General features: G+C 64.8%; 36 protein-coding genes and 1 pseudogene. 5 read left to right on the forward strand and 32 right to left on the reverse strand.

The window, feature by feature from the left end; all coding sequences use genetic code 11:
* Positions 1–374: 374 nt before the first annotated feature.
* Together FS787_RS17565 and FS787_RS17570 are read right to left on the reverse strand one after the other, a co-directional pair.
* On the reverse strand, positions 375–605 hold the full coding sequence (locus tag FS787_RS17565) for a zinc-ribbon domain-containing protein (RefSeq protein WP_144674530.1): 231 nt from the start codon (positions 603–605) through the stop codon (positions 375–377).
* A gap of 157 nt (positions 606–762) precedes the next feature.
* Positions 763–1,758 carry a GlxA family transcriptional regulator gene (locus tag FS787_RS17570; protein WP_144674532.1) on the reverse strand — a complete coding sequence of 332 codons (996 nt, stop codon included), beginning with the start codon at positions 1,756–1,758 and terminating at the stop codon, positions 763–765.
* Positions 1,759–1,841: 83 nt separating this feature from the next.
* Between FS787_RS17570 and FS787_RS17575 the strand changes: the two genes are divergently transcribed.
* On the forward strand, positions 1,842–2,531 hold the full coding sequence (locus tag FS787_RS17575) for an isochorismatase family protein (protein WP_313959667.1): 690 nt from the start codon (positions 1,842–1,844) through the stop codon (positions 2,529–2,531).
* Positions 2,532–2,655: 124 nt separating this feature from the next.
* On the opposite strand, the gene FS787_RS17580 is transcribed toward FS787_RS17575, so the two are convergent.
* Positions 2,656–3,063, reverse strand: a complete 408-nt coding sequence (locus FS787_RS17580) for a four-helix bundle copper-binding protein (protein WP_144674534.1) — start codon at positions 3,061–3,063, stop codon at positions 2,656–2,658.
* A gap of 247 nt (positions 3,064–3,310) precedes the next feature.
* On the opposite strand from FS787_RS17580, the gene FS787_RS18300 reads away from it, so the two are divergent.
* Positions 3,311–3,637, forward strand: coding sequence for a DUF4383 domain-containing protein (locus FS787_RS18300; RefSeq protein WP_144674537.1), 327 nt, complete (start codon positions 3,311–3,313; stop codon positions 3,635–3,637).
* 93 nt (positions 3,638–3,730) lie between these two features.
* Here the strand turns inward: FS787_RS18300 and FS787_RS17590 are convergent, their stop codons facing one another.
* The 7 genes and pseudogenes from FS787_RS17590 to rfaE2 form a co-directional block, all read right to left on the reverse strand.
* Positions 3,731–5,227, reverse strand: coding sequence for an FAD-dependent oxidoreductase (locus FS787_RS17590; protein WP_144674539.1), 1,497 nt, complete (start codon positions 5,225–5,227; stop codon positions 3,731–3,733).
* Positions 5,224–5,802, reverse strand: a complete 579-nt coding sequence (locus FS787_RS17595; RefSeq protein WP_144674541.1) for a cysteine hydrolase family protein — start codon at positions 5,800–5,802, stop codon at positions 5,224–5,226. The genes FS787_RS17590 and FS787_RS17595 overlap by 4 nt, the downstream gene beginning before the upstream one ends.
* Before the next feature lie 688 nt (positions 5,803–6,490).
* The gene (locus FS787_RS17600; RefSeq protein WP_186329242.1) at positions 6,491–6,991 is read right to left on the reverse strand and encodes a GAF domain-containing protein; all 501 of its coding nucleotides are present in this window, start codon (positions 6,989–6,991) and stop codon (positions 6,491–6,493) included.
* 107 nt (positions 6,992–7,098) lie between these two features.
* On the reverse strand, positions 7,099–8,151 hold the full coding sequence (locus FS787_RS17605; protein WP_144674543.1) for an NAD-dependent epimerase/dehydratase family protein: 1,053 nt from the start codon (positions 8,149–8,151) through the stop codon (positions 7,099–7,101).
* 78 nt (positions 8,152–8,229) lie between these two features.
* On the reverse strand, positions 8,230–8,730 hold the full coding sequence (locus tag FS787_RS17610) for a DUF2243 domain-containing protein (RefSeq protein ID WP_144674545.1): 501 nt from the start codon (positions 8,728–8,730) through the stop codon (positions 8,230–8,232).
* 136 nt (positions 8,731–8,866) lie between these two features.
* A pseudogene (locus tag FS787_RS17615) lies at positions 8,867–9,076 on the reverse strand (ornithine decarboxylase); the annotation flags it as partial.
* Between the two features lie 89 nt (positions 9,077–9,165).
* Positions 9,166–10,770 carry a D-glycero-beta-D-manno-heptose 1-phosphate adenylyltransferase gene (gene rfaE2 / locus FS787_RS17620; protein ID WP_144674549.1) on the reverse strand — a complete coding sequence of 535 codons (1,605 nt, stop codon included), beginning with the start codon at positions 10,768–10,770 and terminating at the stop codon, positions 9,166–9,168.
* Between the two features lie 261 nt (positions 10,771–11,031).
* On the opposite strand from rfaE2, the gene FS787_RS17625 reads away from it, so the two are divergent.
* Entirely contained in the window at positions 11,032–12,189 is a 1,158-nt protein-coding gene (locus tag FS787_RS17625) for a glycosyltransferase family 9 protein (protein ID WP_144674551.1), read from the forward strand.
* Here the strand turns inward: FS787_RS17625 and FS787_RS17630 are convergent.
* The 7 genes from FS787_RS17630 to FS787_RS17660 form a co-directional block, all read right to left on the reverse strand.
* Positions 12,155–12,868 (reverse strand): SDR family oxidoreductase, encoded by a 714-nt coding sequence (locus tag FS787_RS17630; protein ID WP_144674553.1) that lies wholly within the window; start codon positions 12,866–12,868, stop codon positions 12,155–12,157. The two genes, FS787_RS17625 and FS787_RS17630, sit on opposite strands and share 35 nt — an antisense overlap.
* A gap of 78 nt (positions 12,869–12,946) precedes the next feature.
* The gene (locus FS787_RS17635) at positions 12,947–14,323 is read right to left on the reverse strand and encodes a PfkB family carbohydrate kinase (protein WP_144674555.1); all 1,377 of its coding nucleotides are present in this window, start codon (positions 14,321–14,323) and stop codon (positions 12,947–12,949) included.
* On the reverse strand, positions 14,320–15,030 hold the full coding sequence (locus FS787_RS17640) for an SIS domain-containing protein (RefSeq protein ID WP_260982632.1): 711 nt from the start codon (positions 15,028–15,030) through the stop codon (positions 14,320–14,322). Before FS787_RS17640 ends, FS787_RS17635 begins: the two co-directional genes overlap by 4 nt.
* Positions 15,027–16,304 (reverse strand): glycosyltransferase, encoded by a 1,278-nt coding sequence (locus FS787_RS17645; RefSeq protein ID WP_144674557.1) that lies wholly within the window; start codon positions 16,302–16,304, stop codon positions 15,027–15,029. The genes FS787_RS17640 and FS787_RS17645 overlap by 4 nt, the downstream gene beginning before the upstream one ends.
* A complete protein-coding gene (locus tag FS787_RS17650) occupies positions 16,301–17,317 on the reverse strand; it encodes a glycosyltransferase (RefSeq protein WP_144674559.1) in 1,017 nt (338 codons plus the stop codon). The genes FS787_RS17645 and FS787_RS17650 overlap by 4 nt, the downstream gene beginning before the upstream one ends.
* A complete protein-coding gene (locus tag FS787_RS17655) occupies positions 17,314–18,390 on the reverse strand; it encodes a glycosyltransferase family 9 protein (RefSeq protein WP_144674561.1) in 1,077 nt (358 codons plus the stop codon). Before FS787_RS17655 ends, FS787_RS17650 begins: the two co-directional genes overlap by 4 nt.
* A complete protein-coding gene (locus FS787_RS17660) occupies positions 18,387–18,941 on the reverse strand; it encodes an HAD-IIIA family hydrolase (protein ID WP_144674598.1) in 555 nt (184 codons plus the stop codon). The genes FS787_RS17655 and FS787_RS17660 overlap by 4 nt, the downstream gene beginning before the upstream one ends.
* A 96-nt stretch (positions 18,942–19,037) precedes the next feature.
* On the opposite strand from FS787_RS17660, the gene FS787_RS17665 reads away from it, so the two are divergent.
* Entirely contained in the window at positions 19,038–19,979 is a 942-nt protein-coding gene (locus FS787_RS17665) for a glycosyltransferase family 9 protein (RefSeq protein WP_144674563.1), read from the forward strand.
* On the opposite strand, the gene FS787_RS17670 is transcribed toward FS787_RS17665, so the two are convergent.
* The 15 genes from FS787_RS17670 to FS787_RS17740 form a co-directional block, all read right to left on the reverse strand.
* Positions 19,937–20,707: a sigma-70 family RNA polymerase sigma factor gene (locus tag FS787_RS17670; RefSeq protein WP_260982633.1), complete on the reverse strand. Its 771-nt coding sequence runs from the start codon at positions 20,705–20,707 to the stop codon at positions 19,937–19,939. The two genes, FS787_RS17665 and FS787_RS17670, sit on opposite strands and share 43 nt — an antisense overlap.
* A 1,013-nt stretch (positions 20,708–21,720) precedes the next feature.
* Complete coding sequence (locus FS787_RS17675) at positions 21,721–23,136, reverse strand: glycoside hydrolase family 32 protein (protein ID WP_144674565.1); 1,416 nt, start codon at positions 23,134–23,136, stop codon at positions 21,721–21,723.
* Between the two features lie 240 nt (positions 23,137–23,376).
* Entirely contained in the window at positions 23,377–24,933 is a 1,557-nt protein-coding gene (locus tag FS787_RS17680; RefSeq protein WP_144674567.1) for a glycoside hydrolase family 32 protein, read from the reverse strand.
* Positions 24,930–26,027: an ATP-binding cassette domain-containing protein gene (locus FS787_RS17685; RefSeq protein ID WP_144674569.1), complete on the reverse strand. Its 1,098-nt coding sequence runs from the start codon at positions 26,025–26,027 to the stop codon at positions 24,930–24,932. The genes FS787_RS17680 and FS787_RS17685 overlap by 4 nt, the downstream gene beginning before the upstream one ends.
* Positions 26,024–26,986: an ABC transporter ATP-binding protein gene (locus FS787_RS17690; protein WP_144674571.1), complete on the reverse strand. Its 963-nt coding sequence runs from the start codon at positions 26,984–26,986 to the stop codon at positions 26,024–26,026. Before FS787_RS17690 ends, FS787_RS17685 begins: the two co-directional genes overlap by 4 nt.
* Complete coding sequence (locus FS787_RS17695) at positions 26,983–27,921, reverse strand: ABC transporter permease (protein ID WP_144674573.1); 939 nt, start codon at positions 27,919–27,921, stop codon at positions 26,983–26,985. The genes FS787_RS17690 and FS787_RS17695 overlap by 4 nt, the downstream gene beginning before the upstream one ends.
* Positions 27,922–27,932: 11 nt before the next feature.
* Positions 27,933–28,910, reverse strand: a complete 978-nt coding sequence (locus FS787_RS17700; RefSeq protein ID WP_144674575.1) for an ABC transporter permease — start codon at positions 28,908–28,910, stop codon at positions 27,933–27,935.
* Positions 28,911–29,004: 94 nt separating this feature from the next.
* Positions 29,005–30,681: an ABC transporter substrate-binding protein gene (locus FS787_RS17705; protein WP_144674577.1), complete on the reverse strand. Its 1,677-nt coding sequence runs from the start codon at positions 30,679–30,681 to the stop codon at positions 29,005–29,007.
* A gap of 78 nt (positions 30,682–30,759) precedes the next feature.
* Positions 30,760–31,830 (reverse strand): LacI family DNA-binding transcriptional regulator, encoded by a 1,071-nt coding sequence (locus FS787_RS17710; protein WP_144674579.1) that lies wholly within the window; start codon positions 31,828–31,830, stop codon positions 30,760–30,762.
* Positions 31,831–32,063: 233 nt separating this feature from the next.
* Complete coding sequence (locus FS787_RS17715; RefSeq protein WP_144674581.1) at positions 32,064–33,020, reverse strand: carbohydrate kinase; 957 nt, start codon at positions 33,018–33,020, stop codon at positions 32,064–32,066.
* Positions 33,021–33,048: 28 nt separating this feature from the next.
* Positions 33,049–34,566: a glycoside hydrolase family 32 protein gene (locus FS787_RS17720; RefSeq protein WP_186329243.1), complete on the reverse strand. Its 1,518-nt coding sequence runs from the start codon at positions 34,564–34,566 to the stop codon at positions 33,049–33,051.
* 23 nt (positions 34,567–34,589) lie between these two features.
* A complete protein-coding gene (locus FS787_RS17725) occupies positions 34,590–35,501 on the reverse strand; it encodes a carbohydrate ABC transporter permease (RefSeq protein ID WP_144674583.1) in 912 nt (303 codons plus the stop codon).
* A gap of 8 nt (positions 35,502–35,509) precedes the next feature.
* Positions 35,510–36,439 (reverse strand): carbohydrate ABC transporter permease, encoded by a 930-nt coding sequence (locus FS787_RS17730; protein WP_144674585.1) that lies wholly within the window; start codon positions 36,437–36,439, stop codon positions 35,510–35,512.
* Positions 36,436–37,851 (reverse strand): extracellular solute-binding protein, encoded by a 1,416-nt coding sequence (locus tag FS787_RS17735; protein ID WP_186329244.1) that lies wholly within the window; start codon positions 37,849–37,851, stop codon positions 36,436–36,438. The genes FS787_RS17730 and FS787_RS17735 overlap by 4 nt, the downstream gene beginning before the upstream one ends.
* Before the next feature lie 251 nt (positions 37,852–38,102).
* Entirely contained in the window at positions 38,103–39,146 is a 1,044-nt protein-coding gene (locus FS787_RS17740) for a LacI family DNA-binding transcriptional regulator (RefSeq protein ID WP_144674590.1), read from the reverse strand.
* 510 nt (positions 39,147–39,656) lie between these two features.
* Here FS787_RS17740 and FS787_RS17745 point away from each other — a divergent pair.
* Positions 39,657–41,000, forward strand: coding sequence for an MFS transporter (locus FS787_RS17745; protein WP_144674592.1), 1,344 nt, complete (start codon positions 39,657–39,659; stop codon positions 40,998–41,000).
* Positions 41,001–41,680 lie beyond the last annotated feature (680 nt).

The following is a 41,680-nucleotide window of genomic DNA, read 5'->3' on the forward strand; positions in this document are numbered from 1 at the left end:
CCCCGCGACACCAAACAAAGCGACAAACTGCAGGCACGCGAGGAGGAGGACATCCAACGCGGCCGCGAACTCCGCGAGCAACACCGCGACGCCAATAAAGACCAGCCCGCACTGCATGACCCGGGCGCTCCACCCAGCGGTGCCAGCAAAATGGACCGCAACTGATATCGATGCCCGTCTCAAGGTAGGGGGAGTCGACGGAAGCTGCCCGGGTGGGGGGACGAACTTGTGGGAGAGGCGTACGGACGCGTCTGCAGCGTTTCGTCAGGCGGTTTGGCCGGCCAGCCTTGCCGGCGCCCGCGAGCGCGCCGGCGCGGGGAACCGCAGACTCAGCTGCCCTCTCTTGCGGCGCGCCGTGAGGGCGTCCCTTCGTTTCACCATGCCAAGGCTTTTTTCTGCCGCGATTTGATAACCGACGTCTGCCCGCAGTTCGAGCAGGCTGTCCGGTATGTCTTGGACGTGGTGAAGACCGGGATGAAAAACAGGGTGAATTTTGTGGCGTGTTCTTGGAGTCGGTGATGAACGAACTGGCCGCAATACTGGCAGGTTGCTGGCCGGCCGGGCAGCTCGTTCAGGACGGTTTTGAGGCCGAAGAGGAGAAACATAGGTGGCGCCTTTCGAAGAGCGAGCAGATCACGCGTCAGGGGAGAGTCTGGCAGCGGTGGCGCTGCCTACTCGCTCATGGCCCGGAGTGCCGATAACTTCATGACTGGAAGCAGCCGGGGGAGCGTTGCTGTCTTTGCTGGTTTGCATTTGTTGATGTCATGACTGTTCATGGCGGCGCTGCACGACCTTGCCAGGCAGCGGGCCAATGAGTTGGGCGTCGAAGTGGCGTCTATATTCCGTCGGTGTGGTGGAAAAGGCACCGGCGAAGTTCTGTCGGAGGGTTACAGCGCTGCCGAAGCCGCAGTCAGCTGCAACCTGGTCTATGGACAGGTCGGTGCTTTCCAGCAGCCGCCGGGCAGCGTCGAGCCGTCGGGTGCGGATCCAGGCCGACGGCGTTGTCCCTGTTGACGTCCGGAAAGCGCGCACGAAGGTTCGACGACTCATGTGCGCCTGGGTGGCGAGACGATCGACGCTGAGGGGCTCGCTCAGGCGGCCCAGAGCCCACTCGAGCAAGCGCGCCATCGGGTCGTCTGAGGAGCGCGGCGGAACGGGGCGTTCAATGTACTGCGCCTGTCCGCCGTCCCGGTGTGGGGCGATGACCAGACTGCGGGCTACCCGGTTCGCCGCCTCCGCCCCGAGCCGGGCCCTCACCAGATGCAGGCACGCATCCAGTCCGGATGCCGTGCCGGCCGATGTCAACACGTCACCATGATCGATGTAGAGCACCGCCTTATCGAGAAAAACATCAGGGTGCCGGACAGCGAGGGAGTCGAACGCCTGCCAATGTGTGACGGCAGAACGTCCGGTAAGTAGACCAGCATCTGCTACGGGGATAGCGCCAAGACAGAGACCCAGGATAGTCACGCCCCGCTGGTGCGCCTGCTGAAGGACCCTGCGTAGGGATTCGCCGGGAGCGCGGCCGTCGTCGAACCATGAGGGCACCACGACGATGTCTGCCTCTTCCGCGGCGTTGGGGCCCTGGACACCTCCCAGTTGATAGCCCTCAGCCGTTCGAACGTGGCCCGCCTGATCGGAGAAAAGAATCGTCTTCCAATCGGCGATTCCTTGGCGCGTTACCTCGTCGAAAACCATCTGTGGAACTGCGAGGTGAAACATCGTCATGTCGTCGAAGGCATACACAGCGATGCGCATCCAGCCCCTCCTTCATATTTTGGCCCGGATCAATCGTATATGGGCATTCGTGCCACTGGTGGTCACGGCGTGGGATGCGAAGGATGGAAGGGTTGCCGTTTGGCGGCCAGCAAACCACTATCCGGGAGAACATCATGAGCACCCCTCGTCGCGCCCTTATCCTCATCGACGTCCAGCAGCAGTACTTCACTGGACCTCTTGAGATTCAGTACCCGCCGCACCAGGACTCTTTGGCGATGATCGTGCGAGCCGTGGACGCTGCGGCCGCTGCAGGCATACCCGTTGCGGCCGTACAACACAGTGCAGGCGAAGGCGCACCAGTCTTCGCGCCGGGCACACCGGAATTTGCACTTCACCCCGACATCGAACGCCGCAGAACCGATGCATGGAAGGGTGTCGTTAAGCAGTACGGCTCCGTCTATGCTGACACTGACCTCGCCGGTTGGCTGCGCCAGCATGACATCGACACCGTCACCCTCGTCGGCTACATGACCAACAACTGCATCCTGGCCTCGGCCGTTGAAGCGGAGTTCCTCGGCTTCACTACCGAAGTTCTCTCAGATGCCACGGGGGCCATCAACCTCGCCAACGACGCAGGATTCGCCGACGCAAAAACAGTGCACACCACCCTGCTCGCGCTGTTGAACTCAAACTGGGCCGCCGTCAGCACCACCGATGCCTGGGCCGATGCTCTTGAAGCCCAGGAGGCTCTGAAAAAGAGCGATCTCGGCAGCTCGGCAATAGCCGGGGCCGCACGCCTGACGCGGGTATAACCGGCTGCCTCGGCTCCTCCATTGGGGGAGCCGAGAACCCGGCATAGCCGGCCGTCAACGCCGGCAGTCGCGCCGGCGAAGACCACAGTCGGTCCGGCAAGGCGCGGGCCCCCCAGCGGAGCTCTCAGCCCAGGGAAGACAGGAGCTCCTCGCAGGCCTTTGCACAGCGGCGGCACGCTTCAGCGCAGCCCCGACAATGCTCGTGCATTCCGGCATGCTGCTCACACTCATCACCGCAGGCTTTGCATGCGATCCGGCATGTCTCAACGAGGGCCCGGGTGAGGTTTGCATCGTAGCCGGTGCGGCGGGAAAGGACGTTTCCGGTAGTGGCGCAAATGTCTGCGCAGTCCAAGTTGGTGCGGATGCACTTGGTTAACTCGGCCACCATGTCCTCGCTCAGGCAGGCATCGGCACAGGCGGTACAGGTCTGCGCGCATTCGAAACACGCAGCGATGCAGTCCGCCAGCTTCTGACGGTCAACGCCGCCGAGGTCTTTCGGATACGTTTCCAGCATTGAGGTGATATGACTCATTGGTCCGCTCCTGATCCATGCACGAGACGAGGATCCGACGGGCCGCCGGACCCTATATCGACAGTAGCCTTACTACTCTGGGTTTGACCACCCTGAAAAGGCGACCGGGAAGTTCGCCCGGAAAGGTGGAAAACGCCCGGAAGTTGCCGTGGAACACAACCTGGGGCTCACGTGCGATCCAACCATGTAAGTCTGGACCACGCCATTGGAACGATGCGTCAGCCAGGGGTCGATACAACTGCTTTGCATGGCATTGCCCGTTGCCGTTCAAAAAGGCCTCACGCGTCGAAGTGCGTCCGGACGCCTGCACCACCTTGTCCACCTGCTCTTCGGGGTGGCAGGCCTCTTGATGGCCCGCACGCCGCCCCGTCCAGGAACTTCCTCCTCTACGGTGGCATCGTCTACCTCGTGCTGTGGGCTCTTTGGTCACTTCGTTGGTGATGACAGCCCGGCGAACTTTGTCCCGGTCAACAACGCGGACAACTGGCTCCATCTGGTTCTGGGCCTGGGCATGATCGTGCAGGCACTGCTGCTTTCCCGAAGCACGGACAGGAGCCAGTCCCCGACCCGTTAGTGGCCACTGGATCGGGCAACAACGCCCGAGTCTTGCCGACGCTGCCTGCTCATGGCAACGGACCGGGGTGCGGTTACACGGGTGCCTGACGGTTCAGTCCAAGACCGGCAGCTTGGCGGTGGTGGGGCCCTGCAGGACGTCGCCGGAGGGTGTGAAGCGGGATCCGTGCAGCGGGCAGTCCCACGTGTGTTCGGCGTCGTTCCAGCTCAAAATTCCGCGCAGGTGGGTGCACACCGCCGACACCCGGCAGGTGACGCCGTCGACAGTGGAGACCGCGACGGGATTGCGGCCGTGCCTGACGATAATTCCTGCACCTTCGGCGGGGACCGTGTTTGTTGCGTTGTCAGGAGCGGCCGTTTCGGCTTTCGCCCATCCTTCGGCCATGGTTTTAACGGTGTCGGCGTTGAGTCCCACTGCGGAGGCGGCCCCGGCGGGTGACGTGACCCTATGGTGGATGGTATCGGCCCAGGGCAGTTGGCCGCCCAAGATGTCGGCGGTGATGGCCAGTGATGCTGCGATGCCGTTACTCATGCCCCATTTGTTGTAGCCCGTGGCGAAGAGAATCTTGCCTCCGCCGCGCGGCAGTTTGCCGAAGAAGGGCATGAGATTGGTGGCCTGGTAGTCCTCTCCCGACCAGGTATGGGTCGCTTCCGCCCCGGGGAAGTGCCGAAGCGTCCAGTCCAGCAGTTCATCCAGCCGGGCCTTGGGGGAGCGTTCCCTGCCGACGTGGTGTCCGTTGCCGCCCGCGATGAGGATTTCCCCGGTGTCGCTTGGGTACGTGCGGAGCGAGCGGCCGGGCGTCTCAGCGGACAGATACATGCCGGACGGGACGGTAGTCGAGGCCGGCACCCGGAACGCCGCGGCGTAGGACTGGGAGGCTCTCAGCTTGGCGAAGTACAGCCCGCGGTCCAGGATGGGGGCGCCCGTGGCCAGCACGACATGCCCGGCGTGAACGTCGCCGGAGTCGGTCCTGAGGGAGAGGGTCTTACCGTTGGTAACATTTCGGACCCGCACCCCTTCAACAAGAATCCCGCCATGGGCGCGAAAGTCCGCCGCGAGGCTCTCGAGGACGTCCATCGGGTTGAACTGGGCTTGGTCCGGGAGGCGGATGGCGCCGCGGGTGGCGAAAGGGAGCCCGGGATCTTTCACTTCTTCGACGGCCAGGCCCGCTGCACTGCTGACCGCAAGTTCCGACCGGATGCGGTCCGCCCCTTTATCGGATACCGCAAAGGTGTAAGCATCCCGGCGCTGGAAAGGGACCGCGTTGTCCTGGAGATGCCGGAGCAGCCAGGCCTGGCCTTCCCGGTTGGCTTCGACGTAGGCGTTAACGACCTTCTGCGGGTACTGCCGGCGCAGGCCTGACAGCACCGTGCCCTGAAGAAGGCTCAGCTTCGCGGTCGTGTTGCCGGTGGTCCCTGCCCCCACCGAATGGGCCTCCAGGACTGCCACCGTCATGCCGGACCTCGCGAGAAGGGTGGCGGTTGCCAGGCCGGTGATCCCGGCCCCGACGACGACGGCATCGTAGGTGGATCCCGGCGAGAAATCATCGACCGGAATCGCCCGGTCTCCGTCCAGCCAGAGTGACGTCATGACAACACTTCCTGTCCCTTGGGCGGAGTCATCAGGCGGTTTATGATCTCCGCGATCGGGAGAATCTGCTGCCGGTATTCGCGGCAGAGAATTTCCTGGACTGCGGCAGCAGCCTTTGGGTTCTCCGACGCCGTCGCCTCGGCGGCGTAGATGACGCGGAGGTTGTGGCCGAACGCATCCGCCGCTGTCTGTGCGATGCAGTTGTGCGTGGAGACCCCGGCGAGCACTATCGTGTCGACGTTCCAGTTCCGCAGCCGGAGCAGCAGATCCGTTCCCAGGAACGCACTGTCCCGGGTCTTCACCATCTGAGGCAGGCCTTTGACCGCGAGCCCGGGGACAAATTGAGCCTGGGCCGTGGCCCGGAAAATGAACCCCTGATCGTCCTCCAGCATGTTCAGGGTCCAGGTCGATTTGTCCTCTTCGTGCTCGGTTTTCACCAGCAGGACTTTCGTGGCCCTTTCCTGCGCTGCAGCGATCAGTTCATTGCAAGCAATGGTTACGCCCTCCCGGCAGTTGCTGAGGACCGGATCCTCGAAGAAGGCATTCTGCATGTCAATGATCAGTACCGCGATCATGGGCGTTCCCCCCTTCGTGGCCCTCCACGCCAGCAACGGGATCAGTACTACTGTCGGCTGGCGAGTGCGCCATTCGCATTCCTTCACGCAGTCTGATGCGGGCGCCGGGGACCCCTATAAGCGTTGCCTGACCGCCTCCTTCGGCTTCCAGATTCAGGTGCACGAGCCGATGCCGGCGCTCTTGAGCCAGAACGGTGAAGTGGGAACCGGCGAGTGTCAGGACTTGCCCCTCCCGGACTTCACGGAGGCTGTGCTTGAGAAACCAATCGTGGCCCGCGGTTTTCTTGCTCATGAGTCCGACCCCCTTTTTCGTGCTGCTGCCGGTGAGTATCCGCATTCACCGCGCAGGGCTACCCAGAGGTGCCCGCGCCGTTTCCACCTGCCGGCCCCTCTGGACCGGGGAACAACGTGTGCCCGGAGGGTCGTTTGGCGTGTGGCACTCATCAGTATGCTTACTATATGCCTGTCTGCATACCTGTGCCAGAGGCCTCCGCAACTCCCCATGACAGGGGGATGTGAATGGCAGATACGTGATGGCGAAGGCCGGCCTGGTCCCGTCCCTAGGCCAGGACAAGAAGGCCGGTTTGCTGGACCGGTTCTGACGCACCGGGTGACGATCCGGTTTAACGGCGTGGGCAACAGGAGCCCGGAACTGGAATAGTCACCGAGGCGGAGGTTCTTAGGAGCATCACAGGTGCTGAAAAGCCCCTTTGGTCGCCGGGGCTTTCACTCCTCGAAGTGAGCAACTGCCTCGTGTGGGCCCGCAAGGCGTTCCACGATTGATTGCGCCACGTCGTGAAGCTTCTGGTTCCGCTCGTTGGAAGACGCCCAGGGCGCCGCGGACGTCGGCGGCAGCGAGCGCACTGCGATACTCGGGCCAGCGGGGGTCTGACTGGACATCGCCGAGCAGGACTGGAACACCACTGTCCAACGCATCGACACAGGGGCCGTCCCCCAGCGCCTGTTCGATTCTGTCCAGGACCACGGCCCTGTCGCTGCTGCCGCCGATTGTGGCCGTGCGTTTGCGCATGCGCAAGGTCACGGCACATTCAATGGGTGCCTTTGTAGCCTTGGACATCATCTCGGCTGCGAAGACTGTCAAGCCTCCGAGGACAGATTTGATGTCCTCTGTGTCGGCGATCAGGTCGACCAACTGTTCAAAGTCATCTACCAACTCGTCGGACACCATGTCTCAATGTAGAAGGGGGCCGTCACGACCACAACCATGTCAGGCAAAGCTGGAACATTTCGGGACACCCCGGCTGACCCCCGCACCTTGCCTTGCTCTATTTCTTGTTATCCGGACGTCGGCCGGCTCCTGGGCGCGAGCGGAGGCGAGGCCGGGCGCCCACCGCCCGCACCCATCCCCTCCAACACTTCAATCAACGACTCAAGGGAAGACCGTCGAGGCGTCCACCCAAGGAGCTCCCGCGCCCGCACAGTATCCATGATGGGGGCGCCGGCGGCCATGTCGATCCATCCTCCGTCCGTGGCCTGCAACCGCAAGCGCCAGCTGATTTCGACGACGGCGCGCAGCACCGGAAGCGGTAACGGCAGCAGCCGCCGGGTGTTGAACACCCAACCCAGTGCATTCGGATCGAGAACAGGCTCGGCCGCGATGTTGAACGCGCCTTCAGCCCGCCTCGCCAGCACGCGCCAATAGGCGTCCGCGACGTCGTCGGCGTGTACGGCCTGGAAGATCAGCTCCTTCGGAACGGCCAGCAGGGGCAACCGCGGTTTGCGGGGGACGAGCCGTGCCAGGGCACGGCCCAGGAAGTAGCGGCCCACCTCGCTGCCGGCCTCGGCGCTGAAAGTTAATGCAGGCCGCAGCCGTGCCAGGGCGACCTCGGGATTCTCCCTGGCGAAGGCGTCCAACAGCCTTTCCTGCGTGGCCTTGTCCTCGCTGTAATGGGATCCCTCGATCCCGCCTGCAGGCCAGCTCTCGTTGGTCCGCCGGTTCTTGGGCGCGGGGGAGTATGCGCCCACGGACGAAGCGCACACAACATGTCCGACTCCCGCCGCCCGGACGGCTGCGAGAACGTGCGCCGTTCCGGTCACGTTCGCCTGCCGGAGGAGCTCCCGATCATGGTTGGGCTGGATCAGCCAGGCTAGATGCACCACGGCGTCAGCGCCCGCGAAGGCCTCTGCCAATGCCGCCTGGGCAGACGGTGCGCCAACGTCTGCATGGTGCCACTCCACGCCGCGGTACGGGAACACATCCCGATCGGGCTCGCGGCGGGCAACGCCGACAATGTCGAGTTCGGCCCGCCCGTCCGTGCGGGCCTCGTGGAGCCGCTTCAAGAGAGCGGAGCCCACATGGCCGGTCGCTCCGGTAATCACAATGCGCAATGGTTTCTCCTCAGTGAAATTCGATGACTGGGATGCGCGTGAGAGCCCCTCTCCAAGACGGACTTCTGGGCGCGAATATCAGGGGCTCGGATCCTTGCCGGCACCCCTCCGGTGAAGGGCCATGCCTCCTCCGATGAGGAGCAACCCGAAGACGAGGAACGCGGCGTCCCACATCCACGGACCCCCAAGATCGTCCCGCACGTGGTGAATCTGCAGGAGATGATGATTGACCAGCCCCTCCACAACGTTGAACAGCCCCCACCCCGCCAGCACCAGGCCGAAGTGAAAAGTCCAGCTGGGAGCCCGCCGTCCTTTCCGCCATGAGGCAATAGCCGCAGTCGATCCCGCCAAGACGAGCAGCCACGTACCCACGTGAAAGAAGCCGTCCGCCAGGGTGTTAACTTCCAGCCCTTCAACGGTCCCGACGGGAAAAGCCTCCACGTGGCTGACCATGTGGTGCCATTGCAGGATCTGGTGAAGGACGATCCCATCAACGAAGCCACCCAGTCCCAATCCGAGCAGAAGCCCGGCGGTCCTCGACGGCGCTTGGGAGGACGCTGGTACTGCGTGAACGTTCATCGATCAGAGCCTTCCTGACATTAGGGTGGGACGTGGCCGTGATTTAAGTGTTGGCAGAGCTGCCGGGTCCGGTCTCCGCCGGCTTTCTGGACCTCGCCGGCGAAGCTCCTCCATCCGCGCTGGATTCGCCGCCTTCTCAGGGTTGTTCCTGGACGACCCTGATGGTCTTGAACGAGGAGTCGGCGGGGTCGGGCAGGACCATGCCGGCTTCCTTGCCGGAGACGAGGTACTCGAGAACCGCGGCATTGATGCGTTCCCCGGGAAGAATGGCAGGCACGCCGGGCGGGTACGGAGTGATCTGTTCGGCGGCGGTGCGCCCGGCGGCCTCCTCGACGGGCACCACTTCGACGGCGCTGGAACTCGTGCAAGGGTTCTGCGCGGTCCGCCGGGTTCAAACCTGTGAATCCAGGGAAACTAGTGAATGGCATATTGGCTTTATCCGCTCCGGGAGGGCGGAGTCGCTGCCCGGCTTGGGGAATGGGCCGCGATGTTTTCTTCGTTCTGAGCATTTTTGCTGGTGCGGATCCGCTCCACGACAGCTGTGGTGGACTGTTCAGGAACATAGTCGAGGATGGCAACGCGTCCTCCGTAGCCTTCAACAACGGATGTTTCTGCCAGCATCTCAGGGCTGTAATCGCCCCCTTTGGCGTAGATCTCAGGACGGATCTTCTGGATCAGTGGAATCGGCGTAGCCGTTCCAAACACAGTCACGTAGTCGACGCAGCTGAGCGCGGCAACGACGGCGGCCCGGTCCCTGATGGTGTTGATGGGGCGTCCCGGACCTTTGAGCCGATGAACGGAATCGTCGCTGTTGAGCGCCACTACTAAGACGTCGCCGAGTTGTTTGGCCTGGTTAAGGTATCGGGTATGGCCGCGGTGCAGAACGTCGAAGCAGCCGTTAGTGAGAACGATCTGTCGCCCCTCCGCTCGGTGCCGGGTGATATGCGTGAGGAGCTCGTCGGCGTCGACGGTGCTGTCTGTGAAGCTGCCCAGATGGTGGCTGAGGTCCGCTGTGCTGCACACGGACGTCCCGGGTCGGTGAACGGCGATATCTGCCGCGGCCTGGGCGAGGTCCATACAGGTCGTCAGCGGTAGCGACGCGGTTCGGGCCAGCGTTAATGCGGCGACGAACGTATCACCGGCCCCCGAAGCCTGCTTTTCCTGAACGGGCCGCGCCCAAGTACGGTGAAAATCCCCGGACCTGGGCAGCAACACGGTGCCCTCCCTGTCCAGGGTGACAACGACGGCATCCGCTCCGGCTGCCTGGAGCAGGGCGTCGCGGTGGGCGACCATGACCGCCGCCCTGTCGGATCGCGGGTCGAGTTTCAGGCCGAGCATATCGGCCGCTTCCCGGGCGTTGGGAGTCGCGAGATCGGGTTGCAGCTCCGCCCAGGCGCTCGGCTGGTGGGCATCCACAACCGCTAAGATTTCCGGGCGAGCCCGAAGTCCGTCCAGGAGCTTTTCCCGCGCCGCGCCCCTGAGGGCTCCTGCGCCGTAGTCGCAGACCACGACTGCTTCGCGATCCCGCAGCACCTGCGGGATGACCACTGCCAGTGCGGACAGAGCCTCTTCTGGCAACTCCCGCTGAACATCGTCAAGCCGTAAGAGCACCTGACCGCTGCTGGTGATTCGTGTTTTGGTGGTGGTCCTCGCGCCGGGCAGCTGAACGACGCCGGTGGTGTCCACTCCTGCTTCGCGCAATTGGCGCAACAGCTCATCGGCGGCTTCGTCGCGCCCGGCGAGTCCGGCAAGGCCTACTTTGGCACCGAGCGCGGCGAGATTCATGGCCGTGTTGGCCGCCCCGCCCGGAGCGAACCTCCGCTCCTGGATTTCCACAACGGGGGCCGGAGCTTCCCGGCAAAGCCTTTCGATGGAACCGGACCACCAACCGTCGAGCATGACATCGCCGATGACCGCAATCGACGGTTGGACCGAAGCCAGCCACCGGGGCAACCATTCGGTCAGCCCCCGCTGCTCAGCAGTATTGTGTTCTCCGACGGCGTCTGCACCGGGATGCTGTGGTCCGTTCGTCGCTGACATATGCTTCCTTCCCAGTGGAGGGCCACGCAGTGAGTGGGGGCGGAGACCGCTGCGCCTTGCCGGCAGATGAGGCTCCTACATACTCCAGTACCCCGTCAGAGGCGCATTCACACCCCTTTCCCCAGGGCAATCGCGTCTCCGGGTACTCCCGCCCCAACTGGGCTCCTCCGCGCTCGACGACTGCGGGGCCGCTAGCCAAACCACAGAACCGGGACTTAGTGTGGGCCCACCACTGGAACAGCGGACGGACAGGACTGCGTTGTGGAAGACCTCGCGCCGGAATTCGGAGGGGCCGGTATCACCGGCTGGGGAGTCGGTCCTGTTCTTGAGAAGTTTTCGGATGTCGCCCGCATCGCAGTACTGCGGGGCGGGGGACTGGGCGACCTTCTGTTTGCCCTGCCCGCAGTCTCCGCCCTTGCGGCAGCCTACCCCGGGGCAACCGTTACGCTCCTCGGAACGCCCGGCCACGCCGAGCTTCTCGGTAACACCCCTAGCCCGGTACACGACGTGCGGATCCTGCCAAAAGCGGAGGGGGTCAGGCCGGGACCCGAGGACCCGGCAGCGACCGCGGCCTTCTTCCTGTCCGCGCAGCGGGAGAAATTTGACCTGGCGGTCCAACTGCACGGTGGGGGACGATTTTCGAATCCTTTCCTGCTGCGGCTGGGGGCACGTCACACGGTGGGCTCGCGGACAGCGGATGCCGCGCCGTTGGAGCGCAGCCTCCCGTACACCTATTACCAGCACGAGCCGCTTCGCGGCCTGGAAGTGGCGGGGCTGGCCGGAGCTTTGCCGGTCGGGCTCGAAGCCCGCCTTGAGGTGTCGGACCAGAGCGCGGTCCAGGTCCTCGACCTGCTTCAACGCCGCGATGACAGTCCGGCGACCCCCGTTGTAGCCATCCATCCGGGGGCCACTGATCCCCGACGCCGCTGGCCGGCTGAACGTTTCGGTGAGGTCGCGGCGGCGTGCGCCGCCGATGGTTGCCGCGTGTTGGTCATCGGTAGCGCGGACGAGCGGAAACTGGCGGGCGAGGTGGTGGAGGCCGCCGGGTCGGACGGGGTGGTTTCCGTGGCCGGCAGGGTCGGACTTGGAATCCTGCCGGCGCTGCTGGGCGCATGCAACGTGCTCCTGGGCAATGACAGCGGACCCCGGCACCTGGCCCAGGCCCTTGGAGTTCCGACAGTCGGCCTGTACTGGGTGGGAAACCTCATCAACGCCGGTCCACTTGGCCGCAGCGTGCACCGTGTCCATCTTTCCTGGGCAACCCGGTGCCCCGAATGCGCCGCTGACATCACGCAGGTGGGGTGGACGGCTGCCCGCTGCGCGCACGATTCGTCCCTCTTGGCGGGGATCAGCACGACGGATGTCTACCGGGACGTGCGGCTGTTCACGGCCAGGAGTCCTCTTGCGCGTGGCAGATGAGCAGCTCGCGGACCTCGCAGCCGGGAGGCTGTGAGAGCGCGAAGATCACGGCCTGCGCCACCCTGGCAGGATCGTTCAGGCGTGAGTCGTCCCGGGGTTTGTACTGCTCGGGCCGGTCATCGAAGAACCGTGTCTTCATGCCGCCCGGGATCAGCGTTGTCACTCCGATCTCCGCGACGGTCTCCGCGGCAAGGGCCTGGCTGAACCCGATGACGCCGAACTTGGACGCACAGTACGCTGAGGCCTCGGGCAACGCCCGTTTGCCCAGTGTCGAGGCCACAGTGACCACGCGCCCGCCGGAGGACTTGAGGTAAGGCAAGGCCGCCCGCACAACGGAGACTGTTCCGAGGAGATTGACAAAAATGACCTGCTCCCAGTCCTCGGCGGGGACGTCCTCGAGCTTTCCGCACCGGTCGATTCCGGCCGCTGTAACCACGCCGTCCAGACCGCCCAGGGCCTCCGCTGCCTGCGTGACGGCGGCCGTCACCGCTGCCCGGTCCGCGACGTCGACTTCGATCGCCTTCGCCGCGGACACGCTTCGGACATCGCGATCGAGCACGAACGGCATGCCGCCGGCTTCGAGGACGGCTTCGACGACGGCGGCGCCGAGTCCGGATCCGCCTCCGCTCACCAAGACCCTGCCGGCACCGGAGAGGACGGGTGACGTGACTCTTTTCATGATGTTCCTTTCTTTGTGCCGGCCACTGTCCGGCCGGATGACGTGGCAGGCCGGTTCGGGTCGGTCCGCCAAAGCTGTTCAGCCCACCCGGGCCAGTGCCGCCGCGAGGCGGGTCGTGGAGCGCGCCGGGTGGTAGGGCACCACCAGGCAGCGGCCGCCCCAGCTCTCCATCAGCGCGGTTTCGGGCAGTTGGGTGAGGTCGTAGTCGCCGCCCTTTACCCAGAGGTCCGGGCGCAGCAGGTCAAGGGCCATTTCCGGGGTGTCCTCGTCGAAGACCAGGACCGCGTCCACGCACTCGAGGGACAGCAGCAGTTCCGTCCTGTCCTGTTGGCCGATGATGGGACGGGAGGCCCCCTTGATGCGGCGGGCGGAGGCGTCTGAGTTCAGGCAGACGATGAGGCAGTCTCCCAGGCGCCTTGCAGCTGCAAGAGTGCGGGCGTGCCCGGCGTGCAGGAGATCGAAGCACCCTCCGGTCGCCACCACGGTGCCGCCGGCTGCCCTTACGCTGCGGACCACCGCCAGGGCGTCAGCTCCTTTCCGCGGAAGCGGCGGTGGTGGAGGCGCGGATGGAAGGGCGGCGACGCCGCCGGCGGCCAGGAACACGGCAGCTTCCCGGACGGCGCGGCGGCAGGACTCCTCGACGTCGCCTCCGGCCATGAGATGGGCGGCGAGGCTCCCAGCGAGCCTGTCGCCGGCACCGCAGGCATCCGTGACGGCGGTGGGAGGGGCGGGGAACTGGACAGGTGTCGGGGATGAAGCGCGCACCAGAGTCGCACCGTGACCGCCCTGCGTGACCAGGACTGCGTTGCTCTTCCAACGGCTCAGCAGCGTTGCCGCGATTTCAGGCACACCGTGCGGCGGGCCCGGCGACCCGGCCGTGACGGCTGCCGCGGCGGCGCGGGCCTCAGAAAGGTTGGGCGTCACAACCGCGACGCCGGGGACGGGACCGGCCCCGGCCGGGTGCGGGTCCCAGATGACGGGAATGCTCCGGGCGAGGCGCGCGATCATGGCGCGAAGGGCAGGGTGCGACGTCAGGCCCCGGCCGTAATCCGCCACAATCAGTGCTCCGGCACCCTCCACCGCTTCCAGCATGTCCGGCGTTACGTCGGGCGCTGGACGGACCTGGCATCCTTCATCAAATCTGGCCACCGGGTGTCCGTCTGACCGGAGCCGGGTCTTGACCGGGGTGGGTGCCCCCGAGCGCCCTGCCACCACGGTGATGCCCGTCAGCTCCTCGAGGAGGCGGCGGCCAGGGTCGTCGCTGCCAAGTGCGGTCACGAGGCAGACCTGGTGTCCGTCACCCGCCAGCATCCGGGCCACCAGGCCGGCGCCCCCGGCTCTTCCCCGGACATGTGAGACGTCGACGACCGGGACGGGGGCGTCCGGGCAGAGCCGGGTGGCTGTGCCATCCAGGTCAACGTCGAGCAACACATCACCGACAACGACGATTTTCATGGCCGGGCCCCCTGCCGCGCTCCCCGGAGGCCATGGCGATCGACCTCGGCGTCGAAAGCACGGCAGATGGCATGCACGGCAATCAGATGGCACTCCTGGGCGTTGGCGGCGGGCCCCTCGACGGCGATCGTTTCGTCGCAGCTGAGGGACAGCGGGTTCGGACCCCGTCCGGTCAGGGCCCAGGTGGTGACGCCCATCCGGGCCGCAGTTTTGGCGGCCCGCAGAAGATTGGGGCTCTTGCCGCTGGTGGACAGCAACAACAGGATGTCCCGGGGGCGGCCGTGCGCCCGGACCTGCCGCGCATAGAGTTCCTCAAACCCATAATCGTTGGCGATGGCTGTCACTGCTGAAGTGTCGGCGTGCAGGGAAATGGCGGAAAACGGAGCCCTTTCACCGTCGAAACGCCCCACGAGCTCGGCCGTAAGGTGTTGAGCCTCTGCCGCGGAACCTCCGTTCCCGGCGGCGAGCAGGCGGTTACCGGCCAGCAGGCGGCGGGCGAGTTCCTCGCCCCAGGCAGCCAGTTGTGGGGACTGGGCGCGCAGAGATTCCAGGGCTGGCACGAAATTGCGGAGGTGGGCCTCGACGGCGCCTGCGGGGTCCCGAGGGGACCACCCGGCGACGCCTTCGCCGGTGCCTGTCTCCTTCCCGGACCGCCGCGCGAAAGGTGCCGGGAGCGGCACGTCGGCAAGGGGCAATTCGGTGCTCACAGCGCTGCTCCTTCCACGGGGTAGAGCTGGTCGCGGGTCTCATGCCGCCTCCCGGCGGCGGTTCCGGTGAGTGTCTGCAGATATGCCTTCTCGGTCTCGGCGGCGACCCTGTCCCAGCTGTAGCGGGACCGGGCACGCTGCTGGCCGGCGCGGCCCAAAGATTGGCGCAGCCCCTGGTCGGCCAGCAGCCGGGCAAGGGCCGCGGCCGTTGCTTCCGGGTCCCGGGGCGGAATGTGCAGCCCGGTTCTCTCATCCACCACGGTGTCCCGCAGGCCGCCCACCGCTGCGGCTACCACCGGGATGCCGCACGCCATGGCTTCGAGGGGGACGATGCCGAAGGGCTCGTACCAGGGGGTGCAGACGACGGCATCAGCGCTGCGGAAGATGCCCGGCATAGCCTCGCGGGGCACCTGTCCCCGGAAGGTCACCTGCTGCCGGACGCCCAGCTCTGAGGCGATGGCCAGCAGGCGGCGGGCTTCGGAGTCTCTTTCCGTTTCTATGGCGTCCCCGCCTCCGCCGACGACGAGGAGTTCGACGTCGGGAAAGCCTGCCGCCCGGAGCAGCGGCAGAGCCCGGATGACCACGTCGACGCCCTTCCGGGGCACGAGGCGCCCGACAGAGAGGATCCGGTGGGTCCGGTCACGCCGGTCGGCCTGTCCGGCACCCGGGAAGAGGTCCAAGTCCACTCCGCACGGGGCGATCGAGATCCTCCCGGGCGGGATCCCCATCGCCTTTAGCTCGAAGACTTCGTCGGAGCAGGTGGCAATGATCCGGTCGGCGTCGCGCCCGACGGCGGGCTCCAGCCACCGTCTCTCGAACGGGCTGGTGTCCGCGCTGCCTTGATGGCGGCGCTTCACCGTCCCCAGCGCGTGGAAGGTCTGAACCACAGGGATGTGTACCCCGGCGGGCCCTTGGCGGGTCGCGTCGAGGGCTGCCAAGCCCGACATCCAGAAGTGCCCGTGGACCAGGTCCGGCCGCCGGCGCTCCCAGTCGCGTGAAATTCCACTGGCCAACTCTTCCATGAAGGGAAGGAGGTCGTCTTTGGGGACGTGGCGCGCCGGCCCGGCCTGGATGTGGACAACTTCAACCCGCGGAAAGATCCGGACCCGGCGGGGAAGGTCGTCCGCGTCCCGCCTCGTGTACACCGTGATGTGGTGCCCGCGTCTCGCCAACGCGGCCGACAGCGCTGCCACATGGACGTTCTGGCCGCCGGCGTCCACTCCGCCGAGGGCCGCCAGCGGGCTGGCGTGCTCGGAAACCATCGAAATTTTCACTGGCTCTTCCTTTCTTGGGTTGGCATGAGAAGCCGCCCGGTCCTGAACCGAGGGCCGGTCAAGTCCTCCAGCAGGGCATCCCAGGCCGCCAGGAACGCGGGCAGTCCGTAGCGGGCCAGAGCGGCTTCGCGGGCGACACCGCCGCGGCGGCGCGCCTCCTGGGGGTTGTCGATGAGTATCCGCGCGGCACGCACCAGTTCGTCCACACTGGTTGAGATCGCGCCGGCTTCCGGGGGGACCGCACGCACCGCCTCCGTGGTAGCCAAGACCACCACCGGCATGCCAAGGTGCATTGCCTCGAGCAGTGCCAGGCCCAGGGAGGTCCAACGGAAGGGATGGAGGTAGACCCGGCAGCGTGACATTTCGCGGTGCAGCTCATCCATTGGCAGGTCCCCACGGACCGTCAGCCTCGGGGCCGGGATCCCCACGGCATCTGACAGTCCGTCGCCGCCCATGCCAAAGATCCGTACGGGCGCTGCCGCGGCAAAGCGGCCCAGGAGGTCCGATCCTGCGACCCGTCCCCGCCGCACCGGCTCGTTGACGACGGCGGCCAGCTCCGGGACCTCGCCGGTGTAGGCGCGCCCGGGATCGGGGACACCGTGTTCGATCACCAGCGTCGGGGTGGTGCCGTTATCCCAGAACAACTCGTTGAAATGTGTCACGTGGACAACCGGAATGGACTGCTGGCCGGCCAGCGGGTGGACCGAGTTCGGCACGTCGCTCCGGGGAGTGTTGTGTTCCACATACGCGGCAGGCAGGTCCTTGCCGGGCGTCCGGCCCAGGGCTCGGGTCACCTCCGCCAGTTCCTCCGGCCGTTGCAGGATGACGGCATCCACGCTGTCTGCATCGAGGGCATCGAGCCGCACCTCGCGAACGGTGGAGGGCCAGGGACGGCCTGCCCGGCCCAAACCCCAGGGCCCACCCCCGGGGAGCACCGGCAGGAGGTACTCGTGGCTGCCCCGGACGAACGCATCAGTCCATGAGCCGTGCACATGCCAGAGAAGGATCCTCATGGGTGCCGGACCTTTCGGCGGGTCGACAGAGAGGGCACCCCGCTGATGAGTCGTTCCACCGCGTCCAGGAGTTGTTCCGGAGCCACGGAAGACAGGCACGGGTGCCCGGCGACAGGGCATTCCGTTGCGCGGCTGAGCCGGCAAGGTGCCGACTGGTCGCCCAGGAGTTCCAGCGGGACGCCGTAGGGTGCCCAGCGGACCGCGGGTACAACCGGGGAGAAGAGGCACGCCACCGGTGTCCCCAGCGCGGCCGCCAGGTGCGCCGGGCCGGTGTTTCCCGTGACCAGGGCCTGGGCCCCGGCGAGCACGCCGGCCAGGGTCTTCAGGTCCGTTCGTCCTCCGAGGTCCAGTGCCGAGGGGCCGGCGACCGTGGCCGTCAACCGGGTCTCGCCCCGGCCGCCGGTGACCACAACGCGGTGTCCGGCTCCTTCTAACAGTTCCACGGCCGCCGCATGGTGCAGCGGCGGCCAGGCCCGTGCCGGCGCAGCGGCCCCGGGGTGGACTGCGACGTAAGGTTCCTCCCCAACCAAGGGGCGCACATCGGGATATCCCTGCACCCGAAGCCTGCCGTCATCTCCCGGGGGCAACCGGAAGCCGGCCGCCTCAGCAATGCCCAGGGCGCGCTCCGCTTCTGGCTGGTCCTCGGGAAAATCCTCGCCGGGACGCAGCCGCACGTCCAGCAGGCTCCCGGCGTAGTCCGTGGAGGCTCCGGTGATGCGGTCCACGCCGGCCAGCCGCAACACCAGGGCCAGCGGCAAGGGGGACTGATGAAAGGACGTCAGGATGACTGCCTCGTCAACCCGCGATTGCCTGACAAAGGCCGTAAGGACCTCCAAGTGGGCCTTTTGCACGTTGGGGGCCGGCTTTACGATCCACGGACAGCTCCAGCTGTAGACCTCCGCGGTCCCGGGCAGGAGGGAAGCGGCAGCCTCCCCCTCGGGCCCGCACAACAGGATGACGTCGTTGGGGGCACCGCCGTCTCGCCTCCGCCCGAACGCCACGGCGCGGACCGCCGGGCCCGCCAGGAGGACATCGCCCATTCCGTCCAGCCTCGCGACCAGGACCCGGCTCACCGGATGTTCCTTCCGGAGGGCGCCGCCAACAGGAGGTCTACCGCGGAAAGGAGGTCCGCAGCCACCTCCGGCGCAGCTTCAACTTCTGCCGGCAGGGTCAGGGGCGTTGGAACCATAACGCCCCGGGCTCCTGCCGCGTGGGCGGCCTCAACATCGCTGCCGATGTCACCGATATAGACCGCTTCGGCCGGCGAAATTCCCAGCCGCCTGCAGGCCCGGTGGATCAACTCTGGCGCCGGCTTTCGGCAGCCGCAGCCGTCCTCGGGGCTGTGCGGACAAATTTCCCATACATTGAACGGTCCCAGCAGCTGCTCAATCCGGGAGTTCACAGCCGTCACCTGCCCGAACGTCAGCAAGCCCCGGCCGACCCCGGACTGGTTGCTCACCACACCTGTGGCTATGCCGCAGGACCTGAGGCGTTCCAGCACCTCCCTGGCTTGCGGCATGGGCCGGACGCGGTCAGGATCCCCGTTGTAGGGCACGTCGCGGATAAGGGTCCCGTCCCGGTCGAAGAGGACTGCCCTCAGGGACAGCCCATCACAAGGTTCCATAACTGCCCCGTTCCCCGATGACGCCCCGGCTAAACACCCCCACGGGTTCGCCCCGGGACTAAACTCCGGAATCAGAGCCAAGGAAAGGGGGCCGCGATGGGCGGATTTCAGGATGACGGCAGACCGGTGCTGCTGGGCCTGCGGGCGCTCAAGCTCGGCGACCTCCTCGTGGCCGTGCCGGCCCTCCGCGCGCTGCGTCGCGCCTACCCGGAGCACCGACTGCTCTATGCCGCGCAGGGCTGGCTCGACGAGGCGCTCGCGTTGGTCGGCGGCTATGAACTGCTGCCGACCCACGGGTTGGACGAGCCCCTTTCCCTGCGACCCGGGACTGTGGACGTAGCCGTCAACCTTCACGGCCGCGGGCCCGAAAGCCAGGGCCGCGTCGAGGCCCTCCGGGCAAACCGGACCATCTCACACCGTTCCGGCCAGGCGTCGGGGCCGCCCTGGCTCGAGGGCATCCATGAGCGGGAGCGCTGGACGCGGCTGTTAAAGTGGCACGGAATCGACGCCGACCCGCTGGACTTGTCCCTCGCCCCGCCAGGCCTACCAACACACCTGCCGGGGGCTACCGTCATCCACGTCGGCGCTGCCTACGGCAGCCGGTTATGGCCTTCGGAGCGTTTCGCCGCCGTCGCCGCTGAGCTGCAGCAGACCGGACACAGCATCGTGTTCTCGGGCGGATCAGCAGATCGACCCCGCGCGCTGGGTGTTGCATTGCAATCGGGAACTGGTGAAGGTTCGGTCATCGCCGGGAGGCAATCGCTGGGGCAGTTTGCGGCGCTCATAGCGGCGGCGCGCCTGGTGATCACCGCCGACACGGGAGCGGCACACCTGGCGTCCGCCTTCGGCCGCCCCTCCGTGGTGATGTTCGGGCCCGCCACGCCGGAGGAATGGGGTCCGCCGCCGGGGCCGCACATCGCGCTCACTAAGCCGGAGCTGCGCCGGGGCGACACATTCGCCCGGGAACCGGACCCGGCGCTGCTGGGCGTCTCCGTTCAGGAAGTATTGGAAGCGGTCCGCGAGCTCGGCTTGCGGTGAACCTCCACCTCGGAGAACCGCTCCTGAAGACACACGAGCACGCGCGCGAGCCGGCGGGAAATCTGCATCTGCGACACCCCGAACCGCCTGCCCAGCTCCGACTGGCTTTCCTCACAGAAATACCGGCGATACAAGAGCTCCCGATCGGGAACTGACAACTTTCCTATGGCCTCACTGAGGCAGATGAGTTCTTCCAGCCGCCCAAACGCCGGATCCTGCGCCGCCACCCCCTCCGCCGGCGGCGGACCATCGCTGTACGGATCCGCGGCATCGAGTGAATCAGGCCGCATGCTGGAGGCCGCAGCCAAAGCCTCACCGACGGCCCGGACAGGCACGCCCAACTCTCGCGCCACTTCGGCGGGCGTCGGCTTCCGGCCCAGGGACTGCGTCAATTCCGGCTCCACCCGCAGAACGTGGGCACGCAGGTCCTGAACGCCCCGCGGGGGCCGGACAACCCAGCAACGGTCCCGCAGATACCGTTTCAGCTCCCCGGTGATGGTGGGCGCCGCGTAGCCCGGAAAACTGATCCCCCTGGATTCGTCGAACCCCCGCGCCGCCTTAACCAGGCCCAAATAGGCAACCTGGACAAGGTCCTCTCTTTCACGCCCCCTGCCCGCGAAACGCGCCGCCAGCGATTGCGCCAGATCCAGATATTCCAGAACCAGCTGGTTCTGGAATGCCTCACGGAGTTGCCCGTTCCGGGACGGGGAGATTTTGGATTCAACCATGTCAGCATGTCCTTTGACCATGGGTTCCGGTAAGCCTGTGGCAAGACTTAGAAGCAGGAAAACATAAGCCTGCTTATAATTCAATACTTCTTCGTTCCCGGACGTTGGTGGCAGTACGAAGGCGCAGGTCGGGGCGCCCCCCGTCGGGCCAGAATCCGCCAAGATTCGCCGCGCCCCGGCGATTCGAACAGAAGACCCCGGTGCGGATCCGCCACACGGGCGCGCTCAGGGCCAGGCCTGGAGCGGCGTCGAATGGCCTGGATATGGCCGCTCTTCGATTCGCCGATGCCCGTGGACGCGGGTACCAATCGTGAGATCGGAGCCCCGACCGGCGAAGGCTCCGCCTGCGGTGTCTCGGTGGGGCATACCCCAACCGCGCCTCAAAGCGGAGCCCGCCCTGCACCTGACCAGCAGCGGCCCGGCCCCGGTGCTGGGTGAACCGTTCGCCCGGGAAAATCTGGTTGACAGTGGGGATTGGTGCTCCTAGATTCTTAGTGTTTAACGTGCGTTTCTGGGCTGGTCATGCTTCACATTCATGATGTTGCTGTTTCATTTGAGCGGCTAGGCCGCCAGGATGCAGGAGGCCACGATGACGAAGACACCACTGGAAGATTTCCTTAACGAGTGCGTCGCCGCAGATCCGGACGGGGACGGTCTCAGCGTGGAGGAGCTGTATGGCTTGTACCTGAGCTGGTGCGGGCTTGCGGGGTTTGCACCCGTGGGTGGCAGGGGATTCAGAGCCGGTCTGCGCGCAGCCAATGTCCGCACGGATCACGGTGGAATCAGGTGCCCGGGGCTGAGGATGACCGGCCCGGCAGCGTGCGATTATCTCATCCACCGCGAACTCCCGCTCGCCGTGCTGGAAGCACCTGCCGGACGCCCTCAACTGATCTCACACCCGGGCACCGAACGCGTCGCACCGCTTCCCGGCCGGACCGGAGGGGGAGTCCGGGGCGCCGTGCCAGCCGCCTGACGCATGGCCGGGACGGTTGGGGCTTGGACTATCGCGTTGCTTAGATTTCGTGAATGGTCAGGTTCCGGAATGTGGCAACTCCTTCGTGGGCGTAAAGGCGGATTCCGCTGTCGCCTTTAAGAGGGAATACCCGGTGCGAGTGCACCACCCGTCCGTCTCCGACGAACATCTCCACGCTGGTGAGGTCCACGAGGATGCGGATGGTGAGCCGTCCTGTCGAGGGGTCGATGGGGGTCTTGGTTTCGCCGCCGGTTGGGTTGATGGTGGGACGCCTGTTGAGATAAGCGAAGGGGCCCCGCAGGAATGCGCCGGCGGCGACATGCCTGCCGCCGCCGCCCTCTGCACGGCATACTTCAAGGCCAACGTTGGCAGGTGCGGAAGCGGGGTCCCACACGAGCTCGCAGGTCAGATCGTAAGCGGATGACCGGACGTCGAGGTCGCGGGTGCCCTTTACAACTATGTCGCCCAGGAGGTGAGTGCGCTTTACGTGATTCTCCAGCGCTGACGTGGGGGCGGAGACAAGGTGGTACTCACCGTCCGCCTGTTTGAGGCGGACGTCGCGCACGATCATGTCATCGCCGTTGTAGGCGTCCGTTTCAAGGGTCGGTGTGTTGTGGGGGTAGTCCCAGAAGTTCGCCCACCCAATTGCCCGGCGGAGCGTCTCATCCTCCGCACCCGAGGCGTCGTGATGTGGATATGTGACCGCTCCGTAAAAGTCATAGCCATAGTCGAGCCATTCGGGCTCGGGCCTGTCAGGCGTGAATGATGTTCCGTCGAAGGTGCCGGTCCAATACGCGTAGGTTGCGGGCAGGCCACGGGCTTTGCCGTTGGCACTCGTGCCAAGGATCCAGTGGGAGGTGCCATCGTCAGCAGTCATGCGGAAGATGTCAGGGCATTCCAGAAGCCCGAGATCGGTGCGAACGAACTCGCCAACGCGCCGCCAGGACCGCAGGTCGGCGGAGGTGTAGAAGCCGAGCTTCAGCCCCTCGGCGTTCGCCATGAACCACCGTCCGCGGTCAGCGTCCCAGATCACTTTGGGATCGCGGAAGTCGTGCACTCCGGGGTTCGGCAACACCGGGGCCGGACCGGCGGCCCGGAACGAGCGTCCGCGGTCTGTCGAGTACCAGAGGTACTGGGCCTGGCGGCCTTCGGGCGCCTGCGTCACAAGGGCGATCACCGCACCCTCGCCATATCCGGCGGTATTCCGCTCGTCGACCACAAGCGACCCTGACCAGCAGTCGCCGTTGTCGTCGCTGAACTTCGGGATCGCGACGCCGTGGTCAGTGAACACGACGTGATCCGTGGTCGTCGCGCGGCGCCACGACGTGCCTCCTCCGCCCCGCAGATAGTCAGCGTTGTACAGGTAGTAGTAGTGGTACTCCCCGTCTATGTAGATGGGGCGCTGAGGGTCGTTTTTCCAGTTGTCCGGGACGCTGAAGTGATAAGTCGGACGCATCCGGCGTGGTCCTTTTGACGTTGATCTGCTTGACGCTGGATCTGGTGTCCTGGCCGGTGCGGCTGCGGCGGATCCGGGGAACGCCGCCGAAAGTGCGAGCGATCCGCTGAGCGCAGCCGCCCCGCTTCCGGTGAGGAGTGATCGACGAGAGACCGCGGGTGAATCTTGCATGAGTTCCTTCTTCTTCCTGGGCAGCTCCGATGCTGCTGTAGGAGTGGCTGTTGGTGTATTGCCCCCGGTTCAGGGAAAGAGGCACCGGGCACCGTCAAAGATTTCGGCCATGGTCCATGCGTCGAGGGAGAGTACCTGCACCGTGCCCTCGGCGGCAAGGCTGACGTGTTCCCCGCCCAGGGTGGGGTAGACGCGGGCGGTGAGCGCTATCCCGTTGGCAAAAATTTCGACGGCGGATCGGTCCACGATGACACGCAGGTGCACTCGTCCTTCGGGCATGGGGACAGGTCCTGACTTGTCTTCCACATCAACGGTTGGATCAAGGCTGCTTCGAGTGCGGTCCAAGCGGAGCGTGCCATTAGTGCCGCCGTCACTCGCCCTTCGCAGCTCGATGACCGTTTCCTCGGCGGGGCTGCCGGCGGTGCCCCCGCCAGTGGAGCCCAGTACACCGAGTCGCAGCAGTGCGCCCGGTGCCAGTTGGAGGTCCAGTTCGAGGTCGAGTTGCTTGCCGGACAGGCCGATTTCCAGGGGCACCAGGGCGCCGGTCAGCACTTGTCCGGCCAGGCTGGCGTGGTCACGGCGCAGCTTTTTGATTTCTGGTACGGGTGCGAAGCGGAGGGTCCCGTCGTCCGCCGCGGTGACGATTCGCGGCAGGCTCATGACCCCTGACCAGCCGGCCTGCACCATCGCGGCATCACTTCGGCCTTCCTGCATCCAGCCGAACATGACCCGCCGGCCGGACTCATCCTGGAACGATTGCGGTGCGTAGAAGAAGCGGCCGCCGTAGTCGAGCCGGTGCAGGGCCGCGGGCTCGAAGCTGTCCCCGGCGTACCGGCCGGTCCAGTACAGCGGGTGGCGGGTGTCGCCGTCGTTCCAGGCGGAGAAGACCAGCACATCCGGCGAGCCGTCGGAAGGTGCAGATCCCAGCGAACCCTGTCCCGCCCGGAAAAGGTCCACGCATTCCCACATGGTCCCCGTCCAATCGGTGTCCGCAGGATCGCCCTGCGAGGCATCGCCGATGAACAATGGCCCGATGTAGTCCCACGACCGTAGATCCGGCGATTCGTACAAGAACGCTGTACCGCCGCGCTGGCGAATGCCTGAACCCACCAGCTGCCGCCATTTGGTTCCTTCACGCCAGACGCAGTGATCGCGGTACGCCGTGGTGTCTACACCATATGGCGGTGCTGCGATCACGGGATTTGCGGGGTCTTTGGTCCAGTTCAGGAGGTCCGGGGATCCTACGGCGACGCAGGGCAGCTCTTTGCCCTCGAACCGCCCCGAATACACCAAGGTGGGCGTGCCGCGATCGTTCACCAAGACCCCCGACCAGCAGCCCTCGGCGTCCGGTCCTGCGGACGGTTCCAATGCGATGGGCTGGTCCGTCCATGTGACGAGGTCCGTGCTGGTGGCGTGACCCCATTGGATGCGGTGGTGGAACGCGCCCTCCGGGTTGTACTGGTAGAAGAGGTGGTAGGTGCCGTCCCATTGGCTGACGCCGTTGGGATCGTTGAGCCAACCGGCCGGTGACACGAAATGGAAGCGTGGCCGGAGGGGGTCGGCTTCGGCCCGGGCAACCAGTTCGTCCTGTGGAACGGTTGCGAGCGGGTGGGTCAGTTCAGTCATGCGGAAGCCTCTTCTTGAGCGTTCGACGCCGGGCGGCTGGGTTGGGTTGGTTCTCCCGCCAGGGCGTGGCCGGCGGCGGCAGCCCACGGCTGGTAGAGGTGGCAGCGCACCCAATGACGGTCTTCGGGGTCTCCCACCAGATGGCGCACGGGGGCTTCGGCCGAACAGGCCTGGTTCGGGTCGCCCTCGAATTCGCACTTCGTCGAAGCCATGACCGCCTGCCGCAGTTCGGCCCGGCGGACGGGATCGTACGAGCCTGCCCGTGCGGGGTCCGGGACAGCCGAAACCAGGAGTTGCGTGTACGGGTGGGCCGGGTTGGCCAGGAGGTCCAGGGACTCGCCCTCTTCAACGAGTTCGCCGGCGAACATGACTGCCGTCCGGTCCGCCAGGTAGCGGGCGGACGCGAGGTCGTGGGTGATGTAGAGCATGGAGATGCCCTGCTCGTCGCGGAGCTTGCGCATCAGGTTCAGCACCCCGATCCGGACGGAAACATCCAGCATGGAGGTGGGCTCGTCAGCAAGGATGACTTGTGGTTCCACGGCGAGGGCCCGGGCGATCGCAACGCGTTGGCGCTGACCGCCGGAGAGCTCGTGCGGATAAGAGTTCAGCATGTCAGCCTGCAGGCCAACAGTGGTCATGAGTCCTTCGAGCCGCCGTTGGGTCTCCTCCCCGGAACCGCCACCCTTGCCGTGGATCGCCAGTGAACGCTGCAGGAAATGCTCGATCCTGTGGGCCGGGTTCAACGAACCGAAAGGGTCCTGGAAGACCATTTGCAGTTGGGATCGAAACGCACGCGAGGCTTGGAACCGGTCGCGCTTGAGGACGTCGACGCCGTCAATCAATATCTCCCCCGAGCTTGGCCTCTCGAGCCGGGCAACACAGCGGGCTAACGTGCTCTTGCCGGAACCCGATTCCCCTACAAGGGCGACGATTTCACCGCGACCAATGGTTAGATCGACGCCGTGCAGGGCCCGGACTGACTCACGGGAGAAGAGCCCTCCTGTGGGGAACGATTTGGCCAGCCCCCGGATCTCAAGGGCGGGGATCTTGGTTGAAATGTCTGGACGTGATGAAGAGAGTACGGAGTGGCTCATCGTGCGGCTCCTTCCAGGAGTGCGGTATCAACCGCTGAAGCGTCAGGGCCCACCGGTGCCACAAAATGGCCGGGTGCCGCCTCGCTGAGGTCCGGGATGTCCCGGAACTTTACGCCGTCGGGCAGTCCCGTCAGCGGAACCCGTGGGCCGGTGAGTGGCGGGAACGCGCCCATCAGCGCCTGGGTGTAGGGGTGGCGCGGGGTGGCGTAGACGTCCTGCGCCTTCGCCGTCTCCACGATCCTGCCGCCGTACATGACGGCCATGCGGTGGGAAAGTTCCACCATCAGCGACATGTCGTGCGTGATGAAGAGGACGGAGAAGCCGAGCTCGCGCTGGAGTTCCTTGATCTGCGCCATGATTTCCTGCTGCACCACCACGTCCAGCGCGGTGGTGGGTTCGTCGAGGATCAACAGCGACGGCTTGAGTGCCACGGCCATCGCTATCACGGCACGTTGACGCATACCGCCCGACAGTTGGTGCGGGTAGGACTTGAGCCGTGCGGGATCGATCCTCACGAGTTCCAGCAGTTCGCCGGCGCGGCGCAGGGATTCCCTGCGCGGGTAGCCGGCGTGCGTGGTGAAGATGTCCACGATCTGTTCTCCGATGGTCAGCACCGGGTTGAGCGAGTTCATGGCTGACTGGAAGACCATGGCCACGTCCTGCCAGCGGAAGCGCCGCAGTTCCTCCGGGCTCATGGCCAGGACGTCCTTGCCGCCGAAGGAAATGCTGCCGCCTGCGATCTTCGCGGGATCCTTCAGGAGCCGCATGATCGAGTTGGCGATGGTGGACTTCCCACAGCCGGACTCTCCCGCGAGGCCGAAAACCTCGCCGGTGCCGATGCTGAAGGAAACGCGATCGACGGCGGTGGTGGAGCGGGTGTCGCCGATGTACTTGACGGTGAGGTCCTTGACGTCCAGGACGGGTTCGTGGGAGCCGAAGGACACTTGGGAGATGGTCATTTGGAGGCGCTCCTTTCGTTAACCTTGGGGGTTTTGATCTTCCGCAGCCGGGGGTTGGTGACCTCGTCCACGGCGTAGTTGATGAGGGCAAGGGCGAAGGCGACCAGCGCGATACAGACACCAGAGGGTACGAACACCCACCAGCTGCCGGTCAGCAGGGCACCCTCGTTGCCTGCCCAGAAGAGGTTGTTGCCCCAGGAGACCGTGCTGACATCGCCCAGGCCCAGGAATTCCAGGCCCGCCTGGGCGCCGATTCCGTAGATCACGCAGGCCAGCAAGGTGCCCATGACAATCGAGGCCATGTTGGGCAGGATTTCGCGGAACATGATCCGGCCGGCCCGTTCGCCGGACACCACGGCCGCGGCCACAAAGTCCTTGGAGCGGATGGATAGGGCCTGTGAGCGCAGGACTCGTGCTGAGCCTGCCCAGCCGGTGATCACGAGTACAAGAATCACGGTGCCCAGCCCCGGAGGCAGGAACGCGGCCAGAATGACCAGCAGCGGCAGGCCGGGAAGGAGCAGGAAGACGTTGGTTACCAGGGACAGCGCTTCATCGATGAACTTGCCGAAGTACGCGGAGGCCAGCCCCACCAGGATGCCAATGAAGGTGGATGCGAACCCCACGGTCAGCCCAACGAACAGGGAACTGCGGGAACCGTGAACGGTCAGTGCGAGCACGTCCTGTCCCTTGGCTGTAGTTCCCAGCCAGTGCTCGGCTGATGGTTCCAGGGAGGCCATGGCGGTGATCCGCGACGGGTCGCCGGGGAAAAGCGCCGGTGCCAGCAGGGCCAGTGCGATGAAGACGAACATCACGGCCATGCCTGTCAGGGCCTTTTTGTTGGTGAGGAGGCCGTGGACGAAGCTGCGGTTGGGTTTGCGGGCAGCTGGGGTTTTGTCGGCCGTTTTGCCGGGTTGCTGCAGTATTGCGGTTGTCATGATCGGTTCCTCTAGTTGCTGCGCACGCGCGGGTCGAGGCGGACGTAGAGGATGTCCACCAGGAAGTTGGCCAGCAGCACGGCGGCGGTGATGGTCAGGAACAGGCCCTGCATGAGCGGGTAGTCGAGGCCTTGGACGGCGTTGAGGAGTTGGTAGCCGACGCCGGGGTAGGCGAACACCACTTCGGTGAGCAGCGCACCGCCCACCACGAATCCCAGTCCCATGCCGAAGCTTGTGACCGACGGGAGCATGGCGTTGCGTGCTGCGTAGCGGAGCATAATGCGGCTGGGGCGTAGTCCCTTGGCTTCGGCCATGGTGATGTAGTCCTCGGAGTTCGTTGCGATCATGGTGTTCCGCATCCCCAGCATCCAGCCGCCAATGGATACCAGCACGATCGTCAACGCCGGCAGGACAAGGTGCGCCCCGACGTCGCCGATGAACTCCCAGGTGAAGGCGGGCTCCAAACCATCGGTGAAGGCGTGACGGATGGGGAACCAGTTCAGTACCACGCCGAAAAGGTACAGGGCGCCCATGGCGAGCCAGAAGTACGGGAACGAGCCGATGAATACGAGCAGCGGCGGAAGCGCGGAGTCGATCGCGCCGCCGCGCCGCCAGGCGGCCAGGATGCCCAGCAGGTTGCCCACGACGGCGGCAATCACCAGTGCGGTGCCACCGAGCAGGAGGGTCCAGCCGATCTGGGACGCAATGACCTCCGTGACCGGGGTGGGGAAACGGGAGATGGAGACGCCCATTTGCCCGGTGAAGATGTTGTGGAGATAGTCGGCGTATTGCTCCCAGAGAGGCCGGTCGTCAACGCCGAGCAGCTTGCGCAGGGCCTCGATCTGTTCAGGCTGCATTCTGTCCTGGGAGCGGGCGAACATGCGGGAGACGGGGTCCCCGGGCATGAAGCGCGGGAGCAGGAAATTCAGGGTGATGGATGCCCAGAAGGCGATCAGGTAGAAACCCAGGCGGCGCAGGATGAAGCGCACGGTTTCCCTCCATTTCGGGAATTGCGGAAAGTTTGGGGGCACGCCCGGCGGGGTTGGTTGCCCGCCGGGCGTGCAGTGTGGGTGACCCGCTACGCTACTTGCGCGGTTCCAGGGTGGTCAGCACCAGCACCGTCGTAGGTGCACGGACCGAGAGGGTGGCATAGGGGTTGCCCTCGGTGGGCCAGCCGGTGAAGCGGGTGTCGTCGAAGGCGCCCCATTCCGGGCCGGAGAACAGAGGCACCAGCGGTGCAACGTCGTCGTATTGTTCCTGCAGCTTGTTGGCGATGTCCTTCTGCTTGGACTCCTCGGCCTCTGCAGCGAAGTCCGCCAGCAGTGCGTCGGCTTTGGTGTCGCCGAAGCGGTGGTAGTTGTCGAACGTCTTGGTGCCCACGGGCTTGACGGTGGCCGTGCCCATGGAGGTGTTGAAGTACTTGTACGGGCTGGGATCGTTGGCGCTCCAGACGATGCCGGAGTCGAAGTCGCCCGTCTCGTAGCCGGCAACCACGGCAGCCCAGTCCGGGGACTCCACCTTTGCTGTCACGCCGACTTCTGCCAGGTTCTGCGCGATCACGTTGGCCACGGACAGCCAGTCAGAAGAAGTCGCACCCACCGAGATCTTGAATTGGAAAGGCTTGCCATCCTTCAGCGTGCGCTTGCCGTCAGCACCCTTCGGGTAGCCCGCCTTGTCCAGCAGTTCGTTGGCCTTCTGAACATCCAGCTTGGTCCAGGTGCAGTTCTCTTTGACCTCGTTGTTCTTCCAGGTCTCGTAGTTACCGGAGAGCCCGGTGCAGTCCGCAGGCTCGGCGTAGCCGCTCATGCCGATCTTGGTGACCTGTTCCCGGTCAACGGCCATGCTCAGGGCCTTGCGGACATCAACGTCGTTGAAGGGGGCCTTGGTGGTGTTGAGTTGCCAGTTGATCATGGCGCCCGTGGCCGGGAACCAGTAGTGGCGGTGTTCCTTGTCCTTGGAAACGAACGTCTTTTCGATGTTCGGGATGTACTGCGGAGCCCAGTCCACGTCGCCGTTCGCGGCGGCGAGGTTGGCGCCGTCGTTTCCTGCAAAAGCGAGCATCTTGATGCCGGCGATTTTTTGCTTTTCCGGCTGCCAGTAGTTGGGGTTCTTCTTCAGCACAAACGACTGGGCCTGGAAACTGTCAACCTCGGTGTAAGGGCCAGTGCCGACGGGCTTGGCATTAGCGTCCTTCTCCGGATCGGCGAGCGCGGACCAGATGTGCTTGGGCAAGATGGTGAGTTGTCCGACGTCGTGGAGGGCCGGTGACCAGGGCTTGTTGAAGTTGAAGGTAACTTTGTTGGTGCCTTCCGCGGCAACGGTGTCCAGATAGTCGTAACCACCCTTGATCTTTTTCTGGAGCTCGAAAGTGTAAGCGACGTCCTCGGCCACGAACGGCTGGCCGTCGGACCACTTAACGCCATCGCGCAGGGTGAAAGTGATGGACTTGCCGTCGTCGGCGGCCTTCCACTCAGTGGCAAGCCACGGCACGGTGTCACCCTTGGCCGGGTTGAAGATCAGCAGCGACTCGTAGATGGACTGCTGGACCATCGGGTTGACGGTGGGCGCGAACGGGTTGAAGTTCTGCACAAACGTGCCCATGTCCTCACGCGGAATGGTGAGAAAGGCGCTGGCGTTCGCTGCGGCGTCGGTGCCGGCAGGCTTGTTCACGGTGGCTGCACAGCCGGTCAGCAGCAGTGCGCCCACCGCCAGCCCGGCCGCCGATGTGCGGGCAGCCCTCAGGAATCGGGGTTGTGTCATGATGGTTATCTCTTTCCTATCTTCATCAGCAAGGTGAAGGGGTGGGGGAGGGGTTGCTCTTCGCTATTGATTTCGCGGTCAGACCGAAGAGCGTTCTAGCAGCGGACAGCCGACTAATTGCTGGTCGGCAATTATCGGCTGTCCTGCTGTCAGAGCTGCGAGCGTCTGGACTCCCAGGGCGCCCATTTTTTCAAACGGCAACGCAACCGTGGTCAGCTTGGGCCTCAGGTAGGCCGCAATCAGTTCCTGGTTGTCGAAGCCGATCACGGCGATGTCTCCGGGGATGGTCAGGCCCCGTTCTTTGATGGCGTCGTAAGCGCCCATCGCCATGCGGTCATTGAGGCAGAACAGCGCGGTTGGCCTGTCCTTTTCCGTGTAGCGGTCCAGGATTTCACAGGCGGCCTCGTACCCGCCGTCAGCCGTCGCATGTCCGGGCACCACGAGCTCCGGGTCCAGCTCGAGGCCGGCGTCGGCAAGTGCTTCGCGGGCACCTGCCAAACGTCCGACTGCTGCCGGAATATCCGGGTCCAGGTTGATCACTCCGATCCGGCGGTGGCCGGCTTGGAGCAAACGTTCGACGGCGACGCGGCCGCCCGCTCGCTCGTCGGGGACGATCGAGGGCAGCCTTCCGTCCGCATCGAAGCAGTTGATCAGGACGGTGGGTACCTCGTTGGCGCTTTCGGGAACGTGAACGCCCCGGTGGTACGTGGCTGCATAGAGAAGGCCTTCCACCCGTTGTTCCAGCAGCTTTTCAATGGCGGCATCTTCCATGCCCTGGTTGGGTCCTACGGCATCGGCCTGGTCGGAGGGCGCGATGAGCAGGAATCGACGGTCAAGCCAGGCCTGGTCCTGTGCACCTTTGATGATGTCGACGGCGAACGGTGCCGTCACGATCTCGGTGACAATCCCGTACCAATCACTGCGCTGGGATGCCAGTGCACGTGCCCCGGCATTCGGGCGGTAGCCCAAGACCTGAACAGCTTCATTGATCCGGGCGCGGGTCTCCTCGGAGATGCTGGCATTTTCGCGGTTGCTCAGCACGAACGAGACCGCGGTCCGGGAAACGCCGGCGTGCTTGGCAACATCATTCATGGTGACACCCCGCTGCCGCGCAGCCGCGGCATGGTTCGAGGTGGTGGTCTTCGCCATTGAATACTCCGGTGGTGGTCGGTGATGCTGCCAAGTAGGTAACGCGCGTTACTAGCGCATGTGATAGAGGTTACGCGCGTTACTGGATCTGTGTCAAGGGTTACGTTTGGGATGGCCCACGGCACGCCTTCCGTCACGGGATCGCGGTCAGCGAAGCGCGATGAGCAGCCCTGGCGGGGGAGAGGATCCCCTCGTGCACAGCGTTGGGCAAGGCTGTGCACCGAGGGTTGGTGCTACGAGTGCGAATGCAGCTGGGGCTGATGCTGAAGCTTTGAGCGGAGTTCGCCTTCGGTTGGGGGCCGCGCGCCGGCCCGGGACACGGTGATCGCGGCCGCAGCGGCCGCAGTGCACCCCAACTGGTCAAGGACCGAAGGCGCCAGGCCGCCGGTTCCGCGGGTGAGGAGTCCCAGGATCAGGGCCGACATGTAGGAATCGCCAGCGCCAATGGTGTCAACCACGGAGGTCTTCACCGCAGGAATGCTGAGGGAGGTGGTGGGGGTCGCGAGCAATGAGCCTGATGAGCCCCTGGTGATGACGGCCAGCTCCGCTCCCAGACCCAGTATGTGTGCGGCGGTTTCCTCCAAGGCCTTCTTCGGGTAAAGCCATTCGGCGTCCTCATCGCTGAGTTTGACGACGCTGGTGAGCTGCACCAGCTCCTCGAAAGTCTGCCGTGCTTCGGCATGGGTTCCGAGCAGGGCTGGCCTAATGTTGGGATCGTAGGTGACGATGCACTCGCTGCCGACTTCCTGGAGCATTGCTTTGACGCGGCCGGCGCCCGGTGACAGGAAACTCGCAATCGAACCGGTGTGAACCACCTTGGGCGGTGTACGTGCAAGATCCACCGGTTCCACATCCCAGGAGATGTCGAAGGCGTAGCCCGCCGAGCCATCGCGCGCGATGGTGGCGGTCGCCGTCGACGTTCTCTCCAGAGACCGGGAGCCGGGCAAGAGCGTCACCCCGGCCCCGGCGAGGTGCTCCTCGAGTGCATCACCACGGCGGTCAGTACCCATGGAAGTGAGCAGTCCAGTGCTCACTCCCAGGCGGGCCAGGCCGTAGGCGACATTGGCCGGTGAACCGCCGGGATGTTCATTGGTCCCCTCAGGCGTGCTGACGACGTCGATCAGGGCTTCCCCGATAACAACGACGTCCATCACCTGCCCGGGAGGGTTTTGTTTCCCGTTGTTGTGCATGTCTGTGATTCCTTGTTCTGGTGCTGCCCTACCCGAGCTGCGTGACCTGGAGGGTGTTGATGGTTGCCGCGCCGCCGACGGCGTAAACGGCGAGGTCGGTGCTGGTCTCGGCCGGGAAGATCAGTTCGGTCATGGTGACCTGGCCGCCTTGGGCAAAGACTTCAACGGAGCAGCGGTCCACGAAGATGGTGAGGTCGTAGGACCCCTGCACTGCCAGGACGGGAGCGGTGTCGATGGAGCTGAAGGACGCGTGGAAGTCTGTCCTGCCGGATTCGCGCCGGTCCACGAACAGTGTGTCTTGCCCGGGCCGGATGCCCACGCGGGTTCCCTTGACGCCGTCTCCGCGCAGGATGAGACCGAATTCTTCTGCGCTTCCGGGAGTGAAGTTGACGTCAATGCGCTGGACCGTGCCGGCCGCGCCCGCCAGAACCTGCACGCCGTCGTGGATGGTGCTTCCGGAAAGACGGAACGATTCAGTGTCAGCCAGGGCTGTCCCATCACCTGCGGGCTGCTGGACCAGGGACAGCTTTCCATCGCTGGTCTGGAGTGAAATTTCGCGGGCCAGGCTCATGGGGCTGCGCCAGGGTGAGGTGGGGATGTGGTTGGCGTATTCCCAGTTGTTCATCCAGGCGATCATGAGGCGGCGGTTGTCAGGGGCGTCGCTGAAGGAGACGGCGGCGTAATAGTCCCGGCCCCAGTCCAGCCAGCGGTATTCTCCCAGCCGGTCAGGGTCCTGCAGGCCTTCGGTTACCGTGCTGGCGGAGGTGAAGGTGGTTCCGTCGAAGTCGCCGATGAAGTATTGGCCGGCTGAGCCGTTGTTGGGTCCGCCGGGGTTGAGGTTGACGGTGAGGACCCACTTGAAGTTTTCCGGGTCGCCGTCCACGGACAGGGGAAACAGGTCAGGGCATTCCCAAACGCCGCCGGTGGCGTTTGCGGGGCCGAAAGTGCTCAGGGGTTCCCAGTTCTTCAGGTCGCGGGATTTGTAGAAGACCACCTGGAAGTCTTTGGCCTCGACGGCGACCATCACCCAGTAGCTGCCCGCGCCGCCGTCGTACCGGATGACCTTGGGATCCCGGAACTCGGCGGACCCGCGGCTAAGAACGGGGTTGCCTGTGTGTTTTGTCCAGCTGTAGCCCCCGTCCAGGCTGTAGGCCAGGGACTGGGCCTGGACGCCCTCATGCAGTGTGCCCGGTTTGAAGGCGCTGGTGTAGATCGCCACGAGGGGGGCAACGGATCCGCTGCCGAATCCGCTGGTGTTGTGACGGTCATGGACGACGCTGCCGGAAAAGATGTCTTCGTTCCCGTCGCAGGCGATGGCGACGGGGTGCTCGGTCCAGGACAGCAGGTCTGCGGAGGTGGCGTGACCCCAGGACATGTTTCCCCAAACGTTTCCCAGCGGGTTGTTCTGGTAATAGAGGTGGTAGACGCCTTCATGAAAGATCAGGCCATTGGGGTCATTGAGCCAGGTGTCCTGTGCGGTGTAGTGCAGGGCCGGGCGGTAGCTGTCAGCGGTGGCTGCCGTACTGATCGAGGTGATTGTTTCCATGAGGTTCCTTATGAAGGTCAGTGTTATTTGCTCGCGCCGGCCGTGAGGCCCTCGCGCAGGGTGCGTTGGCCGAAGATAAAGACCACCAGTGCGGGCAGCATGGACAGGATCACGCCGGCGAGGACCACCGAGATGCTCCCGGTGCCGAGGTTGCCCTGGAGCGTGACCAGGCCGAGGGGAAGAGTGAAGTTCTGTTCGCTGATAGTGAGGATCAGAGGCCGGAAGAACTCGTTCCAGTGGAAGTTGAAGGCAAGGATCCCGACGATGGCCATGCCCGGGACCGCCAACGGTACGTAAACGGAACGGAAGATTCGCCAGGGTCCGGCACCGTCCAGGGCGGCCGCTTCCGCGAAGTCATTTGGCAGGCCCAGGAAGTACTGGCGCATCAGGAAGGTGCCAAAGGCGGTGGGAATGGCCGGCAGGATCAGGGCCAGCAGGGTATCGGACAGACCCATTCCCCGGATGAGCATGAACACCGGAACGATGGTGACTTGCACCGGAACCATCATCGTGGCCAGCACCAACGAGAAGATGGCCTTCTTGCCACGGAAGTCCAGACGGGCGAAGGCGTAGCCGGCCAGCGTGGCGGAAGCCATCTGGCCAAGCGCGATCAGCCCGGTCACCAGGGCGCTGTTCAGGACCAGGAGGCCGACGTTGATCTGCCTGAACACCTCTTGGTAGGCGGTGAAGTCAGGGTTGAGGGGCAGGAAGGACGGCGGCAGATTGAAGGACTCCGACGGCGTTCGCAGCGAGGTGGACAGGGTCCACAGAACAGGGCCGAGGGTCAGGGCCGCAGCCACCGCTAGCGCGGCGTATCTGCCGATGGTTCCTGCAGCGGGCAGGCGGCTGTTGCGGTGGGGCTTGCGGGTGGCCGGCGTGCCGGTGGTGGAAACCGTATGCTCGCTGGTCCTGGTCTGCAGGGTCTGGCTGGACATAAGGGACCTCACTGGTAGAAGACGAAGCGGCGGCTGAGGCGGAATTGCAGAGCGGTGACGGCAAGGATCAGCACGGTCAGTACCAGGCCGATGGCCGAGGCTTCGCCGAATTCCAGTTGCTGGAAGGCGGATTCAAAGATCACCATGACGGCGGTGCGGGTGGAATCCCCTGGACCGCCGTTGGTCAGTACATAGGGCTGGTCGAAGACCTGCAGTGCACTGATGATCGCCATAACGGAGGCGACCAGCACGGTGGGGCTGATCAGGGGAAGTGTGACGTAGCTGAACTGTTTCCAACCCGTGGCGCCGTCCAGGTTTGCTGCCTCGTGCAGTTCTTTCGGAATGTTGCTCAGGGCGCCGAGGAAGAGGAGGAAGGAGAACCCGAAGTTTTGCCAGACGTAGACCAGCACGACGACGGCGGCGGAGGCCACCGGACTGGTCAGCCAGGGTACTGCGGGAATGCCGATGAGCGACAGGAGCCAGTTCACCACGCCGAACTGTTCGTTGAACATGTACCGCATGAAGATGGACACCGACGCGGCTGACAGCACCAGGGGAAAGAAGAAGGTGGAACGGAGGAAGACCCTGAGCCAGGACGGCATCCTGGCCTGGAGCATTGAAGCCAGGCTGAGTGCGATGCCAAGTTGAAGGATGACCGCGACGGCGACGAACACGATGGTGTTCAGGAAGGACACCCGGACGGTGGGGTCCTGGGCCAGGGAGGCGAAGTTGTCCAGACCGACGAACTGGGGTGCTGAAATGATGTCCCATCGGAAGAACGCCAGGACCAGCGAGCCGATGATCGGAAGGAAGGTGAACAGGGCCATCCCCAGCAGCGTGGGGGCAAGGAAAATAATCGCCAGCCATCGCTCGACGAACGAGCGGCGCGCGGCCGGTGGCTTTACGGTTTGGCGTGGGGCGGTGGAAGTGGTGGTCATGCGTTCCTCCTGAGGGCCAGTTCGAGATCACGCTGCAGGGTGCCCATTGCTGTCCGTACGTCTGCGGAGCTGCCGCTGACAGCGGAGGAAACGTTTTTCATCAGGGCAGTTTCCACGGCGGCTTGCTGGGGCGGCGCGGGTATCGGACCGGAGGTGGGGAACCTGTCGAGGGTGTCGTAGAAGACTTTCCAGTGCCGGGGTCCGGTGGCGGCGTAAAAGGACTCGTTCACCATCGAACGGCGGGTGGGAGTGGTGTTCGGCTTGGGAATGGCCAGCTGCATCGCTTCGCGGCCGGAGCAGAACTTCACCCATTCCCAGGCGGCGTCCTTGTCCTTCGCCGTGCGCATGATCGCGTAGCCGGCAGCGCCGAACTGGTGCCGCTGCGTCCGCCAGCGCGGGAAGAACTGCACATCGAACTGGTCGGCCGTCATTCCGGCATCATGCAGGCCCTGCGCCCAGTAACCGCCTGCCGGCGTGGTGCCGATGCGGTTGTTCCCGAACAAGCCAACCAGGGCGTTGCCGCCCCCGGACTCAGGCCGCACGCCGAGTCCTTCGGCAACAAGTTCGCGCAGGTAGTCAAAGGTCTCGATAACCCGCGCGTCCTCGGCGTTGGGGGCCAGCCACTGATACCCCCCGCCGCGGGTCGCCCGGGCAGGGTCCTTGGGATAAAAGCGGTCCCAAAGCCAGTCCCCGCCGGAAGCCTTGCTCTCAGTGAGGAAGCTGGTGTCGTTGGCGTACAGCCATGGCACTACTCCGCCAAAAAGCCGGTTGGTCCAGTAGTACGGGGTGAAGTCGGCCGGGCGTGCTTTCCGCAGGGCGCGGAGGGTGGCGCTGAAGTCATCCTGTGTCCATTCGTCCTTAGGCCGGTCAAGGCCGGCCTGGGCGAAGGTTGTGGTATTCAAATACATGTTCGCCGCGTTCCAGTCCAGTGGAAGCTGGTAAAGGCTTCCCTGGTACATGAAGGCTTCCAGCAGGCTCGGATGAACGTCATCGAAATAGTCGCTCATGTCGGTTGCGTCCCGGCGGACATAATCATCCAGTGGCTCGGCGAGCTTGTCGGCAAAAAGCTGGGCGCCCTCGGTGGCCACATAGACGACGTCCGGAGGCGTGCCGGCCGCTACCATGGTGAGGATTTTCGAAAAGAAATCCTTCCAGTCCGCGCCCTGGATGGCCTGCAGTTGGACCGGAATATCCGGGTGGGCGGCGGTGAAAGCCTGAACCAGGCCCTGGCGGGCGGCGGCGTCCGCGGCGGTTCCAAGGATGGCGATTTTCAGTGCTTTGCTGCTTCGGCCCGGAATGTCACTTCCGGTAAGCCGTGGCCAGGCGCCCACCGTGGCTCCCGCAACAGCGACGCCGGTAAGGCCCAGCAGGGAACGCCGCGTGAGCTGTGACAGTCCGCTGCCGGACCGCATCGCAGACGGGGGGGTTGTTGGCCCAGGTGTCTTTTCAGACTTCATTGTCGGCTCCTCCTAACACGTGTTAAGTAGAGTAAAGAGCCGACCTAACACGTGTCAAGCAAGCTCTGGTCCTGTGCTGTTCATTACGACGTAAGCGGGACCTGCTGGAGGGCCGGCAGTGTTCGGGCGGGGGAGACAGGCCAGGGCTGGCAGTGCTCGTTCCTGCCGTGAGGCAATAGCCGCACTGTGGCTGAGGAAGCGTCCGTTTAGCCGGCCGGGACAGTAGCGGTGGAAGCGCGCGGGATGATCCGGCAGGGCATGTGGAGTGTTTCGGCTTCCGTATTCTCCACTGCCGGGGTTATTCCTTCGACTGCGTCCAACAGCAGGGACATGGCCGCTGCTCCGATTTCGGCGTGTGGAAGTGCCACCGTGGTCAGTGCGGGAACAAGGTTGGCGGCGAGGTTCTGCTGGTCGTCGTAGCCCACCACGGACAGATCCTGCGGTACGCGCAGCCCTGCGGCAGCAGCGTACAGCAACACGCCGGTGGCAACCCGGTCGTTGGAGCAAACGATCGCCGTCGGCCGGTCTCCGCCGCCCAGCACCGAGGCAGCGGCCCGGTAGCCCTCATCGATGTCCCATCCGGTCGTGTGGACATGCTGTTGTTCACGGCCCAGCCCCGCCTCGTCCATGGCCTCGCGGTACCCCTGTTCGCGCTGCGGGGCGGCGGGGGAGCTGGGGGTTCCGGTCAACAAGGTGATGCGGCGGTGGCCCAGATCAATCAGCAGCTTTGCCGCGGCGCGTCCGCCGTCGACCTCTGCCGGTATTACCGACTGGAGCTGGGAGCCGGCATCAGTGCAATTGGCCAGGATGGCGGGCAGGGCGAGCATTGCCGGCGGGGCGGTAATTTCGCGCAGGCTTCCGGTGGCGTACATGATTCCGTCTACCTGCCGGTGCACGAGTTGCTGTGCCGCAGCGCTTTCGCGGGCCGTGTCATGTTCTGTATCGACCACCAGGACCATGTACCCGCGGGCCAGGGCCGTGCGTGAGGCGCCGCTGATCAACCGACCGGCGAAAGGGCTGGTGACGATGTCATCCGTGATGATACCGATCGTTGATGTGTGCTGGTTGCGAAGGCTGAGGGCAATGGAATTGGGCGTGTAATTCAACTCCGCCGCGGCGCGGAGCACCCGCTCCTGGCGTTCCGCGGTGACGTTGCCGTTTGCCCTGCCATTAAGGACCAGCGACACTGCGCTGCGGGATACACCCGCCCGCTGCGCCACATCCAGTGCCGTCGCTTTACGATTGACCATGCCCACCCCTCGCCTTTCGCTTTAGCATACCTAACTCGTGTCAGGTCCACCCTGCGGGCCTTCACGGGACTGACAGCGGCCCCATCATCGCGCTGAATACTTTGTGTCGCTATTTCTGTGGGGAAAGGGACAGGGTCAGCCGGCCTGTGAACGCCGCCTCGGAGCGCATGCTCCCGGCACATAGGAAAGCCCCTCGACAGAGGGGCTTTCGCGGATGAAACAGTGGGTTGGTGGTGTTGGTCTGCGGTGATGTGCTCCCCCTTCCCGGACTTCGTGTCCGTCTGCCTGCATTCGATACCGAAAGAGTTTAATAGCTGATCCGCGGGTCGTCCAGCCGCAGTGCGGCGTCTCTTTCCGCACGCGGGACGGCCGCCCAGCCGCAGTGCGGCGTCTCTTTCCGCACGCGGGATGGCCGCCCAGCTTCGGGGCCTCCGGGGCAGCAGCTGAGGCAGCCGGGGACCGAAAATCGCCGGCGATATGCTGTGAGCCAAACAAATGATTGGGGGATAAGTGGAAGGCTCTGCCGGCAGCACGGTGGCTGTGGAATCCAAGCTTCGTCGCTATCCGCCATTCGTACGGTTCTGGCTGGCCTCAACGGTGTCCGACTTTGGCACCTATATAACTACCGTGGCACTGTCTGTCCTGATTCTGGTGACGATGAACGGAACAGCACTTGACCAGGGCTTGGTAAATGCTGCGCGATGGGCACCGTACCTGCTTTTCGGTCTCGTGGCCGGAGTGTGGATTGACCGGCTTCCCCGCCGGACAGTGCTTATCGGCGGAGACCTCGGCCGCGGCCTGATATTGGCCGGCGTCGCCATGGCCTCCGCGGCGGGCTTACTTTCCGTTCCGGGCCTGATGATCCTGATATTCGCCTTTGGAACACTGGCACTGACAAGTGACGCCGCCTATCAGAGCTTCCTCCCGCAACTGGTCCCGAGGCGCCTACTGACTAAGGCCAATGCCCGGCTTCAGCAAAGCGACACCGTGGCACAAACCACCGGAGGTGCAGTGGCCGGAGGTCTGGTCGCCCTGCTGACAGCTCCTTTCGCTATGTTGCTGGACGCTGTCTCGTATTTTCTCTCCGCCACGGTCCTCCTCACGATGGAGCGGCCTTCCCAGGTTCCAGTTCGAAGCACCCAGCCACTTCACCGGAAAGTCTCCGAGGGTCTTCGGTGGGTCTACCGTCACCCCTACCTAACGCCCTTGGCGTGCAGCACCCATACCTGGTTTATCGGCTCCTCCATCCTCGGGGCAGTCTTACCGGCGGTGATTTTGACCGATCTTGGGTTGGGTGCCGTCGGTCTTGGTTTGGTTATGGGGTGCGCCGGGATTGGGGCTGTCCTCGGCACGACAGTTTCCACTCGAGTCGGCCACCGGTGGGGTACGGGCCGAACAATGGTCTTTGCCCGTGTAGCCCAGCCGATCGCGATCGCGTTGGTGGCCCTCGCGCCCGTCGTCGCCGGCGGGACAGGCTCGGGAGAATCGTCTGGCTCTTTGCTGCAATGGACTGGGGAGATGTGGGCCGCCTTCGCTCTGATCGGCACAGGGCAGCTGCTCTTTGGCGCGGCCATGGGCGTCGAAGGACCGCTGGAAATGGGATTCTGCCAAGCCGTCACCCCGGACAGCCTGATCGCCCGGATGAGTGCCACCATGCGTTCCGTTAACCGCGGAATGATCGTCCTCGGTGCCCCGCTGGGCGGCCTGATTGCCACAGTGGCGGGCGCCGGTATCGCACTCTGGGCTTCCGTCGCGGTTCTTCTGCTGGCCTCCGTTGTGCTCTTTTGCTCCAAGTTCAGAAGCGTGCGGACCGAGGACCAACAACTTGACGACAAAGAAGCATTCGCGCGCTGAACCGCGCTGAACAAGGGGCCGGGCGAACGACTCCGTGTGGAAGGTCAAAGAGGCCGGCACCGTGCCGGGAGAGCGCCCACTGAGGCTGTCCCCATAGCGACTCCCGTTCGGGATCCTGGCCGCACACCCCAGCAGACACCTCGGGCACGTGTTTCCGTCACCCATCACCCGGTGTCACCAACCTGATGGCCCAGTACAGCTAGATCGGCGACCAGGACCTTCTTCCCGATCAAGCGAAGCCCGGTGGCCAGCCCGGGAGGACGGACGTCTTCCGCACGCCGCCCTTTCGATTACCTATGGCGGTTACTTTCACGATGCTTTTGACGCTTATGGATCTATCAAGATGTAACCGTCATAGCTTCTCCCGGTTTAGCGCTGGCAGGGCTCACGGAGAAGGCGGGCGGCAGACTGGGAGGTTAGCCATCTGAGGACGAGGAGCGGGCGCCTACGCTAGCTACCATCGGGGCTGCGAGTGCGGGGAAGCAGGTATTCGGGGGGCTTGGTACAGGTATTCGGGGGGTGGATACAGGTGCCCGAACTCATTGCGGTTGGCCACGAAACTTGGCTACTGTCGAAACAGAGGTTTGAAGCCTCAACTGCATGTCGGAGTATCCGCGGTGGGGAAGCCAGGTATTGCTGCTGGGGGAAATAGCGGCGGCCGCAGTATTCCGCTTGTGCCG

Origin of the sequence: Arthrobacter sp. U41, from assembly GCF_007679325.1 — a bacterium.
Classification (GTDB): Bacteria; Actinomycetota; Actinomycetes; order Actinomycetales; family Micrococcaceae; genus Arthrobacter.

Bases quoted from the DNA above. Each gene is read 5' to 3' on its own strand.
- FS787_RS17565 (WP_144674530.1), bottom strand. From the start codon at position 605: ATGTTTCTCCTCTTCGGCCTCAAAACCGTCCTGAACGAGCTGCCCGGC.
- FS787_RS17575 (WP_313959667.1), top strand. From the start codon at position 1,842: ATGGAAGGGTTGCCGTTTGGCGGCCAGCAAACCACTATCCGGGAGAAC.
- FS787_RS17635 (WP_144674555.1), bottom strand. From the start codon at position 14,323: ATGAAAATCGTCGTTGTCGGTGATGTGTTGCTCGACGTTGACCTGGAT.
- FS787_RS17725 (WP_144674583.1), bottom strand. From the start codon at position 35,501: ATGTCCAGCCAGACCCTGCAGACCAGGACCAGCGAGCATACGGTTTCC.
- FS787_RS17610 (WP_144674545.1), bottom strand. From the start codon at position 8,730: ATGAACGTTCACGCAGTACCAGCGTCCTCCCAAGCGCCGTCGAGGACC.
- FS787_RS17740 (WP_144674590.1), bottom strand. From the start codon at position 39,146: ATGGTCAATCGTAAAGCGACGGCACTGGATGTGGCGCAGCGGGCGGGT.
- FS787_RS17715 (WP_144674581.1), bottom strand. From the start codon at position 33,020: ATGCACAACAACGGGAAACAAAACCCTCCCGGGCAGGTGATGGACGTC.
- FS787_RS18300 (WP_144674537.1), top strand. From the start codon at position 3,311: ATGGCATTGCCCGTTGCCGTTCAAAAAGGCCTCACGCGTCGAAGTGCG.
- FS787_RS17675 (WP_144674565.1), bottom strand. From the start codon at position 23,136: ATGCGTCCGACTTATCACTTCAGCGTCCCGGACAACTGGAAAAACGAC.
- FS787_RS17705 (WP_144674577.1), bottom strand. From the start codon at position 30,681: ATGACACAACCCCGATTCCTGAGGGCTGCCCGCACATCGGCGGCCGGG.
- FS787_RS17690 (WP_144674571.1), bottom strand. From the start codon at position 26,986: ATGACCATCTCCCAAGTGTCCTTCGGCTCCCACGAACCCGTCCTGGAC.
- FS787_RS17735 (WP_186329244.1), bottom strand. From the start codon at position 37,851: ATGCGGTCCGGCAGCGGACTGTCACAGCTCACGCGGCGTTCCCTGCTG.
- FS787_RS17665 (WP_144674563.1), top strand. From the start codon at position 19,038: ATGGGCGGATTTCAGGATGACGGCAGACCGGTGCTGCTGGGCCTGCGG.
- FS787_RS17720 (WP_186329243.1), bottom strand. From the start codon at position 34,566: ATGGAAACAATCACCTCGATCAGTACGGCAGCCACCGCTGACAGCTAC.
- FS787_RS17710 (WP_144674579.1), bottom strand. From the start codon at position 31,830: ATGGCGAAGACCACCACCTCGAACCATGCCGCGGCTGCGCGGCAGCGG.
- FS787_RS17680 (WP_144674567.1), bottom strand. From the start codon at position 24,933: ATGACTGAACTGACCCACCCGCTCGCAACCGTTCCACAGGACGAACTG.
- FS787_RS17595 (WP_144674541.1), bottom strand. From the start codon at position 5,802: ATGATCGCGGTACTGATCATTGACATGCAGAATGCCTTCTTCGAGGAT.
- FS787_RS17570 (WP_144674532.1), bottom strand. From the start codon at position 1,758: ATGCGCATCGCTGTGTATGCCTTCGACGACATGACGATGTTTCACCTC.
- FS787_RS17580 (WP_144674534.1), bottom strand. From the start codon at position 3,063: ATGAGTCATATCACCTCAATGCTGGAAACGTATCCGAAAGACCTCGGC.
- FS787_RS17600 (WP_186329242.1), bottom strand. From the start codon at position 6,991: ATGGTGTCCGACGAGTTGGTAGATGACTTTGAACAGTTGGTCGACCTG.
- FS787_RS17630 (WP_144674553.1), bottom strand. From the start codon at position 12,868: ATGAAAAGAGTCACGTCACCCGTCCTCTCCGGTGCCGGCAGGGTCTTG.
- FS787_RS17660 (WP_144674598.1), bottom strand. From the start codon at position 18,941: ATGGAACCTTGTGATGGGCTGTCCCTGAGGGCAGTCCTCTTCGACCGG.
- rfaE2 (WP_144674549.1), bottom strand. From the start codon at position 10,770: ATGTCAGCGACGAACGGACCACAGCATCCCGGTGCAGACGCCGTCGGA.
- FS787_RS17650 (WP_144674559.1), bottom strand. From the start codon at position 17,317: ATGAGGATCCTTCTCTGGCATGTGCACGGCTCATGGACTGATGCGTTC.
- FS787_RS17730 (WP_144674585.1), bottom strand. From the start codon at position 36,439: ATGACCACCACTTCCACCGCCCCACGCCAAACCGTAAAGCCACCGGCC.
- FS787_RS17685 (WP_144674569.1), bottom strand. From the start codon at position 26,027: ATGAGCCACTCCGTACTCTCTTCATCACGTCCAGACATTTCAACCAAG.
- FS787_RS17670 (WP_260982633.1), bottom strand. From the start codon at position 20,707: ATGGTTGAATCCAAAATCTCCCCGTCCCGGAACGGGCAACTCCGTGAG.
- FS787_RS17695 (WP_144674573.1), bottom strand. From the start codon at position 27,921: ATGACAACCGCAATACTGCAGCAACCCGGCAAAACGGCCGACAAAACC.
- FS787_RS17590 (WP_144674539.1), bottom strand. From the start codon at position 5,227: ATGACGTCACTCTGGCTGGACGGAGACCGGGCGATTCCGGTCGATGAT.